This is a genomic window from Halomonas sp. AOP22-C1-8 (assembly GCF_052378905.1).
GTDB classification, from domain to species: domain Bacteria; phylum Pseudomonadota; class Gammaproteobacteria; order Pseudomonadales; family Halomonadaceae; genus Vreelandella; species Vreelandella citrativorans.
On the sequence record NZ_JBQSYD010000023.1, the window covers coordinates 1 to 56506 of the forward strand.

Sequence of the window (56506 nt, forward strand, 5' to 3'; positions counted from 1 at the left end):
AAACCTCTTCGAAAATAATTTTTACTTCGACCAAGTTTGGCGACTGATTGGCTAGTGATAATGGCTCCGTTGTGCTTGTTGGATCTGACATGGCCGGTACGATAATGGTCGATCCGCTTGCCGCCAAGAAGCGTTAGGTGCTTTAACGTTTCAGGCCGACATGCTTTGTTTGATTGGTGTTATGTTATAATGTATCTTTTGTGTTGATTTAAAAACCATTCATTCTCTGAAAAAGGAAGTCTGAAAAATGCCATTACTTTCATCAAAAGCACTCAGCGCCTTAGCCATCAGCTTGCTGGCAGTGGCGGGTATTCAGCCGGTGGTTGCAGATGACAAGCATGAACACCACGACCATGATCATTCACACGACCACTCCCATGACCATTCGCACGACCACCGTAGTGATATTTATTCCGGGCATTTCAGTGATGACCAGGTAGCGGACCGTTCACTTTCCGACTGGGAAGGTGATTGGCAGTCCGTTTATCCCTATCTAGAGGATGGCACGCTGGATGCGGTGTTTGCTCATAAAGCTGAGCATGGCGATAAAACGGCTGAAGAGTACAAGGAGTACTACGACACCGGTTACCAAACAGCGGTTGACCGTATCATTATTGAAGGCAATAACATTACCTTCTACGAAAACGGCGAAGAGAGCACGGGCGAGTATCAATACGACGGCTACGAGATTTTAACCTACGACGCAGGCAACCGTGGCGTGCGGTTTATTTTCGAGTTAGAGGGTGAGAGCGCTGAAAATCTTCCTCAGTACATTCAATTCAGCGACCACGCTATCTACCCAACCGACGCGCATCACTTTCACCTTTACTGGGGCAATGATCGCGAAGCACTGCTGGAAGAAGTCTCTCACTGGCCGACCTACTACCCGTCCGATTTAGACGGTAATGAAATCGCTGAAGAAATGACCGCTCATTAAGGTCGAGCCACCTTTTTTATAGCTAGTCGACGGGCGCCAGCAGAAATGCTGGCGTTTTGCCGTTATGGGCGCATGAAAAAGAGGCTAACCTGTAAGGCAGGTAGCGTTCTTGTTACCACGTTGGCTTTATCCACCAGAATAGGTAAGACGATGCGACTACTTTCACGATGGGCAGGCATGGGGATTTTGATCTTCAGCGGCTTGGTAAGTGCTAATGAGGAGTGTGTTAGCCCTGAAACCCAAGCGGAAATGACGCAGTGTTCAGCTAAAACGTATCAAGCGGCCGATAATGAGCTTAATGAGGCTTATCAGGTATTGATTGGAAGGCTTGAGAATAATGATTTATCGCTTGAGAAGCTCAGAGTGGCCCAGCGCAAGTGGATTGATTTTCGTGACGCCGAATGTGCGTTCGAGAGTAGCGCGGTCGAAGGGGGAAGCGCCCAGCCCATGGTACGTAATGGCTGCCTTGAAGCGCTCACCAAAGCACGTACGCAAAGCCTGCAAGAGCATGCCAGCTGCGAAGAGGGCGACCTTAGCTGTGTAAGGTAGCTAAAACAAAAGCTGCCCATAGAAACAAAAAAAGCACCGATAGTCGATTGATTTATAGGGGGGATGGTGGAGGCGGTGCTTTATAGTTGGCCGCTCTCTATCCTGTTGCCGGCTCTTGGCTATGGCGTGTCAGGTCGTGAAAGTGAATACCTGTTGCTTTGATGACGGCGGTCATCGTGCGTAGCGTGGGGTTGCCTTTAGGTGAAAGCGCTCGGTAGAGGCTTTCGCGTGACACTTTGGCACGTTCCGCAATGGCGGCTACACCGCCTTGGGCTTCCACTACATGGCGTAGTGCCAGCAGAAAGGCAGACTCGCCGCCTTCTTCATCCAGCTCATCGAAAGCGGTGCGCAAATAGTCCAGCGCCATATTAGGATCATCGCGCAGCATTTCGACAACAGCAGCATCATGGCTTTTCATGTACTTGCTCTCCTACGGTGGTCAGCTAAAAACGCCTTTGCTTGCTCTATATCGGCTTGCTGGCGTTTCTTGGTTCCACCGGCTAATAACATCACTAAACGGCGGCCTACTTTGGCGTAATAAACGCGGTAGCCCGGCCCGTAATCAATCCGTAGCTCTAGCACACCATCGCCCACTGCCTTGGCGTCGCCTGCATTGCCTGCGGCCAGTCGGTTAAGGCGTGTCAGCACTCGCATTGCGGCCATTCGGTCTTTAGCCTTCACGGCGTTCAGCCATGACTGGAATGGGTTGTGACCGTCAGCGGCCAAGTAGTGCGTAAGCTCAATCATAAATTGATTGTAGCTTATAAGCTACAGCGAGGGCATCAAGCTTTTTAAAACCTTCGTTTGGCAATGAAAGGCCCGGTGGTGTTTGCGGCTGGGTGGTGGACGGCTGGCCAATCAGCCTCCGCGCTTATTCTGCATTGTCGTTACCGCTTCGCTGCAAGGGGCTTCGCCCCATACCCCATTGACCAGATACCGACCTAGCCCCTTTGCCTACCCCATAGCGTGACAAAATCACCTGAATACGCAGCGCCAGCCCGGTGCTAACCTCATATAGGATCGGCAACTTAATTTGTATCCGGGCAGTGCCGAAAATACGGCGCTACGGTTTCGGCACCTTCGGCAGTGGTAAAGCTGTCAACCAAGCGGGTTTAGAGACGATGCTGCTGACGATTATGAAACACCGAAATTTAGCCGAATTCCGGGGCTACTTTCCCCGTGGACAGGTCGAGAATTGCTCAGAAGAACCTGGATCTTTTCAACGCCAAGCAGTGTTCAAGTCTACAGCGCCTCACGGCAGGAATGGGCAGGGTCTTGATTATTAGTCACAGCTGCGGCTATACGGGCAGCCAAGATTTGCCGCATCCGCTTACGTGCATGCGTAGCAGTGTGATTAAGAGATTTAGCCGTAGTAAACGCGGGTGCTGATTGGGGCGGCCATCCGAGGTGCTGATATATCGTTGCTAGCCGTTCAGGCTCGCAAGCTTCGGCAGCAGTCATCATGCGAGGGGATCGGCGCACAGCCCCAGTGGGGCGAATAATATAAGCGGATACCAACGCGGCCCGCTGAGATGACTCTCGCATGCTTCTTAGCAACATTAAGGCTAGTCCTCGCCAAGCGTTATTTCCACGATAGCGCATAGCAGCGAGCGCCACTTGGTCGGATTGCCCCGCGGATGCTCGCTTGCCCCCATATCAGCAAATGCTAGAGGGCTAGCACAGGCATAGCCTGTGTTGATGTGCGCCCCTGTAAGTCGGTGTTCCACCTCTATTTCTAGCAGTTCTCCCATGGCACGGCTTAAGGCACGGGCGGACAAGCCTTCATGACTATTGTTGGCGGCCAAGCGCAATAGGTTGCCTAAATTCAGACACTCCAGAGCGGCTTGGTTTGGCTGTGACTGTCGCATGGTATCTTCCTAGTGGTTGGCGTTATCGCTTAACTAAATGAATATACAAAACCAGCACTAAGACGTAAAAAAGCCCAGCAGGTGCCGGGCAAGGTGGGTAAACGGATTTGCAAGTAGCTTCAAGCTACTCTGACTGTTCAGCGGTGGCCTGCCCCTTCGCGGTTTCGTCCACCTCGCCTAGCAGGGCGCTTGCCTCAAGGTGCTCTACTTCCTCGGCAGCGCGGCGGGATTGGGCCTCCAGAACGGCGGCGATGCTGTCGCTATCCTCCATTGCCGCAATAGTCGCGTTGATCTTATCAAGATGATCATACATCGCCTGAGTAACGGCCTCTAATGCTTGCGGTGAAGCCTCTGGACTCGCCTTTACAGCTCCAGCCAGCGCTTTCTCTGCCTGAGTTTGTGCTTCACTGCATTCAGTTGCCCGCGACATTAGAAGCGCACCTGATGACTCGCAAGATCAAGGGGAAAGAGGTTCGGGGGCTGACGTCGATGACAGATCCGCTGCGCTTTTCGGCTGCTGATATCGTGAATATTTATGGCTATCGCTGGGAATTATGGGGGTTGCTCGCTTACAACTTGATACGCTTTCAGATGGCCTGAATGGCCTATAGTTTAGACAGCATTCACCCAAATCAATTGGTTTTTCACTAGGCTGACCATTTTGTTATCAAGGAGTTATCGATGTTGCCGGCGGTATCGCTTGGCCGTGTTCCCGAAGTGGTGAGATCGATGCTGGAGATGGCACCTTCGTTCTTGCTACCCGCTAGACGAGAAAGGCCATGTCCACGTGCTGTTCGGGCACGACCACAAAAATATACGGTCAGGAAAAAGCCAGTCAGGTTCAACTGACTGGCATTAGCCTTACGAGGGGCGCTTTTTGTGCATGTTATAAAGTGGGCGGCTCTTGGCTGGCGCTGTGTATCAATTAGAAGTGGTAAGCAATGCCCACGCTGCCCGCGTTCAGGTTATAGTCAGATTTGTTTAGGTAGGAGACATACTCAAGCTGACCGGAGATCTGGGGTGTGAAGTTGAGCTGAACGCCGGCACCATAAGAGAAACCGTCATCATCGTCGGATACGGACACGAAGCGGTTAGAGATCGTGGCTTCGGCATAAGAGAAGCCCAGCAGACCGTAGAACGAGAACACATTGTTAACCGGCAGGTGGCCAACAGCATACACGCCCATCAACTGATCAAGCTCTACATCAACGCCCGAGCCACCAATGCTATCGTCACTAAGGCCTGTGCCGATACGCCCCTCAATAGCAACGAAATCATTCAAGAAGTAGCCGCCGCGAATGGTCAGTCCGGTAGGGTTAACGTCATCGCGAATACCATCTACATCGAACACGTAATGGCTGGCCAGCGCACCCACGTAGCCAGAACCTGCGCTGTTAGCCAACGCTGAAGAAGAGGCCAACGCAACAGCAGCGGCGATAACAGCAATGGAAAATTGTTTAGTCATAACGGTCCCTAAGATGTTTTTTAGTAGTAGATCCCAAGGGAGGGGAGTTTACATATTTATACTTAGGAGGTGAATTGTTTGTTAAGCAAATCCAAGTCAGGGCACTGCTAAATGCCGGGGCTCTGCGCAATTTCCGGACTGAGCCCGCAGGCTGTCGATTTTCCGCTGCACTCGTTGTATTAACTGCTCATAGGTTTTCGACATAAGCATCTCCTTGAGTGACTGGTTGTATATACAGAGTTTGGGGCGGAATATAGCCAGGGGATTTCGTGAAAGCGAGGGGAAATGTTGACTCAAAAGCTGACCTAGCTATGCCTAAATCAGCCCTTTGCAGACTATAGGCACAAAAAAAGCACCGCTAGGTGCTTGATTTGTAGGGGTGTCTGGTGGAGGCGGCGGGAATTGAACCCGCGTCCGCCAGCACGCGCCTATTGGCTCTACATGCTTAGATTCCGTCATTTGTTTTAACGCCACTGACTCCGACGATCAGGATTCAGCAACGCGAGCCTTCTAAAGTTTAACGCTTGGCGAGAAGACACCACCAAACGCGGTCCTATCAGTTTTAGCTCGTATCCCCTCAATGATGAATAGGCACATCACCTTGGGGCCAGACAAGAAGCTAACAGTTTAAGCTGCTAGCGCGCCTTGAGCGTAGTTTTCGTCATTTGCGACTATTTTTTCGTGATGTGGGATTTACGAGATACATCACGCTCTCGGCATGCACCGCAAGGGTTGTCACCGGCGTCGAAACCATGTCGCCCCCTTCTTTCAGATGAGCATTCTAACGTGCTCACACCTGATTGACCAGTTAAGCCTTGTTATGTTCCCGCATAATTCGTCCTTTTTGACGGCTCCAGTCACGATCCTTTTCTGTCGCCCGCTTGTCATGCAACTGCTTGCCGGTCACCAGCGCCAATTCACACTTCACCTTATTGCGCTTCCAGTAAAGCTTGAGCGGCACGCAGGTGTGGCCCTTGTCTTGGGTAATCGAAAAGATTTTGGCGATTTCTTTACGATGCAGCAGTAGTTTGCGCGTGCGGGTAGGGTCGGCAATTTCATGGGTGCTTGCTGTATTAAGCGGCATGATGTGGCTGCCAAGCAGGAAGGCCTCGCCGTTACGCACCAGAATGTAGGTGTCGGTAAGCTGAGCTTTACCCGCACGCAGGCTTTTGACTTCCCAGCCGGCGAGTGCCAAACCCGCTTCAAAGGTCTCATCGATATGGTATTCGAATCTTGCCTTCTTGTTCTGGGCAATAACGCTGCTGCCGGGGCCCTTGCTGTTACCTTTCTTAGTGGCCATGAAACCTCATCTATAATCTGTCGGTGGCACCCCCTTCGTTATATGGGGAGGCGTGATACCATTCAAGGTCTGAATAAATGTTTCCCATGATACGCTTTGGGCACTGTGAAGTCAGCGGAGAGGTCAATGCCAACCGTCAATCGTTCCGCCCTGGTGCGGCACACCCCCCAGCAAATGTTCGATCTGGTCAACGATTTCGAACACTACCCCGAGTTTTTACCAGGCTGTCGTAAGGCGCGTCTGGTAGAGCGTGACGCCACCCATTTAATTGGGGAAATGACGCTGGGCCGTGCGGGGATAGAGCAAACGATCACTACACGTAACGACCTGTTTGCCCCCGAGCAAATCGAGATGTCGCTGGTAAAAGGGCCATTTAAGCGCTTGAAAGGCCACTGGCGGTTCACTCCGATGGGAGATGATGCTTGCAAGGTGAGTCTGGAAATGGAATTTGAGTTTGCCAGCCGCCTGCTCAGCATGGCCTTTGGTCGATTGTTCCAGCAAATCGCCGGTCAATTGGTCGATGCCTTCACTAAGCGTGCTGATGAGCTGTATGGGCGGTGATCGACTTCAGGTAGAGGTTGCCTTTGCGTTGCCTGCCAAACAGCGCCTGGTGGCGCTGGAAGTGCCTGAGGGCACCACTGCCCGGCAGGCGGTAGCACTTGCCAACCTGCCTCAACTATTTCCGGAGTTGCCCGAAGACACGTTCAGCAAGGCGCCGCTGGGTATTTTTGGCAAAGCGCTACGCAACCCCGAGACGCACACATTGCGCACCGGGGATCGTGTCGAAGTCTATCGCCCGCTTGAGATCGACCCTAAAGCTGCCCGCCTGGAACGTGCCAAACGCCAAGCAAGCGGCCAGTAACGTTGTTACTCAGCGCGCAATACGGGCTGAGGCGCGGGTGCTGTCTCCGGTGTTTGCGTGCTTACATTCTCCTGGGGAAGCGCATTCAGCGGGTCAGCGCCTTCAACGGCAGGCCCCAAGCTGGTGTCGGTGCTTAGCGGAAGATCGGTGGAAAAATCGCCCTGCTGCTGAACATTGGCTAAGCGGCCCATCGGGTCAAAGGTAAGTGTGACGCGTCGCTGTACAACGCCACCGTACGCTTCGTCCAATCGATAGACGTAATCCCACTGGTTTGAATCAAACGGGGCTTCCAACAAAGGGCGGCCCATAACGTAGGTGACCTGCTCCTGCGTCATGCCCGGCTGAAGCTGGCTAACCATTTCTTCGGTTACCAGGTTGCCTTGAGGGATGTCACGTTTGTAAACACCGACGTAACTACAGCCACTTACAACAGTAAGGGCAACGGAAAGCGTAATGATGCGAGTCAATTTTTGCATTTGGACCTGTTCTTCACTATCGTGGTTTCGGTCGATCATACCCGACCTAACCTGTTACTGCGAAGAGCAACCATGGCCGATCAGAACCATGAACTGCGCAAAGCCGGGCTGAAAGTGACCCTGCCGCGCGTCAAGATCCTTCAGATTCTCGAAAATGCTTCGGGTCAACACCACCTTAGCGCAGAAGAAGTGTATAAAACACTGATTGATGCGGGCGAGGATGTTGGCTTGGCAACCGTTTACCGCGTGCTGACGCAATTTGAATCAGCAGGTTTGGTAATTCGTCATAATTTTGACGGTGGCCACGCAGTCTTTGAGATGACGCAAGAAGACCATCACGACCATATGGTGTGTTTAGAAAGTGGTGAAATCATCGAGTTTCTTGATGACATCATTGAACGGCGCCAGCAAGAAATTGCAGAAGAGCACGGCTACGAGCTTGTCGATCACGCTCTGGTACTTTACGTACGCCCTCGCGGGTCGGACGTAACGCGCCAGGTTAACGTGCCGATCAATAAAAAATAGGGTTTCCCGCAAAACCTGTTTTGGCCGTGATGCAAACCCTCATGCCGCTCCTTGTTACTACAGGGAGCAGCATGGGGGTATTTTGCGTGGTAGCCGTTAATTAAACCGTGATTTGAGAAAGCTCTTAATGAGGCGGGCGCTGGCTGGCATGCAGCATTTCCTGGGCATGAGCCAGTGTTTGGTCAGAGAGCGTGACTCCGCCTAGCATGCGCGCAAGCTCGCTGATGCGGCCTCGCTCGTCCAGCAAGGCCATATAGGTACGCGTAGTATCCCGCTTGGCACGCTTTTCAATATGCAGGTGCTGATGCGCCTGCGCGGCCACCTGGGGCAGGTGCGTCACGGTCATTACCTGGCCGTTCTCACCTAGCTTGCGCAGTAACTGGCCGACAATTTCCGCCGTGGCACCTGAAATACCCACATCCACCTCGTCAAACACCAGGCTTGGAATCGTCGAGTGCGAGGCGGCCACCACCTGAATCGCCAAGCTGATACGTGAAAGCTCACCCCCAGAGGCAACTTTGGCGAGCGGGCGAGCAGGCTGGCCTGGGTTGGCGCTGATCAAAAACTGTACGCTATCCAGCCCTTCAGGCGTAGGCGTTTCACGCGAAGCAACGGCCACTTCAAAGCGGGCCTTACCCATGGCCAAAAAGGCCAGCTGCTGCTGAACTTCTTTACCCAGCCGCAGGGCAGCTTTTTGACGGGTATCGCTGATTTTCTTGGCTTCGCTGCGGTAGCGCTCACGATACTCAGCGACTTGCCCACTCAGCGCTTCAAGGTCCTCATCGCTGGCTTCCAACTGAGCCACTTCACGTTGAAGGGTGCTATGCAGGGCGTAAATTTCTTCAGGGGCGACGTGATGCTTGCGCGCAATGCGGTGTATATCCGTCAAGCGCTCCTCCACCCACATCAGGCGCTCTGGGTCGAGCTCGGTGCTGCTGGCAAAGCGCTGCAACTCGCTTGAGGCCTCTTCCACCTGAATGCGCGCATCGCTGAGCATGGCGAGCGTATTGGCAAGTGTGCCCTTATCGCTGCCCGGTAGGGCGCTTAAGTGTGCATAAGCTTGATTAAGAAGCGACAGCGCGCCGCCGTCATCGCTGGCGCAGCAGTCGGCAGCCAACTGGGTTTCACGCAGCGTCTCTTCGGCATGCGCAAGGGTCAATTGCTCCTCTTCAAGCGTCTGTAGTTCGCCTTCGCCCAGGCCCAGCTGGTCCAGCTCTTCAACCTGGTAGCGTAGCAGTTGGCGCTTGGCTTCTACTTCACTGCCTTCTTCACTGAGCTTTTTAAGCCGTCGTCGCGCATTGCGCCATTCGTGGAAGGTTTCTGCCAGTTGCTGGCGAGCCTCCCGTAGCCCGGCATAATCATCCAGCAGGGCCAGGTGCACCTCTTCACGCATTAACGCTTGATGAGCATGCTGGCCATGAATTTGAATGAGCTGCTCGCCAAGCGATTTTAAGTCCGAAATGGTCGCTGGCTGGCCGTTAATCCACGCTTTTGAACGTCCACTGGCGGTCACTACACGGCGCAGTAGGCATTCGTCGGTGGGGAGTTCGCGGACCGTTAGCCACTCGGCGGCGGCGGGCAGGTGTTGAATGTCGAAACGCGCTGATAGGTCGGTGCGCTCGCAGCCGTGGCGTACGCTGCCAGCATCGGCACGCTCACCAAGGCACAGGCCCAGCGCGCCTAGAAGAATGGATTTGCCTGCACCTGTTTCCCCCGTGATGGCCGTCATGCCGTGGGTTAGGTCAAGCTCAAGGCGGTCGACAATCGCGTAATCTTGAATCGCTAGCTGAGTAAGCATGATGCCTCCTGAGGCGGTGCGACACAGAAGCTGGATACTTATCCAATAAATGTTGTTTTATACAGTAGTCGATAACTGACTTCAATGCTCCTCTTGAGATGGCTTTTATGGCCCCCATATAGCCTCTATACGTGTTTAGGGCTGTTTTAAAACTGATTTATTGATTATTTTTATGAGCAGTGTTGGGCAGACAAAGCCCGAACCCCTTTTGAGGAGCATGGCATGGCAAAAGAACCGCAAACTCCATTAGATGACGAACTCGCTCGCCAAGAGCGGGAAGCCGATATGAGGGACCAGGAGTCTGAAGAGCGCTTGATTGATGGGGAGCTGGAAGGCCTGATTAACGACGAAGCGCCGCTTGAAGGCAGCTTCGCCGACCCCGAGGCCGACGTACTAGCCGCTCAGGTAAATGAGCTGGAGCAAAACCTGGCAGAAGCCAAGGACCAGGCGTTGCGCGCCGCCGCTGAAGCTCAGAATGTTCGCCGCCGTGCCGAGCAGGAAGCGGACAAGGCACGTAAGTTTGCCTTGGAAAAATTTGTAAAAGAGCTGCTGCCTGTGGTGGATAGTCTGGAAAAAGCGCTTGAATCCATGCAGGACGGCGCCTCTGAGGCGCACCGCGAGGGCGTTTCCATGACGCTCAATATGCAGTTGGGGGTGCTCAATAAATTTGGTGTTGAAAGCATTGAGCCCCAAGGCGAGCCCTTTGACCCCCAAGTGCACGAAGCCATGGCGATGGTGCCGAACCCCGAGCTTGAACCCAATACCGTAATGGAAGTGATGCAGAAAGGTTACCTGCTCAATGGGCGTTTGGTTCGCCCAGCGATGGTTGTGGTCAGTCAGAAGGCAAATTAAGCCGATTAGTGACGCAAAGTGTAAAAAAACCCTTGAAAAGTCACTGGCGGCCCCCAGATAAAGGCCAACCACGCGGGAAATCCCGCACACGTTTTAAGTATTGATACAACTGAATTCGAGGTTTTTGCTATGGGACGCATTATTGGTATTGACCTGGGTACTACCAACTCTTGTGTGGCAGTACTTGATGGCGACAGTGCTAAAGTTATCGAAAATGCTGAAGGTGGCCGTACCACGCCTTCGATCATCGCTTACACCGATGACGGCGAAACCCTGGTAGGCCAGGCCGCCAAGCGCCAAGCCGTTACCAACCCGGAAAACACGCTTTACGCCATCAAGCGTCTGATCGGCCGTCGCTTTAAAGACGACGTTGTTCAAAAAGACATCAAGATGGTGCCCTACAAGATCGCTGAAGCTGACAACGGCGATGCGTGGGTAGAAGTAAAAGGTAAAAAAATGGCGCCGCCGCAAGTAAGTGCGGAAGTGCTGAAGAAAATGAAGAAAACCGCCGAAGATTACCTCGGCGAAGCGGTAACGGAAGCGGTCATCACCGTACCGGCTTACTTCAACGACAGCCAGCGTCAGGCCACTAAGGATGCAGGCCGCATCGCGGGGCTGGACGTTAAGCGTATTATCAACGAGCCGACCGCAGCAGCACTCGCCTACGGTATGGACAAGTCACGCGGTGACAAAACCATCGCCGTTTATGACTTGGGTGGCGGTACGTTCGATATCTCGATCATCGAAATTGCCGACGTTGAAGGCGAAACCCAGTTTGAAGTACTCGCCACCAACGGCGACACCTTCCTGGGCGGCGAAGATTTCGACTTGGCGCTGATCAACTACCTGGTTGACCAGTTCAAGTCTGACAGCGGTATTGATCTGTCGGGTGACAACCTGGCCATGCAGCGTCTGAAAGAAGCCGCTGAAAAAGCCAAAATTGAACTTTCAAGCGCCCAGCAGACCGACGTTAACCTGCCCTATATCACGGCTGACAACACTGGCCCGAAACACCTTAACGTTAAGGTGACTCGTGCCAAGCTGGAATCGCTGGTAGAAGAGCTGGTTCAGCGTTCACTTGAGCCCTGCAAAATGGCGCTGAAAGATGCGGGTCTGTCTGCGTCTGAAATCGACGAAGTGATCCTGGTCGGTGGCCAGACACGTATGCCGATGGTGCAGCAGAAAGCCGCTGATTTCTTCGGTAAAGAAGCGCGTAAAGACGTTAACCCTGACGAAGCGGTTGCCGTAGGTGCAGCGATTCAAGGTGGCGTTCTGGGCGGCGACGTAAAAGACGTACTGCTGCTGGACGTTACCCCGCTGACTCTGGGCATCGAAACGATGGGTGGCGTGATGACGCCGTTGATCGACAAGAACACCACCATCCCGACGAAGAAGACGCAAACCTTCTCCACGGCGGATGACAACCAGACGGCCGTGACCATTCACGTCGTTCAGGGTGAGCGTAAGCAAGTGACGCAGAACAAGTCGCTCGGTCGTTTCGACTTGTCTGATATTCCGCCTGCGCCGCGCGGTGTTCCGCAGATCGAAGTGGCGTTTGACCTGGATGCCAACGGTATTCTGAACGTTTCTGCCAAAGACAAAGCGACCGGTAAAGAGCAGTCGATTGTCATTAAAGCGTCCAGCGGCCTGACGGATGAAGAGATCGATCAAATGGTGCGCGATGCTGAAGCCCACGCTGACGAAGATAAAAAATTCGAAGCGTTGGTACGGCTGCGTAACCAGGCCGACGGCATGATCCACGCAACGCGCAAAACCGTGCAAGAAGCGGGCGACAAAGCGACGGATGATGAGAAACAGGCCATCGAAACCGCCATCAGCGAGCTGGAAGAAGCCGTCAAGACTGACGACACGGACAACATCCAGAAGAAACTGGATGCACTGACCGAAGCGTCTGGTCAGTTGGCGCAGAAGATGTACGCCGAACAGGCGGAAGCTGCTCAGCAGGCGGATGAAGGTGCTGAGGATGCCAGCACCAAGCAGGAAGATGACGTGGTTGACGCCGAGTACGAAGAAGTCAACGACGACAAAAAACAGTCGTAACATCCTCTTTCTACCAAGGAAGAAGGTAACGCGGGAGGAGACTCCCGCGTTGCTGTTTCCGCGGTCAAGACGCCTAATCAAGAGCATAGTTAACCAGGAGGCGTAGGGCCCATGTCCAAACGCGATTATTACGAAGTCCTGGGTGTCGATAAAGGGGCCGATCAGAAAGAGATCAAAAAGGCCTACCGCCGCCTGGCGCAAAAATTCCACCCTGATCGAAACCCGGACGATGATACTGCCTCGGAAAAATTCCGCGAAGTGTCAGAAGCTTACGAAGTGCTTAGCGATGGCGAAAAACGTGCGGCGTACGACCAGTTTGGTCATGCCGGTGTTGATGGCCAGGGCGGTGGCTTTGGCGGCGGCGGTTTCGGTGGTGGTGGCGCGGGTGACTTTAGCGACATCTTCGGCGATGTGTTTGGTGATATTTTCGGTGGCGCGGGCGGCGGCCGCCGTCGTGGTCCTAATGCGCCCGCACGTGGCTCCGACCTTCGCTACAACCTGGAGTTGGACCTTGAGAGTGCGGTAGCCGGTACCACTGTCGACATCCGTGTGCCACGCCACATTGAGTGTGACCGCTGTGATGGCGACGGCGCTGAGCCAGGCTCTTCCAAGGAAACCTGCCCCACGTGTCATGGCCACGGCCAAGTGCGTATGCAGCAGGGCTTTTTCGCAGTACAGCAAACCTGCCCGACCTGTCACGGTAGCGGCCAGCACATCAAAGTGCCGTGCCACAAATGTAACGGCGAAGGCCGTGTGCGTGAAACGCGTACGCTCTCTGTGAAGATTCCGCCGGGTGTTGATACCGGTGATCGCATTCGTCTGAACGGCGAAGGCGAAAGCGGCGTTAATGGTGGCCCAGCGGGCGACCTTTACGTTCAGGTTTCTATCAAAGCGCACCATATCTTCCAGCGCGATGGTAAAAACCTGCACTGCGACGTACCGATCAACTTCGTCGATGCAGCGCTGGGTGGCGAGCTTGAAGTACCCACGCTGGATGGCCGTGTGAAGCTGAAGATTCCGCCGGAGACGCAAACCGGCAAACTCTTCCGTCTGCGCGGCAAAGGTGTCAAACCAGTACGCGGTGGTGCGCCGGGCGACCTGCTCTGCAAAGTCGTTATCGAAACCCCGGTCAACCTGGGTGAAGAGCAGCGCGATTTGCTGCGTAAATTCCAGGAAAGTCTGGAAGGCAGCAATAGCCACTCACCCAAGAAAACTGGCTTCTTCGACAGCGTGAAGAAGTTCTTTGAAGAGATGAAGCCCTGATTTTGGTGTGACTGCCCTAACGTAATTGTACAATGTTAGGTTCCGCAGACCCTCGGCCCAGGCCGGGGGTTTTTGACGTTTAAGGAACATAAAGCGTAATGGATAGCTTGCAGGACAAGCCCACGTTGGGCATTTGGCTCAGAATCCTTTCCGGTCTGCTGTTTACCGGCATGCTGGTATGTATTAAAGCGGTGAGTGATGAAGTGCCGGTGGGGCAGTCGGTGTTTTTCCGCTCGTTGTTTGCGCTGTTGCCGATTATGGTTTTTCTGATGATTCGTCGGGAATTCCCGGGAGGGCTGGCGACGCGTCGTCCGTTGGGCCATGCGTTGCGTTCAGGGTTGGGGGCGGCGGCAATGTTTGCCTCGTTTGCGGCGGTCGCTTTGCTGCCCGTTGCCGAGGCAACGCTGTTGGCTCAGCTGACGCCGGTGTTTATGGCGGTGGGCGGGGTGCTGTTACTGGGTGAGCGGTTTTCGTATTATCGCGCGGGGGCCATTTTGCTGGCGCTTGCCGGTATGGCGGTGCTGGTGCTGCCTGGCCTTAATGCTAGTTCTGAAAGTGGCCTGATGACCGGCTATACGTTGGGCGCGCTAAGCGCACTTTTAACGGCGGGGGCGCTGCTTACCGTTAGGCGCATTTCACGTACTGAAACGGCGGCTTCTATCGCCTTTTACTTTATTTTGGTGTCTGCGCTTGCGGGGCTGGCCACGCTACCTTTGGGGTGGGCGGCGCTGGATACAAAGGCCCTTTGGCTGTTGGTGCTCTCGGGGCTGTTTGGTGGCGCGGCGCATATTGCCATGACGCTGGCGCTTCGCTATGCCGAGGCATCGCGGCTTGCACCGTTTGAGTACATTGCGCTGATTTGGCCAGTAGCGGCCGACTGGGTGTTGTTCGGTATTCCGGTATCGAGTAATTTCTTGCTGGCGCTTCCCTTGATGCTCAGTGGGGTGGCGCTCGCCGCCCTGGAAGGGCGGCGGTTTAGACAGCTTCTTCGACGATAAGCTGGGGGCGGCCTTTCGAGCATGGCTCGATACGTGCCGCCACCTTGTACACCTGGCGCAAAAGCTCAGGAGTAATGACCTCTTCTGTGGGGCCGCATGCGATCAGGCGACCGTTTTCAAGCACCATGGAAGCATCGGTAAAGCGCAGCGCATGGCCCAAATCGTGGAGCGCTACCAGAATCAGCATCTGGCGTTCATCTGCCAAGCGGCGTAAGACCGTTAGCAGGTTGATCTGGCGGTTAAGGTCCAGCGCCGAAGTAGGTTCATCCAGCATCAGAATCTCGGGCTCTTGTACCAGTGCCTGCGCCGCGCTGACCAACTGGCGTTGGCCGCCGCTTAAATCGCCAATGTCACGCTCGCCAAGTGCCGTAATATTAAGCTCTTCAAGTGCCCGGTCCACCTGGGCCAGATCCTCTGGCTGCACTTTCAGGCTGCGCCCTTGCATGCGTGCGAGCAGCACCGACTCATAAACCGTCAACACCGCTTTGGCGCCCGTGTCCTGAGGCATATAGGCCACTGGGCGCTCGGCGCTCGTATGGCGTATAGCGACGTCACCTTCGCCTTTCAGCAGGCCTAGAATACGCCTGAAAAGCGTCGATTTCCCGGCGGCGTTAGGGCCCAGCAGGGCGACGACTTGACCGCCTTGAAAGCAGGGCGTCGTGATATCTTCCAGAATTGAGCGGCGCCCGTAGCGGGCCGAAACGCGGGTTAGCTGTAGGGTTACCATGAAGCCTTCTTGTGGTTGAGCACCAGAAACAGGAAGAAGGGAATGCCCACCAGCGATGTGATAATACCGATGGGAATAATCGTGCCTGGAATAATAATCTTGGAGATCACCGAGCCCACCGAAAGAATCAGTGCACCGCAAAGTGCTGAACCCGGCAGGAAGAAGCGTTGGTCTTCACCGAGCAGGATGCGCGCAATATGCGGCCCCACCAGGCCGATAAAACCGATAGTGCCCACAAACGCCACGGCCACTGCGGCAAGCAGCGATACCAGCACCAGTACTTCCAAACGCAGCGCACGCGGGTTAACGCCCATGCTTTCGGCCTTGGCATCGCCCAGGCGCATGGCGGTAAGCGCCCAGCCGTGACGGGCAAGCAGCGGCATAACGGCGGCAAGAATGCCCAGCGCAATCCAGAACTTGGGCCATGTCGCTTTGGTTAAGCTGCCCATGGTCCAGAACACCACTGCCGAGACGGCTTCCTGGCTTGCAAAAAACTGGATCAGCGCCATTAGTGAGTTGAAGATAAACACCATGGCAATGCCGAGCAGTACGATGGTTTCCACCGTAACGCCGCGTTTAAGGCTCAGCGCGTGGATGAGAAATGCGGTGAACATGGCCATGATAAAGGCGTTGAGCGGCACCACGAACTCAATGGCGGCGGGTACAATCGCCACGCCGAAGGCTAGCCCAAGGGCGGCGCCAAAGCTCGCTCCGGCGGAAATGCCCAGCGTAAAGGGGCTGGCCAGCGGGTTGCTCAGGATGGTCTGCATCTGTGCGCCCGCTACCGAAAGGCTGGCGCCCACCACCAGGGCCATTAGCGCCACCGGCATGCGGATTTCCCAGAGAATGACACGTGCCTGCTGGCTGACGCTTTGGGGGGTCAGCAGAGCGGCGACCACTTCGCCCAGGCTGTAGCGGGCTGGCCCCAGCGCCAAATCAACACAGAGACTAAACAACAGCGCCACCACCAGCGCCAGAAGAATCATCTGGCGGCGGAATACCTGAGTGCGGTAGAAGGCGCGCCCCTGTGAGTAGCTGTCGGGGGCGATGGTCTCAGTCGTCATGGAGCGATACCCAGTAACCCGGCTCGTAATTAATAGGCAAGAAGCGGTCGTGAAGCTCCTGCAGGGTGGCTTCAGGGTCTAGATCTTCAAACAGTGATGGGTGCAGCCATTTGGCGAGCTGCTGAATGGCCACGAAGTAGTAGGGGCTGTTGTAGAACTGGTGCCAGATGGCGTGGAAGTTTCCATCTTCCACTGCCTGGATGCCGGTCATGGCGGTACGCGAGGTCAGCGCTTCAAGCTTGGCGTGAGCGGCTTGCATATCAGAGCCGGGCCCTACGCCTACCCAGGCACCGCCGGGTACGTAGGCGTCCCAATTACCGCCGGTCACAACAACGTGATCAGGGTTTGCAGCAATGATCTGCTCAGGATTCAGCGTGCCGAAACTGCCGGGAATGATGCTGTCGGCAATATTGATGCCGCCTGCCAGTGTCACGTACTCGCCGAAGTTGCCGGGCCCAAAGCTCATGCAGCACTCATCCGAGTAGCCACCCGCGCGGTCGATAAAGACGCTGGGGCGCTCGGGGTTCGCTTCGTTAATGACATCGGTCACCCGCGCCAGCTGCGCCTCAGCGAAGTCAATAAACTCCTCAGCTGCCGCTTCGTCGTTCATGACCTGGCCCATGATGCGCATGGAGGGGATGGTGTGCTCGATGGGGTCTTCACGAAAATCGACGTAGATGATCGGAATGCCCAATTGAGCAAGTTTGTCATCATAGGCGGCATCTTCGGTGGCGGCTTTGGCCTCAAGGTTCATAAAGACCACGTCAGGGTTAAGCGAGGCGGCCTGCTCAACGTCGAAGGTGCCGTCTTTAAAGCCGCCAAACGTTGGCAGAGCTTCAATTTCGGGAAAGCGTTCCGCGTAGCGGGCGTAGTTATCAGGGTCTGCTTGGAAAAAATCTTCGCGCCAGCCGACGATATGCGCAAACGGGGCCTCAGGCTCCAGTAGACCGAGCAAGTAGATCTGACGACCCTCTCCCAGGATAACACGCTCAGCGGGCGCCTCCAGTGTGACTTCACGGCCGGTAACATCGGTAACGGTAACAGGGTCTGCCGCTGCCGTAGTGCAGCTCACAACCGCTGCCGTACCTATCAGCGTTTTTAAAAGAGAGGACGTCATAAGCGTATTGATCACTTGTGGGTGGGTCGGTTGTCAGTGCGCCAGGCTGGAGCTGGTGTCAGCGCATAGCATCGAATATAAAGTTTTTGGGTATAATTCGCATTCTCATAGTGATGCATTATCATGGAATCCGATGTAGCTGTCGAGATGACATCTGTTACGGTGAGAACATTTTTCAGAGATGCTGAACACGCTGTTGCGCTATCAAGGCATTTAACTGTTTGGCGGCTATCCCTGTTACCCATAAGCTAGAGGTAACACCCTTTATCCAGTGGAGAATACTATGCCTTTATCACGTGCTGAAATTGCGACTGCATCAGGCGAGCGCATCATTAACCGGCTTTGCAAGCACTGGGCGCATAAGTTGGAGGTTGAGCACAGCCAGCAGGAGGGCAGGATTGTATTTCCTGACAAAGGCACCTGCTTGTTGCACGCAGAAGCTGACAAGTTGCTGGTGTCTATCGAAGCCCTGGAAGAGGAGCATCTGGATCAGTTGGAAGGCGTGGTGGAAAATCACCTTGTGCGCATGGCGAAAGACGAGGAACTGATTGTCGTTTGGCAAAACTGACGCTTTTAGAAGACATGCCTTTAGATGCTAGAGCGTTGAAAACCAGCGGCAAGGAAAGTCAGGCCGCCTGAAACACAAGCACAGCACTGCTTGAAGCGTCTGTTATAATCACCGCTTGGTTACTATTTAGTTTGATTCGACGTAATTGATCGCAAAATGCAGGAGTTCGCATGACCCGAGTTGCCATTGTAGGCGTGGCTGGCCGAATGGGCCGTACGCTGGTAAGCGCTATTGAACAGGATGCTGGCGCGACGCTCGCCGGTGGAATTGTCGAGCCAGGCAGCTCGTTGGCAGGTGCGGATATTGGTGAGTTAGCGGGCGTGGGCAAGCGCGGTGTTAGCGCGGTCGACTCCCTTGATGCAATCGTTAACGACTTCGATGTGCTGATTGACTTTACCGCGCCTCAGGTAACGCTGGCGAATCTGGCATTTTGTGCCAAGCACGATAAGTGCATGGTGATTGGCACCACGGGCATGAGCGATGATGAGCTGGCCCAGTTGGATAGCTACCGCGATAAAGTGGCGATGGTGTTCGCGCCTAATATGAGCGTTGGGGTTAATCTCACGCTCAAGCTTCTGGAAACCGCCGCTAAAGCGCTGGGTGATGAAGGTTACGATATCGAGATTATCGAGTCACATCACCGCCACAAGGTGGATGCGCCCTCCGGCACTGCGATTAAAATGGGCGAAGTGGTGGCCGATAGCCTCGGACGTACGTTAAAAGAGCACGGCGTGTTTGAGCGAGTAGGTCAGTGTGGTCCGCGTACCGATAAAGAGATTGGCTTTGCCACTGTACGTGCGGGCGATATCGTCGGCGAGCACACGGTGATGTTCGCCACCGAAGGCGAGCGCATCGAAATTACCCACAAGGCTTCCAGCCGCATGACGTTTGCCAAAGGGGCTGTACGTGCGGCGCGCTGGGTCGCAGGCCAAAAGCATGGCCGTTACGACATGCAGGATGTGTTAGGGCTTTAGTGAGAAGCATCACATCGATCTTGGCCCGCTTTAGAAGCGCACCACGCGTTGCGGGTTTTTATGGGTAGTCAAAGGCCAGAATATGCTGTAACATTCCATAAATTTTGGCCGGGTGGCCCATGAAAAACAGACGGCGCGCTTGTTGCGTTGGTCAGCCCACTGCCTGTTCAGGTTCGTTAGTGCGAATTTAGTGACAGCGAAATTAGCTACAGCGTCTGTATTGCCTTTGGCATATAGGCCTGATCACAGACCTGAGATGCCCAGAACAACAAGCGGGATGAAACCGATTTTTTCTTTATCGGCTTCGTCCCGCTTTTTTACGACCCGAGTTTTAAGCATTTGATACTGAAGTTTTGGTAGCTGGGTTTCAACACCGGGTTTAAAAAACCAGACTTCAAACATTAATCTCGATTCTGGTGAGGGCATCCTGCGGATGCTTTCAACCAGCATCGCTGAGCCTGCGCCCACAGGCTCCCACCAGCATGGGAGGACCTTGACTTGAATAACCCCGCATTGAGCAAACCTGCGATTTTGGCCCTGGAAGACGGCAGCGTGTTTCATGGAATCGCCATTGGCGCGGACGGATTAACAAGCGGTGAGGTAGTGTTCAATACAGCCATGACCGGCTATCAAGAAATCCTGACTGACCCCTCCTATACCCGCCAAATCGTAACGCTCACTTATCCCCATATCGGCAATACCGGCATTAACGCTGAAGACATTGAGTCAGCTTCTATTGCCGCCGCCGGTTTGGTTATCCGCGACTTGCCCCTGATGGCCAGCAGTTTCCGCTCTGAGCAAACGCTGTCTGACTACCTGGCAAGCCAAAACGTTGTGGGTATCGCTGATATTGATACCCGCCGCCTGACGCGTATTCTGCGCGATAAAGGTGCCCAGAACGGTGCGGTTTTGGCAGGCGAAGACGCACAGGGTGATGACGCCGTTGAGCGCGCGTTGGCGGCCGCCAACGCCTTTCCTGGTTTGAAAGGTATGGACCTGGCCAAAGAAGTCTCCTGCAAAGAGGCTTATGAGTGGACAGAGGGTGAGTGGACGCTGGGCGAAGGCTATGCGGATGCAACGAAAGGCGAGCGCCCTTACCATGTTGTGGCGTTTGATTACGGCGTGAAATTCAACATTCTGCGCATGCTGGCTGCCCGCGGCTGCCGCCTGACGGTGGTGCCCGCGCAAACTCCCGCCGCTGACGTGCTGGCGATGAATCCGGACGGTGTTTTCCTGGCCAACGGCCCAGGTGACCCCGAACCCTGCGATTACGCCATCAAAGCCATTCAGGACGTACTCGAAACGGACACGCCGGTGTTCGGTATTTGCCTGGGCCACCAGTTGCTCGCGCTCGCCTCGGGTGCCAAAACCGTCAAAATGAACCATGGCCACCACGGTGCTAACCATCCGGTTCAGGATTTGGACACGGGCGCTGTGATGATCACCAGCCAGAACCATGGTTTTGCCGCCGATGAAACGAGCCTGCCGGCCAATTTGCGCGCCACCCATCGTTCGCTGTTCGACGGCACGCTGCAGGGTATTGAGCGCACCGACCGACCCGCATTTAGTTTTCAGGGTCACCCGGAAGCCAGCCCCGGCCCGCGTGATGTAGCGCCGCTGTTTGATCGCTTCATCACGATGATGCAGGCACGCCGCTAACGCAGGCTCTGCTTCATCACTGTATGCCGCTTTTGTCGCTCTTCGTCACCATTTTTTGCGGGAACCGTTATGCCTAAGCGTACCGACTTAAACAGTATTTTGATCATTGGCGCTGGCCCGATTGTTATCGGCCAGGCCTGCGAATTCGACTACTCCGGCGCCCAGGCGTGTAAGGCGCTGCGCGAGGAGGGGTTCCGGGTTATTTTGGTGAACTCCAACCCGGCCACCATCATGACCGACCCGGCCATGGCGGATGCTACCTACATTGAGCCGATTACCTGGCAGGCCGTTGAGAAGATCATCGAGGCTGAAAAGCCCGATGCTATTCTGCCCACCATGGGTGGTCAGACCGCGCTTAACTGTGCGCTGGATCTGGAAAAACATGGCGTGTTGGAAAAGCACGGCGTGGAGATGATCGGCGCCAACGCCGACGCCATCAACATGGCCGAAGACCGTGACTTGTTTGACCAGGCCATGAAGCGTATTGGCCTTGAGTGCCCGAAAGCGAAAGTCGCGCACACCATGGACGAAGCGTGGGAAATTCAAGCCGAGCTTGGCTTTCCGACCATTATTCGGCCTTCCTACACCATGGGCGGCTCCGGCGGCGGCGTGGCGTACAACAAGGAAGAGTTTGAAGAGATTTGTACGCGTGGTTTCGAGCTTTCCAACAACCACGAGCTGCTGATTGATGAGTCGCTGCTGGGTTGGAAAGAGTACGAAATGGAGGTCGTTCGCGACAAAAAAGATAATTGCATCATTGTCTGTGCGATTGAAAACTTTGACCCGATGGGTGTGCATACCGGCGACTCGATTACTGTCGCACCGGCGCAAACGCTGACGGACAAAGAGTACCAGATCATGCGCGACGCAAGCCTTGCGGTGCTGCGCGAGATTGGCGTAGAAACCGGTGGCTCCAACGTGCAGTTCGGTATGGACCCGAAAACCGGCCGCCTGGTCGTGATCGAGATGAACCCGCGGGTGTCACGCTCTTCCGCACTGGCATCCAAGGCCACCGGCTTCCCGATTGCCAAAATTGCCGCCAAGCTGGCGATTGGCTACACCCTGGATGAGCTGCAAAACGATATTACCGGTGGACGCACGCCAGCGTCGTTCGAGCCGTCTATCGACTACGTGGTCACCAAGATCCCGCGCTTCACATTTGAGAAGTTTCCGCAGGCCAATGATCGCCTGACGACTCAGATGAAGTCGGTGGGCGAGGTCATGGCCATTGGCCGTACCTTCCAAGAGTCGCTGCAAAAAGCGCTGCGCGGTACGGAAACCGGTAACGACGGTCTCGACCCGATTATTACCGATTTCAACCCGGAAAATATGGCCCTGATCAAGGGAGAACTTCAGGCGGCAGGCGCTGAGCGTATCTTCTATGTGGCCGATGCCATGCGTTCAGGTATGAGCGTGGATGACGTCTTCGCACTGACCAATATCGACCCCTGGTTCCTGGTCCAGATGGAAGACCTGGTATTGACCGAAGCCGCCGTTGCCAAGCGCTCACTAAGCGATTTCTCTGCGCGCGAACTCTATCAGCTCAAGCGCAAAGGCTTTGGCGATGCGCGCCTGGCCACGCTGCTGAACGTGAGCGAAAAAGAGTTCCGCCAAACGCGTCAGGCCGCTGGTGTTCGTCCGGTCTACAAGCGCGTGGATACCTGCGCCGCTGAGTTCGCTTCTGATACCGCCTACATGTACTCCACCTATGAAGAGGAGTGTGAAGCGGACGTATCTGATCGCCAGAAGATCATGGTGCTGGGTGGCGGGCCGAACCGTATTGGTCAAGGCATCGAGTTTGACTACTGCTGTGTGCACGCCGCCTTCGCCATGCGCGATGACGGCTATGAAACCATCATGGTCAACTGCAACCCGGAAACCGTGTCGACGGATTATGACACCTCTGATCGCCTCTACTTCGAGCCGGTGACGCTTGAAGACGTGCTTGAAATTGCTGACAAAGAGAAGCCGGTTGGCGTGATTGTTCAGTTCGGTGGTCAAACGCCGCTGAAACTGGCTCGTGAGCTGGAAGCGGCTGGTGTGCCAATTATCGGCACCACACCGGATGCGATTGACCGTGCTGAAGACCGCGAGCGCTTCCAGGTGATGATCGACAAGCTCGGCCTGAAACAGCCGCCTAACGCTACCGCACGCAGCTTTGAAGAAGCCTTCGCCAAGGCGGAAACCATTGGTTACCCGCTGGTCGTGCGCCCGAGCTACGTGTTGGGCGGTCGGGCCATGGAGATCGTCTACGACGCCTCTGAGCTTGAGAACTACATGACCAATGCGGTCAAGGTTTCCAACGACTCACCGGTGCTGCTGGACCACTTCCTGAGTGCTGCCATTGAGATCGACATTGATGCGGTTTCAGACGGCCAGCAGGTAGTCATTGGCGGCATTATGCAGCACGTCGAGCAAGCGGGCGTTCACTCCGGTGACTCCGCCTGTGCGCTGCCGCCTTACTCGCTACCCGCCGATGTACAGGATGAGATGCGCGAGCAGATCAAGCAGATGGCCGTGGAGCTGGGCGTAAAGGGCTTAATGAACGTGCAGCTGGCCTGGCAGGATGGCGAGATCTACGTGATTGAAGTTAACCCGCGTGCGTCGCGTACCGTACCGTTTGTCTCCAAGTGCATTGGTACCTCGCTGGCCCAGATTGCGGCACGCTGCATGGCGGGCACGACACTTGCCGAGCAGGGCTTTGAGCGCGAAATCATTCCGCACTTCTATAGCGTGAAAGAGGCGGTTTTCCCGTTCAATAAGTTCCAGGGCGTTGACCCGATTCTGTCGCCAGAAATGAAGTCCACCGGTGAAGTAATGGGTTCAGGCGAGACCTTTGCCGAAGCATTCTTTAAGGCGCAGTTGGGTGCTGGCGAAGCAATCCCGGCGCTTGAGGGTGACCGCAAGGCGTTCCTTTCCGTGCGTGAGCCGGACAAGGCGGGGATTATCGAAGTCGCTCGTTCTCTGCTAACATTAGGCTTCACACTATGCGCGACACGCGGCACAGCCGAAGCACTGGAAGCCGCTGGGCTTGCGGTCGAGCACGTCAATAAAGTCTATGAAGGTCGTCCCCATATCGTCGATCTGCTTAAGAACGACGAAATCGCCTACATCGTGAACACTACCGAAGGTCGTCAGGCTATTAATGACTCTTCGGTCATTCGCCGTACTGCTCTTGCGCGCAAGGTGCCCTATGCAACCACCTTGGCGGGCGCTAATGCCGTTTGTATGGCACTTGAGTACGGTAGGGAGATTACGGTGCGTCGCCTTCAGGATCTGCATGCAGGAGCAAGTCAATGAACAAGGTCCCGATGACGGTTGCGGGTGAAAAAAGTCTTCGCGAAGAACTCAATCATTTGAAGGGCGAAGCGCGCCCGCGAGTGATTGCGTCGATTGCCGAAGCGCGTGAGCACGGCGACCTTAAGGAGAACGCCGAATACCACGCTGCCCGTGAACAACAGGGGTTTATCGAAGGCCGTATTCAGGAAATCGAGAGCAAGCTTTCGGTAGCGCAGGTGATTGATGTCACCAAGCTGCCGAATACAGGGAAAGTGATCTTTGGTGTCACGGTCGCTCTGCTCAACCTGGATACGGATGCCAGCGTGACCTACCGCATTGTGGGCGAAGATGAGGCAGATATTAAGTCTGGCCGCATTTCTGTCACGTCCCCTATTGCACGTGCGTTGATCGGTAAAGAAGAGGGCGACGTTGCCGTGGTGAAAACACCCGGTGGCGACGTTGAGTATGAGATCGAAAGCGTTGAATATGCCTAAGCGCTAGGTCTATAGAGCTAGTGGGTGCCCAACTTAATGGGCGCCCATAAAAAAAGCCCGCTTATCAGGTTGATATCAACCGAATCGCGGGCTTTTTATCGCTCTTTGTAACAGCCAGACAGTAACGCGTTAGTGGCGGCCGTGGTGACCCTCGAAGCGTGAAACGTTAGAGAGCTTCGGATTGGCTTTAGGGTTTTTGCGATAAAGCAGTGCCATTTTGCCAATCGTTTGCACGACGTCGGCGCGGCTGCCGGTGACCAGTTCGTTTAGCATGGCCGCACGGTCGTCACGCTCAGGCAGGGCAAGTTTCACCTTGATAAGCTCGTGATCGTTGAGCGCGCGGTTGAGTTCTGTGAGCAAATTTTCGGAGACGCCGTTTTCAGAAACGGTGACCACTGGGTTCAAATGGTGGCCAATGCTGCGAAATGCTTTCTTTTGTGCCTGTGACAAGCTCATGGTATCTTGCGGTATCCCGGTTAGCGCTTAACGTTCCATCTTACGGTGAAATGCCACCAAGTGAAAGCTATCGCGTTAACGCGCCCATCTCTATATTGCAGTGTTAGATTCTGATATGCAGCAAAAGCCCCCGAGTCGTAAACATTCAGTGAGCAAAACCAGCAACAACTGGAAGAAAGAGCACTTTGACGACCAGTACGTGAAACAGAGTTGGCAGGATGGTTATCGCTCTCGCGCAAGCTATAAACTGCTGGAGCTGGATGAAAAAGATAAGCTGCTTCGCCCGGGCATGACGATCATTGATCTGGGCGCGGCGCCTGGCGGTTGGAGTCAGATCGCCGCTGAAAAAGTCGGTATGGACGGTGTGGTGATCGCCTCTGACATACTGGAGATGGACGCGCTGGCAGGGGTGGACTTTATTCAAGGCGATTTTACGGAAGAGTCGGTGCTTAATGCGATTCTTGAACGGCTGGGAAATCGTCAGGTAGACCTTGTGATGTCCGACATGGCCCCCAATATGAGTGGTATGGCTGCGATTGACCAGCCTCAGGCTATGTACCTTGTAGAGCTGGCGCTAGAGCTCGCCCGTGAGACACTGCCCCCCAAAGGCCGCTTTCTGGCCAAGGTGTTTCAGGGGGAAGGATTTGACGCCTACCTTAAAGAATTGCGCGGCAGTTTTGATCGTGTCGTGATCCGTAAGCCAGATGCCTCGCGGGCTCGTTCGCGGGAAGTCTACTTTTTAGCGGAGGGGTTTCGCGGCTAAACTGACAGGTCGTGCATAGCAAAGATTTATCATCGCGATTGCCAGACAGGCAGGCGCAAGGTGTGTCACATTATACGCATGAGATAAGCGTGATACAGATGGCCCAAAGTTAATAGTGCTTTGGCAATGGTTGAACGCCAGGTACTGGTGTAAGGTCTCAGTATTGGCGTTTAACTGACGGATTCTTGTAATGAGGGTAGCCCCTTGAACGATATGGCGAAGAACCTGATTCTGTGGCTGGTCATCGCGGCTGTGCTACTGACAGTGTTCAACAATTTTAGTACCGAAAGTGCTCCCCAAAGCACCAATTACTCCCAGTTTGTGGAGCAGGTGCAAAATCAGCAGGTGCGTAGCGTTACCATTGATGGCTATACCATTAACGGTGAGCGTACGGACGGTTCGCAGTTCCAGACGATTCGTCCGGCGGCTGAAGACCCCAAGCTGATGGATGACCTGCTAAGCAATAATGTAACGGTGGTGGGTAAAGCGCCAGAGCAGCAAAGCATCTGGATGCGCCTGCTGATCGCAAGCTTCCCGATTCTGTTGATCCTGGCCATCTTTATGTTCTTTATGCGCCAGATGCAGGGCGGCGCTGGTGGCGGTAAAGGCGGCCCGATGAGCTTTGGCAAGTCCAAGGCCAAGCTGCTTTCTCAGGACCAGATCAAAACCACGTTTGCCGATGTAGCCGGTTGTGATGAAGCGAAAGAGGAAGTGGAGGAGCTTGTCGACTTCCTGCGCGATCCAACCAAGTTCCAGCGCCTGGGCGGTACGATCCCTCGCGGTGTATTGATGGTGGGCCCGCCGGGTACCGGTAAAACGCTGCTGGCAAAATCGATTGCCGGTGAAGCCAAGGTGCCGTTCTTCTCGATTTCCGGTTCCGACTTCGTTGAAATGTTTGTGGGTGTCGGTGCATCGCGTGTACGTGACATGTTCGAACAGGCCAAGAAGCAGGCGCCCTGCATCATCTTTATCGATGAGATTGACGCGGTTGGCCGGTCACGCGGTGCTGGTATGGGTGGCGGTAACGACGAGCGCGAGCAGACGCTCAACCAACTACTGGTTGAAATGGACGGCTTTGAAGCCAACGAAGGCGTTATCGTGATTGCCGCCACCAACCGCCCGGACGTACTCGACCCGGCGCTGCTGCGTCCAGGCCGCTTTGACCGTCAGGTGACCGTTGGCTTGCCGGACATCCGTGGCCGTGAGCATATTCTGGGCGTTCACCTGCGTAAGGTGCCGCTGGCGGAAGACGTTAAACCGTCGATCATTGCGCGTGGAACGCCAGGCTTCTCAGGTGCCGATTTGGCTAACCTGGTGAATGAGTCAGCGCTGTTCGCCGCACGCCGTAACAAGCGCTTGGTCAGCATGGAAGAGCTGGAGCTTGCCAAAGACAAGATCATGATGGGCGCTGAGCGCAAATCGATGGTCATGACCGATAAAGAGAAGTTGAATACGGCTTATCACGAATCGGGCCATGCGATTATCGGTCTGGTGATGCCTGAGCATGATCCGGTCTACAAGGTAACGATTATTCCGCGTGGTCGGGCATTAGGTGTCACCATGTTCCTGCCCGAGGAAGACCGTTATAGCCTGTCGCGTCAGCAGATTCTTAGCCAGATTTGTTCGCTGTTCGGTGGTCGTATCGCCGAAGAGATGACGCTGGGGGCCAACGGTGTCACCACCGGTGCTTCTAATGACATCAAGCGCGCTACCGAACTGGCTCATAACATGGTCGCGAAATGGGGGCTGTCAGACGAGATGGGCCCGATCATGTACGACGAAGATGAGTCACATCAGTTTCTCGGTGGCCCGGGCCAGGGCGGCAGCAAGATGAAGTCGGGTGACACAACGACGCGTCTTGATAAAGAAATTCGTAAGATTATTGACGATTGTTATGAGCAGGCGCGTCAGATATTGACCGATAATCGCGATAAGCTGGAAGCCATGACCGAAGCGTTGATGAAGTACGAAACCATCGATGCCGACCAGTTGAAAGACATCATGGAAGGCCGTGATCCGCGTCCGCCGGAAGGTTGGAACGACGGTGATTCACCTGGCGGTGGAACGCCCGTTAGCGATGACGTGCCGACGACGCAGAACGATTCACCGAACGCCACTGATCATGCGTCTGGTGGTGGTGCTTCAGGGGATGAGGGTGACGAGGATGATGACAAGCCTCGCCGACGCCCCTCTGACCCGCTTGGTGGTTCAACGGGCTCCTGATACGCTCCGGCCACTGCAAAGGCGCCCCAATATGGGGCGCCTTTTTGTTATGCTGTTATTCAGGCAGTAGCAGTGCTTCTTTTTAATAGGCAGCCGCATGAAATCAATAATTGACCCCTCTTTATCACCCGCAATGAATGAGAATGTGCACATGCGTTGTGGGCGCCATGTGCTGGATCTCTCTTTTCCTCGCGTTATGGGGATTTTAAATGTTACGCCCGACTCTTTTTCTGATGGTGGTCGGCACGTAGCGCTGGATGACGCGCTGCGTCATGCCGAGCGTATGCTTGCCGAAGGTGCTGCGATTATTGATGTGGGCGGCGAGTCGACGCGCCCCGGGGCTGAGCCGCTAAGTGCTCAAGAGGAGCTGGACCGGGTCGCGCCGGTTGTTGAGGCGCTGGTTCGTGAGCTGGATGCGTTGGTATCAGTCGATACCAGCTGCTCGCTGGTGATGCGCGAATCAAGTGCGCTGGGCGCCGGAATGATTAACGATGTGCGTGCGCTTGAGCGTGAAGATGCCTTAATGGCGGCCATTGGCAGCGGGCTTCCTGTCTGTTTAATGCACCGCCAGGGTGAGCCGCAGGATATGCAGCAGTCACCTTCTTATGACCAGCCGGTGGAAGTGGCTGTCGCTGATTATCTAGCGCAGCGTGTCGCGGAGTGCGAGGCTGCTGGCCTTCGTCGCAGCCGTTTGCTGCTCGACCCGGGCTTTGGGTTTGGTAAAACGGTTGAACACAATTTGCGCCTGCTAAAATATATGGATGCCCTGCAGGCGCTTGGTTTGCCGCTATTGGTGGGAATGTCGCGTAAAAGCATGATTGGCAAAGTGCTGGGGCGTCCGGTTGAAGAGCGTTTGGCGGGTGGTCTTGCGCTGTCTGCCATGGCCGTTGAGCGTGGCGCTAAAATTCTACGTGTGCACGATGTGGGGCCGACGGTCGATGCCGTTAATATGGCCTGGGCGGTACTCCAGGAGGGGTGCGACATGCCGCTAAACGAGGAAAAATATTCATGACACGACGCTATTTTGGTACCGACGGGATTCGGGGCACGGTCGGACAAGCACCAATCACTGCCGATTTTATGCTCAAGCTTGGTTGGGCAGCGGGCCAGGTGTTGCGCCGCGAAAAGGGTCGGACGCGGGTGTTGATTGGTAAAGACACGCGTATTTCAGGTTACATGTTTGAGTCGGCGTTAGAAGCCGGGCTTTCAGCCGCAGGCGTTGATGTGTCGCTTTTGGGGCCCATGCCGACACCAGGTATTGCGTATCTCACCCGCACGTTTCGTGCCGATGCAGGGATCGTGATTTCAGCATCACATAATCCGTTTGATGATAACGGCATCAAGTTTTTCTCGGCAGAGGGCAAAAAGCTCCCCGATGAGACAGAAGACCGTATCGAAGCCATGCTGGAGGCGCCGTTAACGACCGCTGAAGCGGCCCAGTTGGGCAAGGCAACTCGGATCGGTGATGCCGCTGGCCGCTATATTGAATTTTGCAAATCGACACTGCCAGACCGCTTAAGCCTGCATGGGCTAAACGTTGTGCTGGATTGCTCCCACGGTGCGACCTATCACATTGCGCCAAACGTGTTTCGCGAGCTAGGCGCAGAGGTCAGCGTTATCGGCGCGTCACCTGACGGCTTGAATATTAACCATCAAGTAGGCTCTACACATCCTGCGGCGCTACGTGCTGCGGTCATCCACCGGGGGGCCGATTTAGGCATCGCATTTGATGGTGATGGGGACCGCGTGTTGATGGTGGATAGTGATGGCCGCGAAATTGATGGCGATGATATTCTCTATTTGATTGCTCGTGACCGTCATGAGAGAGGCCTGTTAGCAGGCGGCGTGGTCGGCACCTTAATGAGTAACTTTGGCCTTGCTGTCGCGCTTGAAAAGCTGGGTATCCCCTTTAAACGGGCCAAGGTGGGCGACCGCTTTGTCATGGAGATGATGGCGGCTAACGAGTGGGAGCTGGGCGGTGAAGCGTCGGGGCATATTGTATGCGGGCATGTGCAAACCACTGGTGATGGCATTGTCGCTGCTCTACAGGTGTTGGCATTGATGATCCGTGAGCAAGCATCGCTGCCGGAATTGCTGAAAGGGTTTGAGAAAGTCCCGCAGGCCTTGGTGAATGTGCGCTTGCCCGCTGGGACCTTGGCGCATGATGTCATGGCATTAAGCGCCCTGCAGGACGCTGTTGCTGACGTTGAAAAACAGCTGGGTGATCAAGGGCGGGTGCTGTTGCGGCCCTCCGGCACCGAGCCATTGATTCGCGTGATGGTAGAAGGCTGCGGTCACTTGAATGTTGATCAGTTGACTCAGGGGCTGGCTGATCGTGTTCAAGCCTTGCTCAAATAAGGCAGCTGTGCTTGTCAGCGGTTGTCTTGTCAAGGCCGCTCCTATACCATTTCGCTCCACCTTGAGTGAGGAGAGTTCATGCGTACGCCATTAATTGCCGGTAATTGGAAAATGAACGGGTCCGCTGCACTGATAAATGATTTTGGCAGCGCGTTTGCTGATGTCTCGTTACCTGCAGCCTTGGACGTTGTGCTTATTCCCCCCTTTCCTTATCTGGACGCGGCGCGTCAGGCGTTTCGCAATACATCGCTAGCGTTAGGCGCCCAGACGCTCAATCCTATCGAGTCTGGTGCGCACACGGGTGAAGTGAGCGGACGTATGCTCAAAGAGTTCGAAGTGGCGTATGTGCTGGTGGGTCACTCCGAGCGTCGCGAGCTGTACCGTGAAAGCGATGAGCAGGTGTTTGATCGCTTATTGGCGGCGCTGGATAATGGCCTGACACCCATTCTGTGTGTGGGTGAGTCACTTGCCGAACGCGATGCCGAGAAGACCATGGATGTGGTATTGCGCCAGGTAGGCTATGCGATGACGCGTTTAGCGCCCGAGCAGCGCCAAGCGGTCGTGATTGCCTATGAACCCGTATGGGCGATTGGTACCGGGCGGACAGCAACGCCCGAGCAGGCGCAGGACGTAATGGCCGGAATCCGCGCCTACCTCGCAGAGTTTAGTGCAGCGCTCGCTGAGCAGATGCGGTTGCTCTACGGCGGCAGTATGAACGCAAAAAATGCGGCTGAGCTACTTGCCCAGCCGGATATCGACGGCGGTTTAGTGGGCGGTGCTTCGCTCAAAACCGATGATTTTTACGCCATTTGTCAGTCAGCAGGATAACGCCATGCAAGTTGCAATTCTTATGGTCCACGTGGTGATTGCGGTCGCCCTGGTTGTATTGATCCTGCTTCAGCAGGGTAAAGGTGCCGAAGCGGGTGCCGCGTTTGGAGGCGGTGCCTCACAAACGGTATTTGGCTCGCGCGGTAGCGGTAGCTTTTTATCGCGTACAACCGCGGTTCTGGCAGCAGGTTTTTTCGTAACCTCTATGGCGCTGGCGTACTTTGCAACGCAAGCAGGCCAGTCGCCGGAAGCGGGTATTCCTGATTCACGCCTGATCGAGCAACAGCAAAGCGTTCCAACGCTTGACGATAGCCCTGTAAGTGTGGATAATACCGCGCCAGTGCTAGAGGAAAGCAGCGAGTAAATGCTTGATGTCGCTTTCTTTAGCCTCCCCTGATGCCGAAGTGGTGGAATTGGTAGACACGCTATCTTGAGGGGGTAGTGACCGTATGGTCGTGCGGGTTCAAGTCCCGCCTTCGGCACCATCTGTTTTGCTGGCTCGCCAGCTTCCCAGACTCTTTATCAATGTCATCTTTTGATAAAGAAACCCAGGTTTAGCGCCTGAGACGAAAAGAGTTCTTGACGTAAGTGGTTCAAGTGTCTATTATCGTCGACCTAGATTGATGCGGGGTGGAGCAGTCTGGTAGCTCGTCGGGCTCATAACCCGAAGGTCATCGGTTCAAATCCGGTCCCCGCTACCATTTCCTGGTAGCACGTTAGATAGGCGACTAGCCTGACAGATCATGGTAATGAGATGTCGATAAGGGTTAATTGCCAAGTAGGTAAATCCTGCGCTGTGTTTCCTGGTTGGTATTACAGGTTTCTTATGAAAAGCCCCTTCCTGTGAAGGGGCTTTTTGTTAGCAAGCTTTTTGTTAACAAGCGTGTCTCAAGAGCGGATATCGTCCGAGTTGCCGGAGACACATTCCGGGTAACGCCAATCAGCCTCCTGGCTTCTCTAATAACTCCTGGCCAGGTGCCTGATGCAACGGCTATAGGAGCTTTGTCTGTGGCCACTAAACACGCAGCGCTACATGCGCTAATTGAACCTGTCGTCGCCGCCATGGGCTTTGAGCTATGGGGCATCGATCATGTTTCCCAAGGCAAGCATTCGCGGTTGGTGGTTTACATCGAAAGCGAAAGCGAAAGCGGTGTCAGTGTGGAAAATTGCGCTGATATTAGTCGCCAAGTCAGTGCTGTGATGGACGTGGAAGATCCCATTCCCGGTGAGTACCGGCTGGAAGTCTCTTCGCCCGGTATGGCACGCCCTTTATATACCCTGGATCAATTTACCCGCTATCAAGGCCACCATGTCGCACTTAAGCTGCGCGTGGCGTTTGATGGACGGCGCAAATACCAGGGGCTCTTGGCAGGTGTCGAGGGTGATGAAGTACTGCTACAACTGGATGGCGAGGAGTTCTGCTTTCCGATTGAAAGCATTGATTCAGCGCACATCGTACCGCAGTTCGACGATTAACCGGGTGGCGGCGCTGCCGGCAGGCTGCCGGGGTGATGCACAAAAGGACAGGTTTTCTGGCGAGGCAAACGCATGAGTAAAGAAATTTTAATGGTCGTTGACGCGATCTCCAACGAAAAAGGCGTCCCCCGGGATGTCATCTTCGAGGCGGTAGAAGCGGCTCTTGCGAGCGCGTCACGCAAGCGTTTTGAAAATGAAGAAGCCAATGTGCGGGTGCGTATCGACCGCCGTACAGGGGAATACGACACCTTCCGCTACTGGACAGTGGTTGAAGATGACGAATTCGAAACGCCAGATTACGAAATCAAAGAAACCATCGCCGAGCAGCGCGACCCGCCTTTGAAGCTTGGCGACGTTGTCGAACAGCAGATCGAAAACGCGATGTTTGGACGCATTGCCGCCCAAACCGCCAAGCAGGTCATCGTACAAAAAGTGCGTGAAGCTGAGCGCGCTGAAGTGGTTCGCCAATATGCGGACCGTGAAGGCGAGCTGGTGGCTGGTATTGTCAAAAAGACCACTCGCGACGGCCTGATTATCGATTTGGGCGAGAATGCTGAAGCCTTCTTGCCGCGCAATGAGATGATCCACGGCGAGCGTTACCGCATGAACGAGCGGGTTCGCGCACTGCTGGTTAAAGTTGACCCGGATGCACGGGGTGCCCAGCTGCAGCTGTCGCGTACCAACCCGGCGTTGATTATCGAGCTGTTTAAAATTGAAGTACCTGAAATCGCTGAACAGCTGATTGAGATTAAAGGGGCTGCGCGCGACCCTGGCTCACGTGCCAAAATTGCCGTTAAGACCAATGATCGCCGCATCGACCCGGTAGGGGCGTGTGTGGGGATGCGTGGTTCACGCGTTCAGGCTGTTTCGTCTGAGCTGCAAAATGAGCGTGTCGATATCGTGCTGTGGGACGACAATCCCGCCCAGCTGGTCATTAATGCCATGGCGCCCGCTGATGTTGGGTCTATCCTTGTCGACGAGGATGCCCACGCAATGGACGTGGCGGTTGCTCAGGATAACCTGGCACAGGCAATTGGGCGTAGTGGTCAAAACGTACGCTTGGCGTCAGAGCTTACCGGCTGGCGTATCAACGTGATGACCGAAGAAGAAGCTGATTCCAAGCGCGAGCAGGAGATTGATAGCCTGGTGGACACGTTCGTTCAGCACCTTGAAGTGGACGAAGACGTGGCCCGCCTGCTGGTAGAAGAAGGGTTTACTACCCTGGAAGAAGTTGCCTACGTGCCGCTTGAAGAAATGCTCGAGATCGAAGAGTTCGATGAAGATCTGGTTGAAGAGCTGCGTGCACGTGCGAAAGACGAGCTGCTGACGATGGCGATTGCCTCGGAAGAAGCGCTAGACGGTGCCCAGCCAGCAACTGATCTGCTGGAAATGGACGGCATGGAGCGCCATCTGGCCTTCATTCTGGCTAGCCGTGGCATTGTCACTATGGAAGATCTCGCCGAGCAGTCTGTCGACGATCTGGTCGATATCGAGGAGTTGGACGAAGCGCGCGCAGCGGCACTGATCATGACTGCCCGTGCGCCCTGGTTTGAAGACGATAACGCATCGGATTCGAACACACAGTAAACAGGTCACGGGCTGAGGAGGGTCACTATGTCAGATATGACAGTTAAAGATTTTGCAGTAAAGGTGGGCCGTGATGTGCCCCGCCTACTAGAACAGATGAAAGAAGCTGGCTTGAAGCACGCCTCTGAAGGCGATGCCGTGTCTGAAGAAGACAAGCAGAAACTGCTGACCTTTCTGAAGAAAAGCCATGGCGGCGACAGCGACACTGATACAAGCAAAAACCGTATCACGCTGACCCGTAAAACGCGCAGCCGTATTAAAACCGGCGAACGTGGTAAAACGATTGAAGTGCAAGTACGTAAGAAAAAAACGTACGTTAAAAGCGCCGAAGAGGATAAGCCGAAAGTCGCTGAGCCTAAGCATTCAGGTCCACGCCAGCTAGTGGGCGATATGGCCGAAGCCGAAGCCGAGCGTAAAGCGCGCGAAGCACGTGAAGCTGCCGAGAAAGCAGCCGCCGCTAAAGCCAAGGCAGCGGAAGACGCCGCGCGTAAAGAAGCCGAAGCGAAAGCAGCGGCTGAGCCTAAACTTGAAGTGCCCGAACTTCAGATCGAAGCTGCGCCAGCGACAGAGGAAATGCCGCCAGCACCGCCGAAAGAGGGCCGTACCGACCGTCGTACTGCACCGCCCAAGAAAGCTGTCGCGAAGAAAAAAGGTCGTGATGACGAAGATGACCGTGGTGATCGCGAAGAGCGTAAGCGCGGCGGCGGGGCGAAGAAAGTAAAACGTGCCGAGCGTCGTGGCGGCCGCCGTGGCCCAAGTCAGAGCGGCAATGGCAAGCACGGCTTCCAAAAGCCGACTCAGCCGATCGTACGTGAAGTATCGATCCCTGAGTCAATCAGCGTGGCTGAGCTTGCCGACAAAATGTCGATCAAGGCCAACGAAGTCATCAAGGCCATGTTTAACATGGGCGCGGCCGTGACCATCAACCAAACGATTGACCAGGATACAGCGGCCATCGTAGTGGAAGAGATGGGCCACAAGGTCAAGCTGGTGAAGGATGATGCGCTGGAAACGGAAATGCTTGAAGGCATCTCCTATGAAGGCGAAGAGATCACCCGCTCTCCCGTCGTGACCGTTATGGGCCACGTTGACCACGGTAAGACCTCACTGCTGGACTACATTCGCCGTGCCAAAGTGGCCACCGGTGAAGCGGGTGGTATCACCCAGCATATCGGTGCTTACCACGTTGAAGACAGCCATGGTGGCGTGACCTTCCTGGATACCCCTGGCCACGCGGCGTTTACCGCCATGCGTGCTCGTGGTGCCAAGGCAACCGACGTGGTTATCCTGGTGGTCGCTGCTGACGACGGCGTGATGCCCCAGACCATTGAGGCGATCGAGCACTCCAAAGCGGCTGAAGTACCCATGGTCGTTGCGGTGAACAAGGTCGATAAGATTGGTGTTGATTTTGACCGCATTCGTAACGAACTCTCGCAGCACGGCGTGATTTCCGAAGAGTGGGGCGGTGATACGCAGTTTGTACACGTTTCCGCCAAGACCGGTGACGGTATTGAAGAGCTGCTGGAAGCGATTCAGCTGGTTTCTGAAGTACTTGAGCTGAAAGCAGTGCCGTCGGCACCTGCTAAAGGCGTTGTCGTTGAGTCACGTCTTGACCGAGGTCGTGGCCCGGTTGCCACCGTACTGGTTCAAAACGGTACGCTGCAGAAAGGCGATATCGTTCTGGCTGGCCTGCACTACGGCCGTGTACGTGCGCTGACCAACGAGCTTGGCCTGCAGGTTGAGAGCGTTGGCCCGGCCATGCCCGTTGAGATTCAGGGCCTGGACGGTACGCCGGATGCGGGTGATGACTTCATGGTCGTGGCCGATGAGAAGAAAGCCCGCGAAGTGGCTAACTTCCGTCAAGGCAAGTACCGCGAAGTACGTCTGGCGCGTCAGCAGAAAGCCAAGCTTGAGAACATGTTTAGCCAGATGGGTCAGGATGAAGTGGCCAAGGTTAATATCGTTCTTAAAGCTGACGTACAAGGCTCTCTGGAGGCGATTAAAGGTGCCCTGGAAGAACTCTCCACTAATGAAGTACAAGTGGCTGTGGTCTCTTCAGGTGTTGGTGGTATCACCGGTACTGACGCCAACCTGGCGCTTGCCTCTGAGGCAATCGTGGTCGGCTTCAACGTCCGTGCCGACGCCGCTGCCCGCGAGATTATCGAGCGTGAAGGCTTGGATCTGCGTTACTACAGCGTCATCTACCACTTGATCGATGAGGTCAAGCAGGCGATGAGCGGTATGCTCGCCCCCGACTGGAAAGAAGAAATCGTCGGTGTTGCCGAAGTGCGCGATGTGTTCCGTGCGCCGAAGATCGGTGCAGTGGCGGGTTGTATGGTCGTCGAAGGTTCCGTGTCCCGCAGCAAACGCATCCGCGTACTGCGTGACAACGTGGTCATCTACGAAGGCGAGCTCGAATCGCTGCGCCGCTTCAAGGACGACGTACAAGAAGTGCGTAACGGTATGGAGTGTGGCATCGGCGTGAAGAACTACAACGATGTCCAGGTCGGCGACAAGATCGAAGTCTTCGATCAAGTCAGAGTCGAGCGCAGCCTGTAAGGCCGCGAGGAGACAACCATGCGCGAATTTAAGCGTACCGACCGAGTAGCCGACCAGCTCCAAAAGGAGCTGGCGGTACTTATTCAACGCGAAGTGAAAGACCCGCGTTTGGGCATGATCACGGTGAGCGGCGTAACCGTTAGCCGTGATCTTGGCTACGCCGATATCCATGTCACCCTGTTGGGTGAGCAGGAGCCTGAGCGTATCAAAGAGAACCTGCAGGTGCTTAAGCGTGCCGCCGGTTTTCTAAGGAGCCAGATTGCCAAACGCATTCAGTTGCGCCATGTCCCTGAACTGCGCTTTCATTACGATGAGAGCGTGGTGCGTGGGCAGCACCTCTCTTCCCTGATTGAAGAGGCCGTGTCGACTGACCGGGCTCGTCAAGTGGATGAAGAGGGTGATTCTGATCAAGGTGAGGAGACGCGCTAATGGCTCGTCGCCGTCGCGGTTTACCGGTCAATGGGGTATTACTGCTGGATAAGCCCAAGGGCGTTTCCAGCAACCATGCCCTACAGCGTGTACGTCGTTTGTTCGAGGCCCAAAAAGCCGGACATACCGGCACGCTGGACCCTATGGCAACCGGCTTACTGCCGATTTGCCTGGGCGAGGCCACCAAGTTCTCCGCGCACCTGCTGGAAGCCGACAAAATGTATCGCACCCGCGTTGAGCTGGGTGTGATCACCGACACCGGTGATGCAGAAGGCACGGTGATTGAGCGCCGCGATGTGCCGTCGTTAACAGCGGATGACGTTGAAGCCGCGATTGCGCGCTTTCGCGGTGAGATCGATCAGGTGCCGCCGATGTATTCGGCGCTCAAGCATCAGGGTAAGAAACTCTATGAGCTGGCCCGTGAGGGTAAGCAGGTAGAGCGTGCAGCGCGGCGGGTAAGCGTGTATGATGCGCGCCTGCTTGCATTTGACGGCGAAGCCTTCGAGCTTGAAGTCACCTGCAGCAAGGGGACTTACATCCGTACGCTGGCCGAAGATACCGGTTTGGCGCTGGGGTGTGGTGCTCACATCAGTCAGCTCCGCAGGCTCAAAACCGGGCCTTTTACGGGTGACGCGATGTGGACCCTCGAAGCGCTTGAAGCATTGGCGGATCAGACCTCGCGTGAGGCTGAATTAATGCCCGCTGATGTGCTGGTGGATCATCTGCCGACGCTTGAGGTGGACGAAACGGCTTACGGGCGCTTAGCCCACGGTCAATCGGCCAACTTGAGTATTGGTACGCTGGCTCCCGATGCGTTGGCAAGGCTTTATTATGCTGAGACGTTTATCGGCCTCGGTGTTGTAAAAGGTGCTCAGGAAGTAGCACCCAAGCGGCTGTTAAGTACCGTCGCTATCTCGTAAGAGTCCGGGTGAAACGTTGCAAGGATGTGACGATTTACGCGAAAATAGCACTTGAAATAGTACTGGAAACGGTACTTGAAATAGTGCTGGAAACAGTACGTCGAAAAGAGTCGCCTGAGACTGCAAATATGCGTGGTCTCACCCATTAAATTTTAGGCATATTGCTTACTGGAGAGACAGATGGCATTAACCGCTGAAACGAAAGCCGAAATCGTCAACGAATACGGCCGCGGCGATAACGATACCGGTTCCCCTGAAGTGCAGGTTGCACTGCTGAGCGCCAACATCAATGGCCTGCAGGACCACTTCAAAACCAACAAGCAGGATCACCACTCGCGTCGTGGTCTGATCCGCATGGTAAACCAGCGTCGTAAACTGCTGGACTACCTGAAGCGTAAAGATTTCGAACGCTATCAGTCTCTGATCCAGCGTTTAGGTCTGCGCCGCTAAGCTATTGTTGGCGAAGATTGAGAAACGGGCAGCTCCTTGTGAGCTGCCCGTTTTTTTATGTATGTCGCCCACAGGCCGTAGCTTTGCCCCGGTGATTTTGGGTTTCTGGTAGCCGTATGGCGCTACAGCGCCTAGAATGGTGGCGAGTCAAAACGACCCAAACGAATAGACAAGTAGATATTAATGTTAAAGGAAGTCGCCGTGAATCCGGTAAAAAAAACGTTTCAGTACGGTCGTAGCACCGTCACGCTAGAAACCGGGCGTATCGCTCGTCAAGCCACGGGGGCCGTTATGGTCACCATGGAAGATACCGTTGTGCTGTGTACCGTGGTGGCGCGCAAAGAAGCCAACCCCAGCCAACCCTTTTTCCCGCTCTCGGTTCATTACCAGGAAAAAACCTACGCAGTAGGTAAAATTCCCGGCGGCTTCTTTAAGCGCGAAGGACGTCCGACCGAGAAAGAAACTTTAACCTCGCGTCTGATCGATCGTCCGATCCGTCCGCTTTTCCCCAAAGGCTTTATGAACGAAGTGCAGGTTATCTGTACCGTTCTTTCCACCGATCGTAATCACGACCCGGATATTGCCGCGATGCTGGGTACCTCCGCTGCACTGAGCATTTCTGGCGTGCCGTTCAACGGCCCGATCGGTGCTGCGCGCGTTGGTTTCAACGAAGAGCAGGGGTATTTCCTTAACCCGACCGTTGAAGAGCTTGCGACTTCCGAGCTGGACATGGTCGTTGCCGGTACTGAAAACGCCGTGCTGATGGTCGAGTCCGAAGCCAAAGAGCTTCTGGAAGACGAGATGCTGGGCGCCGTACTGTTTGGCCACCAGGAAATGCAGGTCGCGGTTAGCGCGATTAACGAGCTGGTTGCCGAGGCCGGCAAACCGCGTTGGGACTGGCAGCCAGCCCCTGAGAACGTAGCGCTGAAAACCGCCATTGCGGATGCGTTTGAAGCGCAGGTGGGCGATGCCTATCGCATCACCGATAAGATGCAGCGCCAGGATGCCCTGGCAGCCCTGAAAGATCAGGCGGTTGAACAGCTGGCAGCCATTGACGGTGAACCGGTTAACGACAAGTTCAGCAAAGACGAAGTAAAAGGTGCCTTTGCTGGTCTTGAGAAACGCGTTGTACGTTCACGCGTTGTAAAAGGTGAGCCACGCATTGATGGCCGTGACAACTTCACCGTGCGCCCGCTAGCGATCGAAGTGGGCGCGCTGCCCAAGACTCACGGTTCGGCGGTGTTCACTCGTGGTGAGACCCAAGCGATTGCAGTGGCAACGCTGGGCACCCTGCGTGACTCTCAGCTGATCGAGTCGCTGGAAGGCGAGCGTAAAGACCGCTTTATGCTGCACTACAACTTCCCTCCCTACTCGGTCGGTGAAGCGGGCTTTATGGGTGGCCCGAAACGTCGTGAAATCGGCCATGGCCGTTTGGCACGCCGTGGTGTTCAGGCCATGCTGCCGTCTGAAGAAGCCTTCCCCTACACTATTCGTGTGGTATCGGAAATTACTGAATCCAACGGCTCAAGCTCGATGGCGTCAGTATGTGGCTCTTCACTTGCGCTGATGGATGCGGGTGTACCGCTGAAAGCACCGGTGGCGGGTATCGCCATGGGGCTGGTGAAAGACGAAGATGGCTACGCGGTACTGACCGATATCCTGGGTGATGAAGATCACCTTGGCGATATGGACTTTAAAGTGGCCGGTTCAGAAGAGGGTGTTACTGCCCTGCAGATGGACATCAAGATTGAAGGCATCAACGAAGAGATCATGGAGACTGCGCTTCAGCAAGCCCACAAAGCGCGCCTGGGTATTCTTGAGCAGATGAATGTAGTCATCAGCCAGAGCCGTACCGACGTCTCCGATAATGCGCCTTCCATGGCCACCATCAAGATCGACCCGGACAAGATCCGTGACGTTATTGGTAAAGGCGGCGCCACCATTCGGAAGATTTGCGATGATACCGGCGCGTCTATCGACCTTGATGACGACGGTACCGTGCGCATCTACGCTGAAGACAAGGCTGCGGCGAAAAAAGCCATCGATACCGTATTGGCGATTACGGCAGAAGCGGAAATTGGCAAGCTGTATAACGGCAAGGTCGTACGTATTGCTGACTTCGGTGCCTTTGTGAACATCATGCCGGGTACTGATGGTCTTGTGCATATTTCGCAAATCGTGGCTGAGCGCGTTAACAACGTGCGCGATTTCCTGAACGAAGGCGACGACGTGATTGTGAAGGTGCTCGACATCGATAACCGCAACCGCGTGAAGCTCTCGATGAAAGAGATCACCGAAGAAGAGAAAGCAGCGTTTGCCGCTGAAAGTGAGAACACCGCGGGCTAAGTCGCCGTAAGGTTGTCTCTTCCGCCCCCGTAGCCCCTGGTTGCGGGGGCGGAGTCGTTTGGTTGAAAGAAAGTGTGATTAAAAGAGCGTTTGGTTGGGTGGACGTTTTAGTTAGAAGGAAGTAGGCATGGAGAAGGAACAGGCACCGCGTTGGTGGGCGGTGGTCGCCGTGATGATCGGCATTTTTCTATTGGTAACCGCTGAACAGCTGCCTATCGGGTTGTTGTCTCAGGTGGCTTCATCCATGGATGTAACGCCCGGTGTCGCTGGCTTGATGGTAACGGTACCGGGCGTGGTCGCCGCTTTTTCGGCGCCGCTACTGCCCGTGGCGGTAGGCCGGTTGGATCGGCGCATTATGCTCACGCTACTCATGGTCGTCATGGTGATTGGTAGCGTGCTTTCAGCGCTGGCCAGTAGCTTTATCCTACTGCTGGCCGCCCGCGTGCTGGTGGGTGTCAGTATCGGCGGTTATTGGGCCGTGGCCGGGAGTATTGCTCCGCGCTTGGTGCCCAGCGATAAAGTGCCCAAGGCCATGACGATTATTTTTGGCGGCGTAGCCGCTGCATCGGTGCTTGGCGTGCCACTGGGTACCTTACTGGGTGATCTAAGCAACTGGCGAATCGCGTTTGGGGCTTTGGGCGGTTTTAGCCTGTTAACCGCACTGGCACTGTGGTGCTGGCTGCCGCCACTTCCACCCAGGGAGCCAGTCCGTCTCAAAGTGCTGGCCCAGCAGTTCACTAGCCGTGGCGTTCGGGTCGCGGTTCTGGTCACGGGCTTTGTAGTTGTCGGACACTTTGCAGCGTACACTTTCATTAGCCCTATCCTTCAGGAGATAAGCGGTGTAGCTCAGCGCCATGTGGGCAGCTTGCTGCTACTGTATGGGGCGGCAGGAATACTGGGCAATATCGCCGCAGGCATGTTCGCTGGGCGCCATCCTTATCGGGCGGTGCTGGCGATCCCAAGCTTGCTGCTATTGGTGGTGGCGTCTTTCCCGCTGCTCGGGGTCGAGCCTGTCAGCGGCGTGCTGCTACTCATGGTGTGGGGGGCCGCGTTTGGCAGCGTGTCGGTGAGCATACAGACGTGGATTTTACGCACCGCACCCAATACCGAAGCTGCGACCGCCCTGATGGCCTTTGTGTTCAACCTCTCCATTGGGCTGGGCGCGATGGTCGGTGGCCGGGTTGTTGATGCTACTAGCCTGCCTATTACCATGTGGGCCGCATCGGGCCTATTCTTGCTGGGCGCGCTGTTGGTATGGCGAACACCCGCCACCATTGTGGGTGAAAAGCACCGCTAAGTGCCCCATGAGTGTTAGGTGTCAGGTGCGAAGCCTTGAGGCATAAAAATGCCCCTGTCAGTGACAGGGGCATTTACATTTTAAGCGTTAATCGCCGAGATCAGGGGCGCTCAATCGCCAGTGCCACCCCTTGGCCGCCGCCGATACACAGCGTCGCCAGGCCTTTCTTGGCATCCCGGGCAATCATCTCATGAAGGAGCGATACCAGTACGCGACAGCCAGAAGCGCCAATCGGGTGGCCCAGGGCAATCGCGCCACCGTTGACGTTGACCTTGGATATATCCCAGCCCAGCTCTTTCTGAACAGAAAGGGCCTGTGCCGCAAAAGCCTCGTTGGCTTCCGCAAGGTCCAGGTCCTCCAGGCTCCAGCCGGCTTTTTCCAGGCAGCGACGGGTAGCAGGCGCGGGGCCAATACCCATAATGGCAGGGTCTACGCCCGCATTGGCATAAGCGGCAATACGTGCCAGCGGCTCAAGACCTAACGCCTTGGCTTTTTCTGCCGAGCAGATCATCACAACGGCCGCGCCATCGTTCAATGAGGAGGCGTTACCTGCGGTAACGGTGCCATCCTTTTTGAACGCTGGGCGCATGCCCGCCAGCTTTTCAGCGGTAATTTCGCGCGGGTTCTCGTCGGTATCAAACACAACGGGATCGCCTTTGCGCTGGGGGATCTGCACCGGCACGATCTGGCTTTTAAATTTGCCCTCTTTAATGGCCTTGGCAGCGTTCTGTTGCGACTGAGCGGCAAACGCGTCCATTTCCTCGCGGGTGATACCGTATTTTTCAGCCAGGTTTTCGGCGGTGATGCCCATATGGTAGTCATTGAAGGCATCCCAAAGGCCGTCATGCACCATGGTATCAATGGCTTTCCAATCGCCCATGCGCTGACCAGTGCGCGAATGGGGCAATACATGGGGGGACGCCGACATGTTTTCCTGCCCACCAGCCAGAATCAGCTCAGCGTCGCCACAGCGAATCGCTTGTGTTGCAAGATGCACGGCTTTTAGGCCTGAGCCACATACCTTGTTGATTGTCATGGCCGGTACGGAAGCCGGCAGGCCCGCTTTAATTGCCGCCTGACGAGCAGGGTTTTGCCCTACGCCCGCCGTCAGTACTTGACCGAGGAGTACTTCGTCCACCTGGTCGGGGGAAACGCCGGTTGATTCAAGGATATCCTTAATCACTAACGCGCCAAGCTCGCTTGCAGGAATGCCTGCCAGTGAACCGCCAAAGGAACCGACCGCGGTGCGGCGAGCCGCAACAATGACCACTTCTTGCATGAGATGACTCCTAACGTGAGTAAGGTAGACCGCCTGTTTTGCTATTTTGTTTGTACGGACCTGTTTTTACGGACCTGTTTTACTGTCTGTTCTTACTATCTGTTCTTACTGCCTGATGTACTGAGCATAACCTACGCTATCTGTTTTTTATGTCAGGCTTGCTACTCAGCATAGGGGAAAGTTGTGCGTTGCGGCAATGCGCTTTTTTAAAGGCAAATAAAAACGGACCCTGAAGGTCCGCTCGGTAGATGACTAGAATGCGTAGCCTACGCCAGCTGCACCGGGATAGCGTTGCTGGTATGGCTAACCTCGTTACCTTCCTGCAGGTAGACCAGAGCTGGCTGGTGCTGTTCAAGCTCGGCTTCCGAATAGTGGGCGTAGCTACAAATAATAATCCGGTGACCGGGGGCGGCTAAATGCGCCGCCGCGCCGTTAATCGAGATCAAACGAGAGCCTTCTTCGCCACGGATCGCGTAGGTGGTAAAACGCTCACCGTTTTCAACGTTATAGATCTGGATTTGTTCGTTTTCACGAATACCGGCCATATCCAGCAGGTCGCCATCAATGGCGCAAGACCCTTCGTAGTTAAGCACTGCATGGGTAACGCGTGCCATATGGAGCTTGGCTTTGAGCATAATTGTTTGCATAACAACTCCTGGTTGCGAAGCCTGCGGCTTGGCGATAAAACGTAATGGATCAAGCGGGCAGTTGCACGCTGAGATTATCAATCAAGCGAGCGGGACCTAGCCGAGCAGCGGCCAGTAATACCGCGTCACGAGTGGTGGTGCTGACAGGCGTTAACTCGGGCGTACGAAGCTCAAGATAATCGGGCGTAAAGCCTGCCTCGGTAAGCTCAATCAACCCGTTCGCCAGCATGGTTTCAAGCGGCTCCCCCTGCTCTAACGCGTCGCGCAATTCACACAGCGTGCGGTAAAGCGTAGGGGCTATCGCGCGTTCGGCATCGCTCAAGTAGCCGTTACGCGATGAAAGCGCCAGCCCATCGTCGTCGCGCACAATCGGCACGCCAATAATGTCAATCGGCATATGCAGGTCCTGCACACACTTGCGAATAACGGCAAGCTGCTGGTAGTCCTTCTCACCAAAGCAGGCAACGTCGGGCTGTACCAGGTTAAACAGCAGCGTGACAACGGTAGACACGCCGTCAAAGTGCCCGGGCCGTGAGCCACCGCACAGGCCCTCACCCACGTCAGGCACGTGAACGCACGTTTGCGAGGTTAGCCCATTGGGATAAAGCGTGCTTACCGAGGGTGAAAAGAGCACGTCGCATCCGGCTGCCCTAAGCTTTGCCTGGTCATCGGCGAAGGTGCGCGGGTAGCCGTCCAGGTCTTCGTTAGGCCCAAACTGCATGGGGTTTACAAACAGGCTGGCAACGACAACATCTGCGTGCTCGTGCGCCTTGGCAACCAGCGCTAAATGCCCGGCATGAAGATTGCCCATGGTCGGCACGAGCGCGATTCGCTGGCCGCGCGTTCGGTAGTCGCGCAGGAGGCTGCGCAGGTCGTTGATCTCTCGCAATGTACGCATAGTCATGTGTCGTAAGGTTACGTCGCAAACGGGCAGGTTAGAAGCAGTGCTCGGGAGCTGGGAAGGCACGCGTTTTGACCGCCTCGTGGAAGTCCTGAAAGGCGCCCTGAATATTGCCAGCATCTGCCATGAAGTTTTTCACAAACCGCGGCGGGCGGCCATGGGTGACGCCGAGTACATCATGCATGACTAGAATCTGACCATCGGTATCGGGGCCTGCACCAATTCCGATGACCGGTACATCAAGCGCGTCGGTAATGGCCTTGCCCAGGCTTGCCGGTACGCACTCCAGTAATATAACCGAAGCGCCCGCCTCAACCAGCACTTTGGCATCTTGCAGGATACGCTCTGCCTGGGCGGTGTCTCGTCCTTGTACCTTGTAGCCACCTAGCTGATAAACCGCCTGTGGCGTTAAGCCCAAGTGGGCGCATACGGGCACGCCGCGGCGTGTTAGCTCACGGATCCCCTCGGCCATCCAGGCTTCGCCTTCTACCTTGACCAGTTCCGCACCGGCACGCATGAGGGCTGCGCCGTCTTCCAACATGCGCTGCGTAGAGGCGTTACTCATAAACGGCAGGTCAACCATCAACAGACTATGGCCTTTGCCGCGTGCGGCACAGCGGGTGTGGTAGCAAATATCGTCGACTGTCACGGGGAGCGTGCTGGTATGCCCCTGGAGCACCATGCCGAGCGAGTCACCCACCAAAAGCACGTCGATACCGGCGTGGCTCGCCGCTTGGGCAAAGGAGGCATCGTAAGCGGTTAAGCAACTAAACGTTTCGCCAGCGCGCTTGTAGGCCTGTAGCGTGCTTAGAGTCACGGGTTTCATGGCATGCTCTCACTCGTCGTGGCCGCTGCGGCATGGGCAGCCAGCCGTTGTTAATATCACGCTGTTGCGATGTTCTTAAAAAATGGGCCCTGTAAAGACAAACCAGAACGTTAGTGTGTGGGCTGGAAAACGATTGTTACCCGGTCCAGTGTTGTGTGTCGAGGCTAGGGTAGCAAGATAACTGCTTAGGCAGGACCATCTTCGACTAAACGCTGAATGCCTGGTTCGGGGATTTGATTTAGCCATTCGCTTACCGGCTGCTGGCGAAGCGTCAGCGTTGCATCCAGTTCCGCCAGGGGAGCGAGCACAAAGGCGCGCTCGTGCATACGCGGATGGGGAGCGTTTAAACGCGGGTAGGCAATTGTCTGCTGGTCAAAAAGCAGTAAATCCAGATCCAGTGTGCGTGGGCCCCAGTGGCGTAGCCGCTGGCGCCGGTGCTGTTGTTCCAGCGCCTGTAGTTGGTCAAGCAGCGCCAGTGGTGAAAGGCGCGTTGTCAGGGCGACTACTGCGTTGACAAAATCCGGTTGGTCCTGAGGGCCAACCGGGCGGCTCGCGTAAAGTGAGGAGGTGGCCGTCAACTGGCTCAAGGGCAGCAGGGCAAGTGCCGAAATCGCCTGGCGCACCTGCCTGATAGGATCATCAAGATTACTACCCAAGCCGATATACGTAAGCGAAGTCGGGCTCATGTGTTGCTCACTTTTCCGATTTGCGCGTGGGTTTACGGCGCCGTTTGCGGCGGCGGTCGCCTTGGCTTGCCGGGTCGCCCCCAATTTTTTGTAGCAAGCGAAGCTGCTCATGCTCATCGCCCTGCTGGAAGGCCGTCCACCAGTCGCCCAAGCCGCGTGGGATTTCGCCCGCCTGCTCACGCAGCAGTAGTAAGTCGTAAGCGGCACGAAAACGTGGGTGCTCGCGGGTTTGGAACGCACGCTTGCCGCGTCGTAACGGCAGACGTGCCTGTAGCTCCCAAATATCGCGCATGGGCATGCCAAAGCGTTTAGGGATAGAGGTATGTTCCAATTGACGCGACACCACCTCCTGCGATGCCGTTTGCAGTGCCGGTATCGCGGGCATGCCTTCACTTTCAAGCTCGGCCTGGCGATTGGCAACCGGGGCCCATAAGAAGGCGGCCAGCAGGAAGGCAGGCGTCACCGGGCGACCTTCGGCAATGCGCTTATCGGTATTGGCCAAGGCGAATTCAATGAGCTTTTCCGCCCACGCCGCATCGGCCATGGCCTCTTCCGATTCGGGGAAGAGCATGCCAAACAGGCCGTAATGGCTAAGCAGGCGGAAGGTTGCCAACCCATAGCCTGACATAAACATCTTGAGCACTTCATCAAATAGCCGTGCAGGCGGAATTTGCAGCAACAGCGGCGCAAGGTCGTACATCGGCGCTTCGGTGTCAGGCTCAATAGTGAAGTCGAGCTTGGCCGCGAAGCGAACGGCGCGCAGCATACGCACCGGGTCTTCCCGGTAGCGGGTGGCTGGGTCGCCAATCAGGCGCAGCGTGCGCGATTCAATATCACGCGCACCGTTGGCAAAGTCGTGAAGGCTGAAGTCGGCAATGTTGTAATACAGCGCGTTAACGGTGAAGTCACGCCGTAAGGCATCTTCCTCAATGCTGCCCCATACATTGTCTCGCAGCAGCAAGCCGGCGTCCGACTGGTGAGCGATATTCTCGCCGTGTTCGTCTTGTGGCTTGCCACGGAACGTAGTGACTTCGATGACCTCGCGCCCAAAGCGGACATGGACAATACGAAAGCGTCGGCCAATCAAGCGCGAATTGCGAAACAGGTCACGCACCTGTTCCGGCGTGGCGTTGGTGGCAACGTCAAAGTCCTTGGGCATTTTGCCAAGCAGCGCATCGCGAATACATCCGCCCACCAGGTAGGCGTCGAAGCCTGCACCGCTAAGGCGGTAAAGCACTTTTAGTGCAGCGTCGCTGATATGTTGGCGAGAAACAGGGTGCTCGGACCGAGGGATAATGCGTGGGCTGAGAGCAGTTCCACTCTCTTGGGGATCGAGCAGGGTTTTCAATTGCTCTCCCGGGCTATGTAAGAAACGGGTAAATCCTTTGAACATGCGGCGATATCGACTCGCAGGGTATCGAAAAAGTGACCGTGAAGTAAGCGGTAAGCCGATGAGTGTAGCCGACCCCTTTACGCTTGCAAAGCACCTCGGGCAGGTTTGCGAACGCCTTCCCCTTTAAACGCGGAAAGGGGAGGCTAAAAGAGCCTCCCCTATAAAGCATTTAATCAGCGTCCATGCTGCTGTTTTTCTTCATGATGGCACATCGCCCTGAATACGCACCGCAGTCGATAGGCAGTATCCGACCGCCTCGTATTCAAAACAATAATCCAACCGCGAACTTTTCTTCCCCGACGTATTATTGTTGGTTCCGGGGTGTACACACTCACTGCTATTATTCTTGTTGGGGCGCAGATCATTTGGTGTACGTCGCGTCCATTTTGGGCACTTGCTACCTGTTGTTTTTATTAGCTGCGCTTATTGTGCTTAGCGCCAGCAAGTCATGAGATTGAAGCCTGTTGTTATTATTAGTGCTGTTATCTCTCCTGGCCTTGTTGTTTTTGTTATGGCTCAGGTTGGGGTGGTGTCATGTTGTTTTTGTTAGTGACCCACCGCTTGGCCCAGTTTATTTTTCTTACCCAGTAATACTGCACTCGTCGTGCCACTTGTTTAAATGTTTATTTATTTCATGTGCTTATGATTATTTTTTATTTTGAGGAACTTCGGTGACAGATAAGTGTTACCGTTTTTGGTCCGATTTTTTACGGGCATTGTGTGGGTAGGTAACAATGATTGGGTAACGTAAATCGGTTATTTTTTATTTAAATCAGTATAGTAGACGATGGTCGTAAGCATTTGGTGTGAGGCGCTTGCGGGCCGGCCAGCCAGCGGCGTCAGTTGGGACGCCGAGCAGTTTTTTTACGCGGGATGCCAAGCCGTTGGCGCCGTTCCCACAGGTTTTTACGACTAATGCCCAGTTTTTGAGCCAGCTCGGTTTCGCTCATCAGGTCCTGATGCTCAAGCACAAAGTGCTGGAAATAGTCTTCCAAAGAGAGATCATCCTCATCCTCCGCTGGCGTGCTCTCGTCGCTGGAGGAGGCCGCTGAACTCGCCTGTGAATGGGCACGAGGCGGTGCAGGTGCTAGCCCGAGATCGTCCGGGTGAATCAGATGGCCTTCGGCTAAAATTACGCCTCGCTCCAGGGCGTTTTCAAGCTCACGAACGTTACCTGGCCACGGGTAATCACGCAGGTCCTGACGGGCGGCCCTTGAAAGCCGTAGGCCGGGGCGTTCGTGACGCGTGCACGCTTTATCCAGCAAGATATCGGCAATCTGGAGCACGTCGTCTTCGCGTTCGCGCAGCGGGGGGAGCTCGATCTGCATCACGTTTAAGCGGTAGTAAAGGTCTAGGCGAAATTCACCACTTTTGGATAAGGCACGCAGGTCGCGGTGGGTCGCGGCAATCAGGCGGACATTAACGTGGCGGGTTTCCACAGAGCCAATCTTGCGGATTTCTCCCTCCTGTAACACACGCAGCAGGCGTGCCTGGGCATCAAGGGGCAGTTCACCAATCTCATCAAGAAACAGCGTGCCCTGGTCGGCGGCCTCCACCAGGCCGGTGCGTGATGCGCTGGCGCCGGTAAACGCGCCTTTCTCATGGCCGAACAGTTCAGACTCAATCAGCGTTTCGGGAATAGCGGCACAGTTAACGCTGATTAGCGGGGCGCTGGCGCGCTTGCTTTGTTGGTGAATAGCCCGCGCAACTAGCTCTTTACCGGTACCTGATTCTCCTAAAATCAGCACGGTCACATCGGCCGGTGCAGTTTTGCGGATACGCGTATAGACCTGCTGCATGGCCGCGCACTCGCCAATCATCATCTGCTGGCTGCCACCATCATCAGTAATCGCAGGGGGCTCACCATGCTGCATCGACTGCTGATGCAATATACGCTCAACGGTCTCCAGCATTTCAGTATGGTCAAACGGCTTGGCGATATAATCGACGGCACCTTGTTTTAAGGCATCTACCGCTGAGCGCATGCTGGCATAGCTGGTCATGATCAGCACCGGTGCGGGAGCAGCAGCGCCAATCAACGTGGTGCCAGGCTCGCCCGGTAGACGCAGGTCACTGATGATGAGGTCGAACTCAGGAAGCGTTAATTGGTTGGCCTCTTCAACGCTGCCTGCTTCGCTGACGGTATAGTCATGACGCTCAAGCAGGCGCTTTAGCGCACTGCGAATAATCGCTTCATCTTCAACAATCAGAATCCTGGGCATAGGGTCGCTGGCCATCCTGTTGGTAAAGCGGCAGCCAAAGCGTAATGGCCGTGCCGCGAGGCTCATTGGGCGGCGGCGAGGCCACGTCTATTCTGCCTTGGTGCTCGTTGATAATTTGATACGCAAGCGACAGCCCAAGTCCTGTGCCTTCGCCTGCAGGTTTGGTCGTGGTGAATGGCTCAAACAAGTGGTCACGCACGCGAGGATCAATTCCCTGGCCGTTATCCGTTACCCGCCACCAGGCACTGCCTGCCTGCTGCCCTGCGGTAATCACCACTTGGCCGCCGGGCATACAAGCGTCCCTGGCGTTGCTAAGCAGGTTGACCATCACCTGGGTTAAACGCTGAGCATCCCCGCGTACCACAAGACCATCAGGGCACGCATTGGTCAACGTTACATCCTCGCCCGAGCGCGCCAAGTGGATCAAGTTTAATGCGTCTTCGCTTAGCGTGTTAAGCGCCGCAGGAGACGCGGGCGGCGGGCCCGCCTGGCGCCCGCCATGCGCAAAGCCGACCAGCGAGTTCACAATGGTCGTTACGCGCCGGGTTAGCTGCTGGATCTGATCCGCAGTCTCCAGAAGGGCGGGGTCATTGGTATCGTAGCGTAAATTTTGCGCCAGTGAAGAAATCCCGGTAATCGGGTTGCCGATCTCGTGGGCAACGCCGGCTGCCAACTGGCCAATGGAAGCCAGGCGGGCAGCATGGACCAACTCATCTTCCAGCCATTTCATCTCGGTGTGGTCTTCGACCAACACCACGCTGCCGCCTCGGCTGTCGTGGCCGCTAAGCTCGGCTTTATGCAGGGTAAGAAAGTAATCCTTGCCGTGCAGCGACACCGCCTGCTTATAAAGCGGCGTGTGGGAGGCCAGTAAGACGTTGCCCAATAGCTCAGGCCACGGCGCAGGTAAATTATCGCAGCGCGCGCCAATCACGCTTTCGCCGCTGATGCCAGAAAGCTGGGAAAGCGCCTCGTTCCACATCAAAAGCTCTTTATCATCACCAAATACGCACAGGCCAACAGGAAGATAAGCCAGCGTTTGGCGGTGGTGGCGGCGCAGTCCGTCAAGCTCTCGGGCAAGCCCGGTCAGGCGTGAGCGGTAGGCTTCCAAGCGGCTCTCCACAAAGTGGATATCGTCCGTTACCGGGGCGTCGTCATGGCGATAGGGCAGGTAGCGGTCGACAATGTCACGTGCGACCGAAGGCCCCATTAAGCCTGACAGGTTGGCCTGAATACGGTCACGCAGGCGGCGCAGTGCGTAAGGGCGGCGTTCTTGTGGCGTGAACTTGAGCGCTTTTAATGCTCTGGATACTTCTCGCTGGGCGGCTTCATCGCCGATCGCTTGCGCCAAGTGAGTAGAAAAGTCAGCAGCGGTGGCAGCCTCCAGCGGTAGCCGCTTGGAGCGGATAACGGCATCGACGGAGCACGCCTCGGCGGCTGATTTTTCGCCCTCTGAAATACGTGTAAACAGCGAAATAACCATCAAGAGAACAATGTTGGTCGCCAGTGATACCAGCGTTACCGTGTACCAGGGCGGCGCACTGTCGCTCATCAGGTGACTAAAGGGCAGTGCGGGGGTCGGGAACGATAAGATAAGCGGTAGCCAAAGCCCCCAAAGCCATAGGATGACACCTGCGATAAGGCCAACAACCATGCCTTTGCGATTTGCGCCTGGCCAGTAAAGCAGTGCCAGCATGCCGGGCAAGCACTGCGCCATACCCACAAAAGAGGCCATGCCCAGGCTCACGAGGTCGTGATGGCGCCCAACCCCCTCATAAAATAGCCAGCCGCTAACAATCACGCCGACCACCAAGGCTCGGCGTAGCCAGAGTAGCCAGCCATAAAGGTCACTACGCGCTTCGGGCGGCCTGGCCACCAGCACAATATGGTTGAGCACCATGCCGGATAGCGCTAGGGCGATCATGATCATCGTACCGGTGACCGCAGCTAGCCCGGCCAGAAATGCCAGCGCTTTGACCCACCAGTGTTCGCTGATCATATACACCGCGTAGGCAGTGACCGGAAGCTCGTTATTGACCGATTGAGCGGCCCACCAGATAAGCGGTATCGGCAAGGCCATCAATAACAGGTAAAGCGGTAATGTCCAGCTGGCCTGAAGCAGGGTGTGGCGTGACAGGTTTTCGGCAAAGGTAATATGAAATAGGTGGGGCATCATGAATGCGGCTGCAAAAAACAGCAGTAACAGCGTGCGCCATTGAGCGTCATCCAGCTGATAGGTTGCCTGCTGGGCTTGTAGGCCCGGCCCCTCAAGCCAGCGTTGTAAATCATTGGGTCCATCAAACACAAGCCATAAGGCAACCGCTCCCAGGCACAGCATGGTGAGTAGTTTGATCAGAGACTCAAGCGCCAACATGCTGATCAACGGATCCTGGCGCGTATGGCTATGTCGGGCTCCGAACATCACGGCGAGTACCGCAATCAGCCCACAAAATAGCAGGGCGACCGCGGAACTATAGGCACTACCGGTGAGCCATTGAATAGCGCTGCTCAAGGTTTGAACTTGAATGCCTAACAGTGGCAGCACGGCCAAAAGACTGATTAACGTGACCAGCGAGCCTGCCCAGCGCGAACGAAACCGGAACGCAAACAGATCCGCGAGTGAGGCGAGCTGATACGTGCGGGTAATCCGCTGGATAGGCACTAGCAGGACCGGAGCAAGTAGAAAGGTACCGGCCGCGCCCAGGTAGTAAGCCAGGTAGCCAAACCCTGCCTGGGCCGCAAGTTCAACGCTGCCATAAATTGCCCAGGCGCTGGCATAAACGCCGAGTGCGAGGGTGTAAACGATGGGGTGGCGAGTAACGTATGTAGGCAACCAGCCGCGCTCAACGGCGACGCCACAGCTAAACATCAGCCCCAGGAAGCCCAGGCCGAGCAGTAAAACGCCGGTTAACTCAACGCTCATCTAACTTCCTTTTTTGCTCAAGCCATAGCGTGAGCGCAATCAACACGCCCCAGATAGCGAACGGGCGGTACCAGGCCGTGCTCGGATTGCTCCAGCCGTCCATTAATAACGGAGAGAGCAAATAACCGCCAAACACCAAAAACAGCATGATGCGATAGACATACATGGAGAACTCCTTACGGCGAGCGGCGGTGTTCGGTGGGGGAAAGGCGCTGAATCGCCCAGTTTGCCACTGCCCAGTGTAGCTGGCTGGCGGGAGGTTCTGTGGCCAGAGCGGCCGGTGGTGCTTGGTCAAGCGCTTGAAGCGCCTGAAAAAGCTGGCGCCGCATGCTGTCCTCATCCTCGGCAAGCGCCGGGGCCAGGTTCTGTTTTGAAAGCTTTTGGCCGTCTGGGGTGACGACCAGTGGCAAATGTAAATAGCGCGGTTCTGGAAGCTTCAAAGCACTTTGAAGCTGACGCTGCCAAGGGGTGTTGTCGAGTAAATCGAGCCCACGAACCACGTCGGTAATACCCTGCTCGGCATCGTCAACGACAACCGCCAATTGATAAGCCCAAAGGTCATCCTTGCGCTTAAGCACTACGTCACCCAGCGCTACTGGGTCAAACTGCTGCGCGCCAAACAGACGGTCCTGCCAGACAATCGGGCGCTTAGCCAGGTCACTGCGTAACCGCCAGGCAACCGGCTTACCCGGCTCCCTTAACCCGTCACGGCACCAGCCTGGATAAATAGCATGCGATTGCCACTGTTTGCGTGAGCAGCTACAAGGATACGCCAAGCGCTGATCAATGAGTTGATCCAGCGCTTGTTGATAAGCGTCATGGCGGTTGTGCTGCCAGCACAGCGTTTCATCCCACTGTAAGCCAAAGCGTTCCAACTGGCGCAAAATGGTGGCGTCTGCCCCTTGGGGGCAGCGCGGTGGGTCGATATCTTCAATACGCACCAGCCAGCGCCCGCCAGCGGCACGGGCATCCAGATAGCTGCCGAGCGCTGCAACAAGCGAACCAAAATGCAAAGGCCCTGAAGGAGTGGGGGCAAAGCGCCCCCGGTAGCTGGTAGAAGACATCATAAAAACCTTTACCCAAAACAAAAGCGGGCACCCAAAGGTGCCCGCTTTCAGCGTTAGCGTACCAAGGGGTTAAATAACCGGCTTAGCCGCCAAGCTGTTTTTCTTTAAGTTCCGCCAGGGTTTTGCAATCAACGCAAAGGGTGGCGGTAGGACGGGCTTCCAAGCGGCGAATACCGATTTCAACGCCGCATGCTTCGCAGAAGCCATAATCGTCGTCGTCAATATTTTCGATGGTTTCGTTGATTTTCTTGAGCAGCTTGCGCTCGCGGTCGCGAGTGCGCAGTTCAAGGCTAAAGCCCTCTTCCTGTGTTGCCCGGTCGGCGGGGTCGGCGTAGTTGTTGGCGTCTTCCTGAAGGTGGCGCACGGTGCGGTCCACCTCTTCCATGAGGTCTTGCTTCCAGTCCAACAGCAGCTGACGAAAATGCGCCAACTGCTTATCGTTCATGTACTCTTCACCCGGTGCTGACTCATACGGAGTGAAGGACTTGGCCGCTTCCGGTTTTTTTTCCGCTACTGGCATGGGATTGCCCCTTACGTATATGACTGCTGATTGATCATGAGCGTATGCCACGATCTCACGCCAAAGGGATGCTTGTTTAGCTGAAAAACTCCCGCTTTGCAAGCATAATGGTGCGTTTGCGACTATGGTCCTACCGTTTGTACGACCCATGTCATGCTTTTATTCTATTAGGTGGAGGAGCCGTTATGGCCTGGAATTCGCGAGTCAGCCACGTGGCGCCCTTTCGTGTGATGCACTTGCTGGAAATGGCCCAGGCGCGGGAGGCAGCCGGGCATGATGTGATTCATTTGGAGGTCGGTGAGCCTGATTTTGCTACACCTGAGCCGATCATTGCGGCAGGCCAACAGGCCTTGGCACGTGGCCAGACGCGTTATACTCCCGCCGCCGGGCTGCCTGCGCTGCGTGAAGCTATCGCTGACCACTATGCTGAACACTTTAATGCTGACGTGGATCCTGCCCGAATTCTGGTTACACCGGGTGCATCCGGCGCGCTGCTGCTAGCAAGCCAACTGCTTGTAGAGGGCGGTGATCGGGTACTGATGACGGACCCCAATTATCCGTGCAACCGCCATTTCATGGCGTTGGCAGGCGCTGAAATTGACGCGGTTTCCGTGGGGCGTGAGAGTGGCTGGCAGTTGGATGCTGGTTTGGTCGAGCGGCACTGGCGTGCTGAAACTCGGTTGGCCATGCTGGCCTCGCCCTCCAACCCTACTGGGCACACCTTGAGTGCTGAGCAGCTTTCTCAAGTGCTGGACGCCGTGGCCATGCGCTCGGGCGAAGTGATCGTTGATGAGATATATCAAGGGCTCAACTACGACGATGTTCCACTGTCTGCGACATCACTTTCCAGTGAAGCGTTTGTGGTTAACAGCTTCTCAAAATATTTCGGGATGACCGGCTGGCGCCTGGGCTGGCTGGTCGCGCCGCAGCGCGCGGTTGAGCCCTTGACCCGGCTTGCTCAGAACGTCTTTCTGGCGGCTTCTACCCCTTCTCAGCATGCAGCGCTTGCCGCTTTCACTCCCGAGTGCCGGGCGATTCTGGAGCAACGTCGTGAAATTCTCGCCGAGCGCCGTCAGGTATTACTTGATGGGCTGGCGACGCTCGGCTTGGCGCCCGATTTACCGCCTCAAGGCGCGTTTTATCTCTGGCTGGATATCTCGCGCTATAGCCGCGATAGCCAGGTATTTTGTGAACGGCTGCTGGAAGAGGAAAATGTAGCCATTACCCCCGGTATTGATTTTGCCGTGCGCGGTGGCGAGCACCATGTGCGGATTGCGTTTACCAATGACGTTGCTCGGCTTGAGGAAGCGGTGGCGCGGATCACCCGCTTCGTGGGGCGGCTATGACACTGGCCTCTTCGCTGCATTCTCCGTTGCATTCTCCGTTGCATTATCCATTGCGTTATCCGTCACTGGCGCCCGGTACGCTGCTGCGCCGCTACAAGCGTTTTTTTGCTGATGTGCGCCTGGACGATGGCCGAGAAGTGGTAGCGCACTGCCCCAATACTGGGTCGATGA

Annotated in this window: 55 protein-coding genes, 2 tRNA genes, 1 other RNA gene and 1 pseudogene (1 of these 59 cut by a window edge); 34 read left to right on the forward strand and 25 right to left on the reverse strand. The window is 55.5% G+C overall.

Going from position 1 to position 56506, the window contains the following annotated elements:
* The first annotated feature begins 247 nt into the window (after window positions 1-247).
* Together ACT3TY_RS12775 and ACT3TY_RS12780 are read left to right on the forward strand one after the other, a co-directional pair.
* Window positions 248-937, forward strand: a complete 690-nt coding sequence (locus ACT3TY_RS12775) for a ZinT family metal-binding protein (protein ID WP_444628489.1) — start codon at window positions 248-250, stop codon at window positions 935-937.
* Window positions 938-1087: 150 nt separating this feature from the next.
* Window positions 1088-1486 carry a lysozyme inhibitor LprI family protein gene (locus tag ACT3TY_RS12780; protein ID WP_444628490.1) on the forward strand — a complete coding sequence of 133 codons (399 nt, stop codon included), beginning with the start codon at window positions 1088-1090 and terminating at the stop codon, window positions 1484-1486.
* Between the two features lie 97 nt (window positions 1487-1583).
* On the opposite strand, the gene ACT3TY_RS12785 is transcribed toward ACT3TY_RS12780, so the two are convergent.
* From ACT3TY_RS12785 to ACT3TY_RS12800, 4 genes are all read right to left on the reverse strand, one after another.
* The gene (locus ACT3TY_RS12785) at window positions 1584-1904 is read right to left on the reverse strand and encodes an addiction module antidote protein (RefSeq protein ID WP_444628492.1); all 321 of its coding nucleotides are present in this window, start codon (window positions 1902-1904) and stop codon (window positions 1584-1586) included.
* Window positions 1901-2233, reverse strand: coding sequence for a type II toxin-antitoxin system RelE/ParE family toxin (locus ACT3TY_RS12790; RefSeq protein WP_444628493.1), 333 nt, complete (start codon window positions 2231-2233; stop codon window positions 1901-1903). The genes ACT3TY_RS12785 and ACT3TY_RS12790 overlap by 4 nt, the downstream gene beginning before the upstream one ends.
* A gap of 818 nt (window positions 2234-3051) precedes the next feature.
* Window positions 3052-3354 (reverse strand): hypothetical protein, encoded by a 303-nt coding sequence (locus tag ACT3TY_RS12795; RefSeq protein WP_444628495.1) that lies wholly within the window; start codon window positions 3352-3354, stop codon window positions 3052-3054.
* 124 nt (window positions 3355-3478) lie between these two features.
* Entirely contained in the window at window positions 3479-3784 is a 306-nt protein-coding gene (locus ACT3TY_RS12800; RefSeq protein WP_444628496.1) for a hypothetical protein, read from the reverse strand.
* Between ACT3TY_RS12800 and ACT3TY_RS12805 the strand changes: the two are divergent.
* Window positions 3772-3948, forward strand: a pseudogene (locus ACT3TY_RS12805) (IS4 family transposase); the annotation flags it as partial. The gene ACT3TY_RS12800 and the pseudogene ACT3TY_RS12805 sit on opposite strands and share 13 nt — an antisense overlap.
* 331 nt (window positions 3949-4279) lie before the next feature.
* On the opposite strand, the gene ACT3TY_RS12810 reads toward ACT3TY_RS12805, so the two are convergent.
* The 3 genes from ACT3TY_RS12810 to smpB all read right to left on the reverse strand — a co-directional run bounded on the left by ACT3TY_RS12810 (window position 4280) and on the right by smpB (window position 6119).
* Entirely contained in the window at window positions 4280-4819 is a 540-nt protein-coding gene (locus ACT3TY_RS12810; protein ID WP_444628497.1) for a porin family protein, read from the reverse strand.
* A gap of 384 nt (window positions 4820-5203) precedes the next feature.
* Window positions 5204-5582, reverse strand: a transfer-messenger RNA (tmRNA) gene (ssrA, locus tag ACT3TY_RS12815).
* Window positions 5583-5627: 45 nt separating this feature from the next.
* Window positions 5628-6119, reverse strand: a complete 492-nt coding sequence (gene smpB, locus ACT3TY_RS12820; RefSeq protein ID WP_087108742.1) for an SsrA-binding protein SmpB — start codon at window positions 6117-6119, stop codon at window positions 5628-5630.
* Window positions 6120-6245: 126 nt separating this feature from the next.
* Between smpB and ACT3TY_RS12825 the strand changes: the two genes are divergently transcribed.
* On the forward strand, window positions 6246-6680 hold the full coding sequence (locus tag ACT3TY_RS12825; RefSeq protein WP_444628498.1) for a type II toxin-antitoxin system RatA family toxin: 435 nt from the start codon (window positions 6246-6248) through the stop codon (window positions 6678-6680).
* Window positions 6670-6981, forward strand: coding sequence for an RnfH family protein (locus ACT3TY_RS12830; protein ID WP_172117612.1), 312 nt, complete (start codon window positions 6670-6672; stop codon window positions 6979-6981). Before ACT3TY_RS12825 ends, ACT3TY_RS12830 begins: the two co-directional genes overlap by 11 nt.
* 5 nt (window positions 6982-6986) lie before the next feature.
* Here ACT3TY_RS12830 and ACT3TY_RS12835 read toward each other — a convergent pair whose 3' ends face one another.
* Window positions 6987-7457 (reverse strand): outer membrane protein assembly factor BamE, encoded by a 471-nt coding sequence (locus ACT3TY_RS12835; protein ID WP_193053239.1) that lies wholly within the window; start codon window positions 7455-7457, stop codon window positions 6987-6989.
* A 72-nt stretch (window positions 7458-7529) separates the two neighbouring features.
* Between ACT3TY_RS12835 and fur the strand changes: the two genes are divergently transcribed.
* Window positions 7530-7982, forward strand: a complete 453-nt coding sequence (gene fur / locus ACT3TY_RS12840; protein ID WP_172117611.1) for a ferric iron uptake transcriptional regulator — start codon at window positions 7530-7532, stop codon at window positions 7980-7982.
* A gap of 124 nt (window positions 7983-8106) precedes the next feature.
* On the opposite strand, the gene recN is transcribed toward fur, so the two are convergent.
* Complete coding sequence (gene recN / locus ACT3TY_RS12845) at window positions 8107-9780, reverse strand: DNA repair protein RecN (RefSeq protein ID WP_444628499.1); 1674 nt, start codon at window positions 9778-9780, stop codon at window positions 8107-8109.
* A 222-nt stretch (window positions 9781-10002) separates the two neighbouring features.
* Between recN and grpE the strand changes: the two genes are divergently transcribed.
* The 4 genes from grpE to ACT3TY_RS12865 all read left to right on the forward strand — a co-directional run bounded on the left by grpE (window position 10003) and on the right by ACT3TY_RS12865 (window position 14954).
* On the forward strand, window positions 10003-10632 hold the full coding sequence (gene grpE, locus ACT3TY_RS12850; protein ID WP_087108733.1) for a nucleotide exchange factor GrpE: 630 nt from the start codon (window positions 10003-10005) through the stop codon (window positions 10630-10632).
* Between the two features lie 129 nt (window positions 10633-10761).
* Complete coding sequence (dnaK, locus tag ACT3TY_RS12855; protein WP_444628501.1) at window positions 10762-12693, forward strand: molecular chaperone DnaK; 1932 nt, start codon at window positions 10762-10764, stop codon at window positions 12691-12693.
* Window positions 12694-12804: 111 nt separating this feature from the next.
* Window positions 12805-13956 carry a molecular chaperone DnaJ gene (gene dnaJ / locus ACT3TY_RS12860; RefSeq protein ID WP_087108729.1) on the forward strand — a complete coding sequence of 384 codons (1152 nt, stop codon included), beginning with the start codon at window positions 12805-12807 and terminating at the stop codon, window positions 13954-13956.
* A 98-nt stretch (window positions 13957-14054) separates the two neighbouring features.
* Window positions 14055-14954 (forward strand): DMT family transporter, encoded by a 900-nt coding sequence (locus tag ACT3TY_RS12865; RefSeq protein ID WP_441678212.1) that lies wholly within the window; start codon window positions 14055-14057, stop codon window positions 14952-14954.
* On the opposite strand, the gene ACT3TY_RS12870 is transcribed toward ACT3TY_RS12865, so the two are convergent.
* From ACT3TY_RS12870 to ACT3TY_RS12880, 3 genes are read right to left on the reverse strand one after another with little or no spacing between them, the layout of a single operon-like run.
* Complete coding sequence (locus ACT3TY_RS12870; protein WP_087108725.1) at window positions 14932-15681, reverse strand: ABC transporter ATP-binding protein; 750 nt, start codon at window positions 15679-15681, stop codon at window positions 14932-14934. The two genes, ACT3TY_RS12865 and ACT3TY_RS12870, sit on opposite strands and share 23 nt — an antisense overlap.
* Window positions 15675-16745 (reverse strand): FecCD family ABC transporter permease, encoded by a 1071-nt coding sequence (locus tag ACT3TY_RS12875; protein WP_087108723.1) that lies wholly within the window; start codon window positions 16743-16745, stop codon window positions 15675-15677. The genes ACT3TY_RS12870 and ACT3TY_RS12875 overlap by 7 nt, the downstream gene beginning before the upstream one ends.
* Window positions 16735-17862, reverse strand: coding sequence for an ABC transporter substrate-binding protein (locus ACT3TY_RS12880; protein WP_441678214.1), 1128 nt, complete (start codon window positions 17860-17862; stop codon window positions 16735-16737). Before ACT3TY_RS12880 ends, ACT3TY_RS12875 begins: the two co-directional genes overlap by 11 nt.
* A gap of 283 nt (window positions 17863-18145) precedes the next feature.
* Here ACT3TY_RS12880 and ACT3TY_RS12885 point away from each other — a divergent pair, with 283 nt between their 5' ends.
* A complete protein-coding gene (locus ACT3TY_RS12885; protein ID WP_087108719.1) occupies window positions 18146-18430 on the forward strand; it encodes a DUF2218 domain-containing protein in 285 nt (94 codons plus the stop codon).
* A gap of 170 nt (window positions 18431-18600) precedes the next feature.
* On the forward strand, window positions 18601-19404 hold the full coding sequence (dapB, locus tag ACT3TY_RS12890; RefSeq protein ID WP_172117603.1) for a 4-hydroxy-tetrahydrodipicolinate reductase: 804 nt from the start codon (window positions 18601-18603) through the stop codon (window positions 19402-19404).
* 243 nt (window positions 19405-19647) lie between these two features.
* Here the strand turns inward: dapB and ACT3TY_RS12895 are convergent, their stop codons facing one another.
* Window positions 19648-19872 carry a hypothetical protein gene (locus ACT3TY_RS12895; RefSeq protein WP_444628504.1) on the reverse strand — a complete coding sequence of 75 codons (225 nt, stop codon included), beginning with the start codon at window positions 19870-19872 and terminating at the stop codon, window positions 19648-19650.
* A gap of 45 nt (window positions 19873-19917) precedes the next feature.
* Between ACT3TY_RS12895 and carA the strand changes: the two genes are divergently transcribed.
* From carA to greA, 3 genes are all read left to right on the forward strand, one after another.
* Window positions 19918-21063: a glutamine-hydrolyzing carbamoyl-phosphate synthase small subunit gene (carA, locus tag ACT3TY_RS12900; RefSeq protein ID WP_444628524.1), complete on the forward strand. Its 1146-nt coding sequence runs from the start codon at window positions 19918-19920 to the stop codon at window positions 21061-21063.
* A 69-nt stretch (window positions 21064-21132) separates the two neighbouring features.
* The gene (gene carB, locus ACT3TY_RS12905) at window positions 21133-24363 is read left to right on the forward strand and encodes a carbamoyl-phosphate synthase large subunit (protein ID WP_193053247.1); all 3231 of its coding nucleotides are present in this window, start codon (window positions 21133-21135) and stop codon (window positions 24361-24363) included.
* Window positions 24360-24836, forward strand: coding sequence for a transcription elongation factor GreA (greA, locus tag ACT3TY_RS12910; protein WP_172117601.1), 477 nt, complete (start codon window positions 24360-24362; stop codon window positions 24834-24836). The genes carB and greA overlap by 4 nt, the downstream gene beginning before the upstream one ends.
* A 129-nt stretch (window positions 24837-24965) precedes the next feature.
* On the opposite strand, the gene yhbY is transcribed toward greA, so the two are convergent.
* On the reverse strand, window positions 24966-25292 hold the full coding sequence (gene yhbY, locus ACT3TY_RS12915) for a ribosome assembly RNA-binding protein YhbY (protein ID WP_087108709.1): 327 nt from the start codon (window positions 25290-25292) through the stop codon (window positions 24966-24968).
* A gap of 115 nt (window positions 25293-25407) precedes the next feature.
* On the opposite strand from yhbY, the gene rlmE reads away from it, so the two are divergent.
* The 17 genes from rlmE (at window position 25408) to ACT3TY_RS13000 (ending at window position 42528) form a co-directional block, all read left to right on the forward strand.
* On the forward strand, window positions 25408-26055 hold the full coding sequence (rlmE, locus tag ACT3TY_RS12920; protein WP_172117600.1) for a 23S rRNA (uridine(2552)-2'-O)-methyltransferase RlmE: 648 nt from the start codon (window positions 25408-25410) through the stop codon (window positions 26053-26055).
* A 204-nt stretch (window positions 26056-26259) separates the two neighbouring features.
* Window positions 26260-28278 carry an ATP-dependent zinc metalloprotease FtsH gene (ftsH, locus tag ACT3TY_RS12925; protein WP_444628506.1) on the forward strand — a complete coding sequence of 673 codons (2019 nt, stop codon included), beginning with the start codon at window positions 26260-26262 and terminating at the stop codon, window positions 28276-28278.
* A gap of 97 nt (window positions 28279-28375) precedes the next feature.
* Window positions 28376-29290, forward strand: a complete 915-nt coding sequence (folP, locus tag ACT3TY_RS12930; protein WP_441678223.1) for a dihydropteroate synthase — start codon at window positions 28376-28378, stop codon at window positions 29288-29290.
* Window positions 29287-30636 (forward strand): phosphoglucosamine mutase, encoded by a 1350-nt coding sequence (glmM, locus tag ACT3TY_RS12935; RefSeq protein WP_172117598.1) that lies wholly within the window; start codon window positions 29287-29289, stop codon window positions 30634-30636. Before folP ends, glmM begins: the two co-directional genes overlap by 4 nt.
* A 78-nt stretch (window positions 30637-30714) precedes the next feature.
* Window positions 30715-31464 carry a triose-phosphate isomerase gene (tpiA, locus tag ACT3TY_RS12940; protein ID WP_444628508.1) on the forward strand — a complete coding sequence of 250 codons (750 nt, stop codon included), beginning with the start codon at window positions 30715-30717 and terminating at the stop codon, window positions 31462-31464.
* Between the two features lie 4 nt (window positions 31465-31468).
* Window positions 31469-31828 (forward strand): preprotein translocase subunit SecG, encoded by a 360-nt coding sequence (secG, locus tag ACT3TY_RS12945; RefSeq protein WP_444628509.1) that lies wholly within the window; start codon window positions 31469-31471, stop codon window positions 31826-31828.
* 34 nt (window positions 31829-31862) lie between these two features.
* Window positions 31863-31949, forward strand: a tRNA-Leu gene (locus tag ACT3TY_RS12950).
* 139 nt (window positions 31950-32088) lie between these two features.
* Window positions 32089-32165 (forward strand) — tRNA-Met (locus ACT3TY_RS12955).
* Window positions 32166-32472: 307 nt separating this feature from the next.
* Window positions 32473-32940 (forward strand): ribosome maturation factor RimP, encoded by a 468-nt coding sequence (gene rimP, locus ACT3TY_RS12960; protein WP_444628510.1) that lies wholly within the window; start codon window positions 32473-32475, stop codon window positions 32938-32940.
* Window positions 32941-33012: 72 nt separating this feature from the next.
* Window positions 33013-34527 (forward strand): transcription termination factor NusA, encoded by a 1515-nt coding sequence (gene nusA / locus ACT3TY_RS12965; protein WP_172117594.1) that lies wholly within the window; start codon window positions 33013-33015, stop codon window positions 34525-34527.
* 27 nt (window positions 34528-34554) lie between these two features.
* Window positions 34555-37086, forward strand: a complete 2532-nt coding sequence (infB, locus tag ACT3TY_RS12970; RefSeq protein WP_444628512.1) for a translation initiation factor IF-2 — start codon at window positions 34555-34557, stop codon at window positions 37084-37086.
* An 18-nt stretch (window positions 37087-37104) separates the two neighbouring features.
* Window positions 37105-37515 (forward strand): 30S ribosome-binding factor RbfA, encoded by a 411-nt coding sequence (gene rbfA, locus ACT3TY_RS12975; RefSeq protein WP_172117592.1) that lies wholly within the window; start codon window positions 37105-37107, stop codon window positions 37513-37515.
* Window positions 37515-38435 carry a tRNA pseudouridine(55) synthase TruB gene (gene truB / locus ACT3TY_RS12980; protein WP_444628513.1) on the forward strand — a complete coding sequence of 307 codons (921 nt, stop codon included), beginning with the start codon at window positions 37515-37517 and terminating at the stop codon, window positions 38433-38435. Before rbfA ends, truB begins: the two co-directional genes overlap by 1 nt.
* A gap of 8 nt (window positions 38436-38443) precedes the next feature.
* Window positions 38444-38584 (forward strand): hypothetical protein, encoded by a 141-nt coding sequence (locus ACT3TY_RS12985; RefSeq protein WP_172117590.1) that lies wholly within the window; start codon window positions 38444-38446, stop codon window positions 38582-38584.
* Between the two features lie 31 nt (window positions 38585-38615).
* A complete protein-coding gene (gene rpsO / locus ACT3TY_RS12990) occupies window positions 38616-38885 on the forward strand; it encodes a 30S ribosomal protein S15 (RefSeq protein WP_018917553.1) in 270 nt (89 codons plus the stop codon).
* Window positions 38886-39068: 183 nt separating this feature from the next.
* Entirely contained in the window at window positions 39069-41231 is a 2163-nt protein-coding gene (gene pnp, locus ACT3TY_RS12995) for a polyribonucleotide nucleotidyltransferase (RefSeq protein ID WP_441678229.1), read from the forward strand.
* Window positions 41232-41358: 127 nt separating this feature from the next.
* A complete protein-coding gene (locus tag ACT3TY_RS13000) occupies window positions 41359-42528 on the forward strand; it encodes an MFS transporter (protein WP_172117588.1) in 1170 nt (389 codons plus the stop codon).
* A 100-nt stretch (window positions 42529-42628) separates the two neighbouring features.
* Here ACT3TY_RS13000 and ACT3TY_RS13005 read toward each other — a convergent pair whose 3' ends face one another.
* From ACT3TY_RS13005 to dksA, 11 genes are all read right to left on the reverse strand, one after another.
* On the reverse strand, window positions 42629-43807 hold the full coding sequence (locus ACT3TY_RS13005) for an acetyl-CoA C-acetyltransferase (protein ID WP_444628515.1): 1179 nt from the start codon (window positions 43805-43807) through the stop codon (window positions 42629-42631).
* 266 nt (window positions 43808-44073) lie between these two features.
* Window positions 44074-44454 (reverse strand): aspartate 1-decarboxylase, encoded by a 381-nt coding sequence (panD, locus tag ACT3TY_RS13010; RefSeq protein ID WP_087108680.1) that lies wholly within the window; start codon window positions 44452-44454, stop codon window positions 44074-44076.
* A gap of 49 nt (window positions 44455-44503) precedes the next feature.
* Window positions 44504-45352: a pantoate--beta-alanine ligase gene (gene panC, locus ACT3TY_RS13015; RefSeq protein ID WP_441679847.1), complete on the reverse strand. Its 849-nt coding sequence runs from the start codon at window positions 45350-45352 to the stop codon at window positions 44504-44506.
* A 37-nt stretch (window positions 45353-45389) separates the two neighbouring features.
* Entirely contained in the window at window positions 45390-46181 is a 792-nt protein-coding gene (gene panB / locus ACT3TY_RS13020) for a 3-methyl-2-oxobutanoate hydroxymethyltransferase (protein ID WP_444628516.1), read from the reverse strand.
* Window positions 46182-46366: 185 nt separating this feature from the next.
* Window positions 46367-46867, reverse strand: coding sequence for a 2-amino-4-hydroxy-6-hydroxymethyldihydropteridine diphosphokinase (folK, locus tag ACT3TY_RS13025; protein ID WP_441679849.1), 501 nt, complete (start codon window positions 46865-46867; stop codon window positions 46367-46369).
* A 7-nt stretch (window positions 46868-46874) separates the two neighbouring features.
* Window positions 46875-48260, reverse strand: coding sequence for a polynucleotide adenylyltransferase PcnB (pcnB, locus tag ACT3TY_RS13030; protein WP_172117583.1), 1386 nt, complete (start codon window positions 48258-48260; stop codon window positions 46875-46877).
* Between the two features lie 839 nt (window positions 48261-49099).
* Entirely contained in the window at window positions 49100-50482 is a 1383-nt protein-coding gene (locus ACT3TY_RS13035; RefSeq protein ID WP_193053257.1) for a sigma-54-dependent transcriptional regulator, read from the reverse strand.
* The gene (locus ACT3TY_RS13040) at window positions 50460-53402 is read right to left on the reverse strand and encodes an ATP-binding protein (protein WP_444628517.1); all 2943 of its coding nucleotides are present in this window, start codon (window positions 53400-53402) and stop codon (window positions 50460-50462) included. The genes ACT3TY_RS13035 and ACT3TY_RS13040 overlap by 23 nt, the downstream gene beginning before the upstream one ends.
* On the reverse strand, window positions 53392-53568 hold the full coding sequence (locus ACT3TY_RS13045) for a hypothetical protein (protein WP_172117580.1): 177 nt from the start codon (window positions 53566-53568) through the stop codon (window positions 53392-53394). Before ACT3TY_RS13045 ends, ACT3TY_RS13040 begins: the two co-directional genes overlap by 11 nt.
* Window positions 53569-53578: 10 nt before the next feature.
* Window positions 53579-54469 carry a tRNA glutamyl-Q(34) synthetase GluQRS gene (gluQRS, locus tag ACT3TY_RS13050; protein WP_444628518.1) on the reverse strand — a complete coding sequence of 297 codons (891 nt, stop codon included), beginning with the start codon at window positions 54467-54469 and terminating at the stop codon, window positions 53579-53581.
* A gap of 82 nt (window positions 54470-54551) precedes the next feature.
* On the reverse strand, window positions 54552-54989 hold the full coding sequence (gene dksA, locus ACT3TY_RS13055; protein WP_087108663.1) for an RNA polymerase-binding protein DksA: 438 nt from the start codon (window positions 54987-54989) through the stop codon (window positions 54552-54554).
* Window positions 54990-55174: 185 nt separating this feature from the next.
* Here dksA and ACT3TY_RS13060 point away from each other — a divergent pair, with 185 nt between their 5' ends.
* Together ACT3TY_RS13060 and sfsA are read left to right on the forward strand one after the other, a co-directional pair.
* A complete protein-coding gene (locus ACT3TY_RS13060) occupies window positions 55175-56335 on the forward strand; it encodes an aminotransferase class I/II-fold pyridoxal phosphate-dependent enzyme (protein WP_444628519.1) in 1161 nt (386 codons plus the stop codon).
* Window positions 56332-56506: the start of a DNA/RNA nuclease SfsA gene (sfsA, locus tag ACT3TY_RS13065; protein WP_444628521.1), read on the forward strand. Its footprint extends 659 nt past the window's final position; only the first 175 of its 834 coding nucleotides appear in the window; it begins with the start codon at window positions 56332-56334; its stop codon lies beyond the right edge, outside the window. Before ACT3TY_RS13060 ends, sfsA begins: the two co-directional genes overlap by 4 nt.

Coding starts and splice junctions, on each gene's coding strand:
- ACT3TY_RS12785 (WP_444628492.1), bottom strand. CDS start 1,904: ATGAAAAGCCATGATGCTGCTGTTGTCGAAATGCTGCGCGATGATCCT.
- recN (WP_444628499.1), bottom strand. CDS start 9,780: ATGCTTACTCAGCTAGCGATTCAAGATTACGCGATTGTCGACCGCCTT.
- ACT3TY_RS13040 (WP_444628517.1), bottom strand. CDS start 53,402: ATGAGCGTTGAGTTAACCGGCGTTTTACTGCTCGGCCTGGGCTTCCTG.
- folP (WP_441678223.1), top strand. CDS start 28,376: ATGAAATCAATAATTGACCCCTCTTTATCACCCGCAATGAATGAGAAT.
- dnaJ (WP_087108729.1), top strand. CDS start 12,805: ATGTCCAAACGCGATTATTACGAAGTCCTGGGTGTCGATAAAGGGGCC.
- dapB (WP_172117603.1), top strand. CDS start 18,601: ATGACCCGAGTTGCCATTGTAGGCGTGGCTGGCCGAATGGGCCGTACG.
- rlmE (WP_172117600.1), top strand. CDS start 25,408: ATGCAGCAAAAGCCCCCGAGTCGTAAACATTCAGTGAGCAAAACCAGC.
- ACT3TY_RS12810 (WP_444628497.1), bottom strand. CDS start 4,819: ATGACTAAACAATTTTCCATTGCTGTTATCGCCGCTGCTGTTGCGTTG.
- ACT3TY_RS12870 (WP_087108725.1), bottom strand. CDS start 15,681: ATGGTAACCCTACAGCTAACCCGCGTTTCGGCCCGCTACGGGCGCCGC.
- panB (WP_444628516.1), bottom strand. CDS start 46,181: ATGAAACCCGTGACTCTAAGCACGCTACAGGCCTACAAGCGCGCTGGC.
- ACT3TY_RS12865 (WP_441678212.1), top strand. CDS start 14,055: ATGGATAGCTTGCAGGACAAGCCCACGTTGGGCATTTGGCTCAGAATC.
- ACT3TY_RS12825 (WP_444628498.1), top strand. CDS start 6,246: ATGCCAACCGTCAATCGTTCCGCCCTGGTGCGGCACACCCCCCAGCAA.
- dksA (WP_087108663.1), bottom strand. CDS start 54,989: ATGCCAGTAGCGGAAAAAAAACCGGAAGCGGCCAAGTCCTTCACTCCG.
- ACT3TY_RS13000 (WP_172117588.1), top strand. CDS start 41,359: ATGGAGAAGGAACAGGCACCGCGTTGGTGGGCGGTGGTCGCCGTGATG.
- dnaK (WP_444628501.1), top strand. CDS start 10,762: ATGGGACGCATTATTGGTATTGACCTGGGTACTACCAACTCTTGTGTG.
- ACT3TY_RS13035 (WP_193053257.1), bottom strand. CDS start 50,482: ATGCCCAGGATTCTGATTGTTGAAGATGAAGCGATTATTCGCAGTGCG.
- fur (WP_172117611.1), top strand. CDS start 7,530: ATGGCCGATCAGAACCATGAACTGCGCAAAGCCGGGCTGAAAGTGACC.
- grpE (WP_087108733.1), top strand. CDS start 10,003: ATGGCAAAAGAACCGCAAACTCCATTAGATGACGAACTCGCTCGCCAA.
- ACT3TY_RS12775 (WP_444628489.1), top strand. CDS start 248: ATGCCATTACTTTCATCAAAAGCACTCAGCGCCTTAGCCATCAGCTTG.
- rbfA (WP_172117592.1), top strand. CDS start 37,105: ATGCGCGAATTTAAGCGTACCGACCGAGTAGCCGACCAGCTCCAAAAG.
- pnp (WP_441678229.1), top strand. CDS start 39,069: ATGTTAAAGGAAGTCGCCGTGAATCCGGTAAAAAAAACGTTTCAGTAC.
- secG (WP_444628509.1), top strand. CDS start 31,469: ATGCAAGTTGCAATTCTTATGGTCCACGTGGTGATTGCGGTCGCCCTG.
- truB (WP_444628513.1), top strand. CDS start 37,515: ATGGCTCGTCGCCGTCGCGGTTTACCGGTCAATGGGGTATTACTGCTG.
- ACT3TY_RS13060 (WP_444628519.1), top strand. CDS start 55,175: ATGGCCTGGAATTCGCGAGTCAGCCACGTGGCGCCCTTTCGTGTGATG.
- glmM (WP_172117598.1), top strand. CDS start 29,287: ATGACACGACGCTATTTTGGTACCGACGGGATTCGGGGCACGGTCGGA.
- ACT3TY_RS12880 (WP_441678214.1), bottom strand. CDS start 17,862: ATGACGTCCTCTCTTTTAAAAACGCTGATAGGTACGGCAGCGGTTGTG.
- nusA (WP_172117594.1), top strand. CDS start 33,013: ATGAGTAAAGAAATTTTAATGGTCGTTGACGCGATCTCCAACGAAAAA.
- greA (WP_172117601.1), top strand. CDS start 24,360: ATGAACAAGGTCCCGATGACGGTTGCGGGTGAAAAAAGTCTTCGCGAA.
- ACT3TY_RS12790 (WP_444628493.1), bottom strand. CDS start 2,233: ATGATTGAGCTTACGCACTACTTGGCCGCTGACGGTCACAACCCATTC.
- ACT3TY_RS12835 (WP_193053239.1), bottom strand. CDS start 7,457: ATGCAAAAATTGACTCGCATCATTACGCTTTCCGTTGCCCTTACTGTT.
- ACT3TY_RS13005 (WP_444628515.1), bottom strand. CDS start 43,807: ATGCAAGAAGTGGTCATTGTTGCGGCTCGCCGCACCGCGGTCGGTTCC.
- carB (WP_193053247.1), top strand. CDS start 21,133: ATGCCTAAGCGTACCGACTTAAACAGTATTTTGATCATTGGCGCTGGC.
- tpiA (WP_444628508.1), top strand. CDS start 30,715: ATGCGTACGCCATTAATTGCCGGTAATTGGAAAATGAACGGGTCCGCT.
- ACT3TY_RS12795 (WP_444628495.1), bottom strand. CDS start 3,354: ATGCGACAGTCACAGCCAAACCAAGCCGCTCTGGAGTGTCTGAATTTA.
- ACT3TY_RS12800 (WP_444628496.1), bottom strand. CDS start 3,784: ATGTCGCGGGCAACTGAATGCAGTGAAGCACAAACTCAGGCAGAGAAA.
- yhbY (WP_087108709.1), bottom strand. CDS start 25,292: ATGAGCTTGTCACAGGCACAAAAGAAAGCATTTCGCAGCATTGGCCAC.
- ACT3TY_RS12875 (WP_087108723.1), bottom strand. CDS start 16,745: ATGACGACTGAGACCATCGCCCCCGACAGCTACTCACAGGGGCGCGCC.
- ACT3TY_RS13045 (WP_172117580.1), bottom strand. CDS start 53,568: ATGTATGTCTATCGCATCATGCTGTTTTTGGTGTTTGGCGGTTATTTG.
- ACT3TY_RS12885 (WP_087108719.1), top strand. CDS start 18,146: ATGCCTTTATCACGTGCTGAAATTGCGACTGCATCAGGCGAGCGCATC.
- pcnB (WP_172117583.1), bottom strand. CDS start 48,260: ATGTTCAAAGGATTTACCCGTTTCTTACATAGCCCGGGAGAGCAATTG.
- smpB (WP_087108742.1), bottom strand. CDS start 6,119: ATGGCCACTAAGAAAGGTAACAGCAAGGGCCCCGGCAGCAGCGTTATT.
- panD (WP_087108680.1), bottom strand. CDS start 44,454: ATGCAAACAATTATGCTCAAAGCCAAGCTCCATATGGCACGCGTTACC.
- panC (WP_441679847.1), bottom strand. CDS start 45,352: ATGCGTACATTGCGAGAGATCAACGACCTGCGCAGCCTCCTGCGCGAC.
- ACT3TY_RS12830 (WP_172117612.1), top strand. CDS start 6,670: ATGGGCGGTGATCGACTTCAGGTAGAGGTTGCCTTTGCGTTGCCTGCC.
- ACT3TY_RS12780 (WP_444628490.1), top strand. CDS start 1,088: ATGCGACTACTTTCACGATGGGCAGGCATGGGGATTTTGATCTTCAGC.
- infB (WP_444628512.1), top strand. CDS start 34,555: ATGTCAGATATGACAGTTAAAGATTTTGCAGTAAAGGTGGGCCGTGAT.
- folK (WP_441679849.1), bottom strand. CDS start 46,867: ATGAGCCCGACTTCGCTTACGTATATCGGCTTGGGTAGTAATCTTGAT.
- rpsO (WP_018917553.1), top strand. CDS start 38,616: ATGGCATTAACCGCTGAAACGAAAGCCGAAATCGTCAACGAATACGGC.
- gluQRS (WP_444628518.1), bottom strand. CDS start 54,469: ATGATGTCTTCTACCAGCTACCGGGGGCGCTTTGCCCCCACTCCTTCA.